General features: G+C 38.3%; 38 protein-coding genes. 12 read left to right on the top strand and 26 right to left on the bottom strand.

The features are described from left to right. From EGI31_RS06960 to EGI31_RS06935, 6 genes are all read right to left on the bottom strand, one after another. Positions 1-4699 (bottom strand): PKD domain-containing protein (locus EGI31_RS06960; RefSeq protein WP_255036472.1); only part of this gene is annotated, 4699 nt, incomplete at its 3' end. A 617-nt stretch (positions 4700-5316) separates the two neighbouring features. After that, positions 5317-5961, bottom strand: a complete 645-nt coding sequence (locus tag EGI31_RS06955; RefSeq protein ID WP_255036471.1) for a hypothetical protein — start codon at positions 5959-5961, stop codon at positions 5317-5319. 119 nt (positions 5962-6080) lie between these two features. Further along, a complete protein-coding gene (locus tag EGI31_RS06950) occupies positions 6081-11327 on the bottom strand; it encodes a beta strand repeat-containing protein (RefSeq protein WP_255036469.1) in 5247 nt (1748 codons plus the stop codon). A 119-nt stretch (positions 11328-11446) separates the two neighbouring features. Further along, a complete protein-coding gene (locus EGI31_RS06945) occupies positions 11447-11782 on the bottom strand; it encodes a LytR/AlgR family response regulator transcription factor (protein WP_255036468.1) in 336 nt (111 codons plus the stop codon). Positions 11783-11968: 186 nt separating this feature from the next. Next, entirely contained in the window at positions 11969-14722 is a 2754-nt protein-coding gene (locus EGI31_RS06940) for an ATP-binding protein (protein ID WP_255036467.1), read from the bottom strand. Between the two features lie 498 nt (positions 14723-15220). Next, the gene (locus EGI31_RS06935; protein ID WP_255036466.1) at positions 15221-18007 is read right to left on the bottom strand and encodes a response regulator; all 2787 of its coding nucleotides are present in this window, start codon (positions 18005-18007) and stop codon (positions 15221-15223) included. A gap of 377 nt (positions 18008-18384) precedes the next feature. Here EGI31_RS06935 and EGI31_RS06930 point away from each other — a divergent pair, with 377 nt between their 5' ends. Together EGI31_RS06930 and EGI31_RS06925 are read left to right on the top strand one after the other, a co-directional pair. Further along, positions 18385-19257, top strand: coding sequence for an ABC transporter ATP-binding protein (locus tag EGI31_RS06930; RefSeq protein WP_255036465.1), 873 nt, complete (start codon positions 18385-18387; stop codon positions 19255-19257). 18 nt (positions 19258-19275) lie between these two features. Further along, a complete protein-coding gene (locus EGI31_RS06925; protein WP_255036464.1) occupies positions 19276-22923 on the top strand; it encodes an ABC transporter permease/M1 family aminopeptidase in 3648 nt (1215 codons plus the stop codon). A 152-nt stretch (positions 22924-23075) separates the two neighbouring features. Here the strand turns inward: EGI31_RS06925 and EGI31_RS06920 are convergent, their stop codons facing one another. The 4 genes from EGI31_RS06920 to EGI31_RS06905 form a co-directional block, all read right to left on the bottom strand. Then, complete coding sequence (locus tag EGI31_RS06920) at positions 23076-26903, bottom strand: Ig-like domain-containing protein (protein ID WP_255036463.1); 3828 nt, start codon at positions 26901-26903, stop codon at positions 23076-23078. Positions 26904-26927: 24 nt separating this feature from the next. Continuing rightward, on the bottom strand, positions 26928-27230 hold the full coding sequence (locus EGI31_RS06915; protein ID WP_255036462.1) for a LytR/AlgR family response regulator transcription factor: 303 nt from the start codon (positions 27228-27230) through the stop codon (positions 26928-26930). Between the two features lie 517 nt (positions 27231-27747). Next, positions 27748-28809 carry an alkaline phosphatase family protein gene (locus tag EGI31_RS06910; RefSeq protein WP_255036461.1) on the bottom strand — a complete coding sequence of 354 codons (1062 nt, stop codon included), beginning with the start codon at positions 28807-28809 and terminating at the stop codon, positions 27748-27750. Between the two features lie 42 nt (positions 28810-28851). Then, positions 28852-29769, bottom strand: coding sequence for a metallophosphoesterase family protein (locus EGI31_RS06905; RefSeq protein WP_255036460.1), 918 nt, complete (start codon positions 29767-29769; stop codon positions 28852-28854). A gap of 426 nt (positions 29770-30195) precedes the next feature. On the opposite strand from EGI31_RS06905, the gene EGI31_RS06900 reads away from it, so the two are divergent. Continuing rightward, a complete protein-coding gene (locus tag EGI31_RS06900) occupies positions 30196-30912 on the top strand; it encodes an HAD hydrolase-like protein (protein WP_255036459.1) in 717 nt (238 codons plus the stop codon). Next, on the top strand, positions 30909-32057 hold the full coding sequence (locus EGI31_RS06895; RefSeq protein ID WP_310586177.1) for a TIGR03364 family FAD-dependent oxidoreductase: 1149 nt from the start codon (positions 30909-30911) through the stop codon (positions 32055-32057). Before EGI31_RS06900 ends, EGI31_RS06895 begins: the two co-directional genes overlap by 4 nt. Here the strand turns inward: EGI31_RS06895 and EGI31_RS06890 are convergent. After that, positions 32038-33351: a DUF5690 family protein gene (locus EGI31_RS06890; protein WP_255036458.1), complete on the bottom strand. Its 1314-nt coding sequence runs from the start codon at positions 33349-33351 to the stop codon at positions 32038-32040. The genes EGI31_RS06895 and EGI31_RS06890 overlap by 20 nt on opposite strands. Before the next feature lie 328 nt (positions 33352-33679). Between EGI31_RS06890 and EGI31_RS06885 the strand changes: the two genes are divergently transcribed. Next, complete coding sequence (locus EGI31_RS06885) at positions 33680-34603, top strand: hypothetical protein (RefSeq protein WP_255036457.1); 924 nt, start codon at positions 33680-33682, stop codon at positions 34601-34603. Between the two features lie 172 nt (positions 34604-34775). Here EGI31_RS06885 and EGI31_RS06880 read toward each other — a convergent pair whose 3' ends face one another. Next, positions 34776-36035, bottom strand: a complete 1260-nt coding sequence (locus EGI31_RS06880) for an FRG domain-containing protein (protein WP_255036456.1) — start codon at positions 36033-36035, stop codon at positions 34776-34778. A 219-nt stretch (positions 36036-36254) separates the two neighbouring features. Further along, a complete protein-coding gene (locus EGI31_RS06875) occupies positions 36255-37553 on the bottom strand; it encodes a DEAD/DEAH box helicase (RefSeq protein ID WP_255036455.1) in 1299 nt (432 codons plus the stop codon). Between the two features lie 227 nt (positions 37554-37780). On the opposite strand from EGI31_RS06875, the gene fucP reads away from it, so the two are divergent. The 4 genes from fucP (at position 37781) to EGI31_RS06855 (ending at position 43002) form a co-directional block, all read left to right on the top strand. Then, positions 37781-39031 carry an L-fucose:H+ symporter permease gene (gene fucP / locus EGI31_RS06870; protein WP_255036454.1) on the top strand — a complete coding sequence of 417 codons (1251 nt, stop codon included), beginning with the start codon at positions 37781-37783 and terminating at the stop codon, positions 39029-39031. Position 39032: 1 nt separating this feature from the next. Next, on the top strand, positions 39033-39365 hold the full coding sequence (locus EGI31_RS06865; protein ID WP_255036453.1) for an L-rhamnose mutarotase: 333 nt from the start codon (positions 39033-39035) through the stop codon (positions 39363-39365). Between the two features lie 94 nt (positions 39366-39459). Beyond that, entirely contained in the window at positions 39460-40866 is a 1407-nt protein-coding gene (locus EGI31_RS06860) for a CotH kinase family protein (protein WP_255036452.1), read from the top strand. 87 nt (positions 40867-40953) lie between these two features. Further along, on the top strand, positions 40954-43002 hold the full coding sequence (locus EGI31_RS06855) for an acylase (RefSeq protein WP_255036451.1): 2049 nt from the start codon (positions 40954-40956) through the stop codon (positions 43000-43002). Positions 43003-43109: 107 nt separating this feature from the next. Here EGI31_RS06855 and EGI31_RS06850 read toward each other — a convergent pair whose 3' ends face one another. The 9 genes from EGI31_RS06850 to EGI31_RS06810 all read right to left on the bottom strand — a co-directional run bounded on the left by EGI31_RS06850 (position 43110) and on the right by EGI31_RS06810 (position 51681). Further along, entirely contained in the window at positions 43110-44471 is a 1362-nt protein-coding gene (locus tag EGI31_RS06850) for an OprD family outer membrane porin (protein WP_255036450.1), read from the bottom strand. Positions 44472-44536: 65 nt separating this feature from the next. Continuing rightward, positions 44537-44956 carry a DsrE family protein gene (locus tag EGI31_RS06845; RefSeq protein WP_255036449.1) on the bottom strand — a complete coding sequence of 140 codons (420 nt, stop codon included), beginning with the start codon at positions 44954-44956 and terminating at the stop codon, positions 44537-44539. A 28-nt stretch (positions 44957-44984) separates the two neighbouring features. Further along, positions 44985-46010 carry a c-type cytochrome gene (locus EGI31_RS06840; RefSeq protein WP_255036448.1) on the bottom strand — a complete coding sequence of 342 codons (1026 nt, stop codon included), beginning with the start codon at positions 46008-46010 and terminating at the stop codon, positions 44985-44987. Between the two features lie 85 nt (positions 46011-46095). Continuing rightward, positions 46096-47775, bottom strand: coding sequence for a bifunctional metallophosphatase/5'-nucleotidase (locus EGI31_RS06835; RefSeq protein ID WP_255036447.1), 1680 nt, complete (start codon positions 47773-47775; stop codon positions 46096-46098). A gap of 21 nt (positions 47776-47796) precedes the next feature. Next, the gene (locus tag EGI31_RS06830; RefSeq protein WP_255036446.1) at positions 47797-48270 is read right to left on the bottom strand and encodes a DUF6691 family protein; all 474 of its coding nucleotides are present in this window, start codon (positions 48268-48270) and stop codon (positions 47797-47799) included. A 3-nt stretch (positions 48271-48273) separates the two neighbouring features. Continuing rightward, a complete protein-coding gene (locus EGI31_RS06825; RefSeq protein ID WP_255036445.1) occupies positions 48274-48846 on the bottom strand; it encodes a YeeE/YedE family protein in 573 nt (190 codons plus the stop codon). 197 nt (positions 48847-49043) lie between these two features. Continuing rightward, positions 49044-50462, bottom strand: a complete 1419-nt coding sequence (locus EGI31_RS06820) for an MBL fold metallo-hydrolase (RefSeq protein WP_255036444.1) — start codon at positions 50460-50462, stop codon at positions 49044-49046. Between the two features lie 30 nt (positions 50463-50492). Continuing rightward, a complete protein-coding gene (locus tag EGI31_RS06815) occupies positions 50493-51290 on the bottom strand; it encodes a sulfite exporter TauE/SafE family protein (protein ID WP_262925369.1) in 798 nt (265 codons plus the stop codon). Positions 51291-51381: 91 nt separating this feature from the next. Beyond that, a complete protein-coding gene (locus EGI31_RS06810; protein ID WP_255036443.1) occupies positions 51382-51681 on the bottom strand; it encodes an ArsR/SmtB family transcription factor in 300 nt (99 codons plus the stop codon). A 182-nt stretch (positions 51682-51863) separates the two neighbouring features. Between EGI31_RS06810 and EGI31_RS06805 the strand changes: the two genes are divergently transcribed. After that, positions 51864-52253 (top strand): VOC family protein, encoded by a 390-nt coding sequence (locus EGI31_RS06805; RefSeq protein ID WP_255036442.1) that lies wholly within the window; start codon positions 51864-51866, stop codon positions 52251-52253. A gap of 70 nt (positions 52254-52323) precedes the next feature. Further along, the gene (locus EGI31_RS06800; RefSeq protein WP_255036441.1) at positions 52324-53298 is read left to right on the top strand and encodes an NAD(P)-dependent alcohol dehydrogenase; all 975 of its coding nucleotides are present in this window, start codon (positions 52324-52326) and stop codon (positions 53296-53298) included. Here the strand turns inward: EGI31_RS06800 and EGI31_RS06795 are convergent. Continuing rightward, positions 53295-53747: a methyltransferase family protein gene (locus EGI31_RS06795; RefSeq protein ID WP_255036440.1), complete on the bottom strand. Its 453-nt coding sequence runs from the start codon at positions 53745-53747 to the stop codon at positions 53295-53297. The genes EGI31_RS06800 and EGI31_RS06795 overlap by 4 nt on opposite strands. Positions 53748-53895: 148 nt before the next feature. Between EGI31_RS06795 and EGI31_RS06790 the strand changes: the two genes are divergently transcribed. Further along, a complete protein-coding gene (locus EGI31_RS06790; RefSeq protein ID WP_255036439.1) occupies positions 53896-56112 on the top strand; it encodes an FUSC family protein in 2217 nt (738 codons plus the stop codon). 141 nt (positions 56113-56253) lie between these two features. On the opposite strand, the gene EGI31_RS06785 is transcribed toward EGI31_RS06790, so the two are convergent. The 3 genes from EGI31_RS06785 to EGI31_RS06775 all read right to left on the bottom strand — a co-directional run. Next, on the bottom strand, positions 56254-56529 hold the full coding sequence (locus EGI31_RS06785) for a hypothetical protein (protein WP_255036438.1): 276 nt from the start codon (positions 56527-56529) through the stop codon (positions 56254-56256). Positions 56530-56563: 34 nt separating this feature from the next. Then, the gene (locus EGI31_RS06780; protein ID WP_255036437.1) at positions 56564-56824 is read right to left on the bottom strand and encodes a hypothetical protein; all 261 of its coding nucleotides are present in this window, start codon (positions 56822-56824) and stop codon (positions 56564-56566) included. 263 nt (positions 56825-57087) lie between these two features. Next, positions 57088-57485: transposase (locus EGI31_RS06775; protein WP_255036436.1), on the bottom strand; the 398-nt coding region annotated here is incomplete at its 5' end.

Below are 57485 nucleotides of genomic sequence, written 5' to 3'. Positions count from 1 at the left end.
CTGTTACGGTGAAAGTGCCAGCTGTAGTGATAGTTGCCATTGCTGTATTGGCCGAGTACGAATTTGGTCCTGACCATTGGTAGCTTGTACCTCCTGAGGCGGTTCTGGTTACCGAAGTTACAGAACATGACAAATTCGTAGTGCCTATAATCTGGGCAGTTGGTGGATTATTAATTGTAACATTAACCGTCACAAATCCACTTCGACAAGCCCCATCTTCGCATCGAACATTATAAGTTGTTGGTGATGTGAGATTTGGTGTTACATAAGGTGAGCCAGTAAATGGAATGGCCACCAAACTTGCATTGTACCAAACCACCGAACTATTGGCACAAGCAGCTGTTAATGAAGCAGTTGCACCATTACATATACTTACATTGCTTGTGCCTGTCGGATTTGATGGTGTAGAACTTACCGTAAATGCAAAAGCATCACTTGCACACTCAAAGGTTCCTGCATTAAAATTTGACACCCTAATAGTATGATTCCCTACGGGAACGCTACCGATTGTAGTGGTAAAGTTTCCACCATCTAAACTATAATAAGGCGTATTTGGAACATTGGTAGCCGCTACAGTAATATTAGTTGCACCACAAGTATTACTTTTGGTTACACCAGTAATAACGGCCTTTGTAGGTATATTTATTACTACATCAGGCGAACTCGTTTGTAGCCCACATCTGTCTCGAACCGCGACTCGATAAGTTCCACTTGATGGTATCGTGAATGTACTTGCAGTTGAAAAAGTCCCAAATGAATTACAGGCAGTTCCTGTGCAAAGTCCATAGGTATAGGGTCCGCCACTTCCACCACCACCATAGCCACTCAATACAGACCCTCCATCACAATCAAGTGCTGTGGTTGTAGATAGGGTTGGAGTAGATGTGAGGTCTCCTACAACCAAATTCGCAGAATTGGAAATTGTTCCGCAGGCATCAGTTACTCTAACGATATAAGTATTAGCTGCGAGACCCGCAAACACACTATCTGTCTGAGGTCCTGCTATAATAGCACCCGATGACTGTAATACTATTGAAAAAGTTCGAGGTAATGAACCTCCTGAAGCAGATGCTGCAATAACTCCTGATGAGCCGCCGCTACATGTAGGGGAAATACTCCCAGTTGCCGTTAGAGCAGGTACGGAATTATCTATAATGGCCTCAACTGTGCCCAAAGCTCCACATTGGTCCGTTATTCTAACAGTATAAGTTCCAGCTGCTAAATTATTAAAAACAGGGCTGGCTTGGGTGACTCTTACCAGTACTGTATTTGCTGCATTATAAAGAGCATAGCTAAATGTACCTCCAGCAAATGTTGCACCCGCACTAGGAGTAACAACTATTCTTCCTGTTGATGAAGAAACACATGAGGGTGTAGTTACTACAGAACCTGTTGGTGCAGTAGCTGCAGGGAAAAGTAGAGGAGTAGAGCTCGTAACAGCGTTGCCACAATCATCGGTTGTCCTGACTAAATAACCAGTGGCGTTATCAGGTACATTGGTGAAAGTGGTACTAGTTTGTGGAGCCATTACTACTGCCGATGTTACGGCATCAATCAAACTATATCTGAACGGAGGTAAACCACCACCAGATTGAACTGTCACTTTTATAACACCTGTATTACTACTTGAGCAAGATGCGGTAGTTGCACTAATGGTAGCAGTTGTAATTGCAGAGGGGTTATTTATTGTCCCAGTTGTTGTACTTGTATTTCCACAAACATCAGTGACTCGAATAGTATGAGTAGGAGTGCCAGCCACTGGAGTAATATTAGAAAAAACGTTACTGGCCTGAGGCCCAGCTAAGAGAGTTGTATTGGTGGCGTCATACAAAGCATAGGTATACGGTCCGCCACCACTACCTACAGGAATAGGCCCACCAGATGTAAAATTTTGAGGATTTGTTACAATAAGCTGACCAATGTAGCCACTTCCTCCATCACATCTCGCAATACTTCCTCCTGCTGCTGGCGTAAATGCTCCGGCAGTAGCTATAGTTGTGGTATTGGTGCCTGTCTGCCCACACTGGTCTGTTATCTGAACAGTATAAGCTCCTGCTGGCAAACCTGTAAAAATTGGAGAAGTCTGATTGGGACGAGTAACAGGCGAAGGGGCAATCAAAGCAAACTGATACGTACCTCCACCCTGATTTGCGGTTGTAGCAACACAAGTAATTGTCCCCGAAGCTGTTGCACAACTTGCGGAGTTTGTTACTGTTAACGTCGGAGCAGTTGAAACAGGCACATTAATAGGGGTAGCACTATTATCTACCTGCGTACCACAAAAATCTGTTATAAGGACTGTATAATTGCCAGATGGTAAATTGTTAAAGATTCTACTATTTTGAGAACTTCGCGTTATAGGTGATGGAGATATTAATTCATATGTATATGGTGCTAAGCCAGTCGTAGGTTGAGCAACAGTTATTTGCCCTGACCCAAGTGTTGAACACGAAGCTACTGCTGCAGAACCAGTCGGAAATACCAAAGCCGTTGGTGAACTCACGGTGGCTGTACCAGTGACAGGAACTCCACAACCATCGGTCATTCGGACAGTATAAGAACCCTGGCTAAGATTTGTAAAAATACTATTGTTGGTATTGGCAACATTACTTCCTTGAGTGGCTCGGATAGCTCCACCTGGGCTAATCAGTTCAAATGTGTATGCCCCAATTGAGGAAGCCCCAGGTGTAACAGTGATTGTTCCAGCGGCAGGATTCGCACAACTGGCTCCTACAGCTGTCGTAAATGAAGGTGCAGACGAAGCAGCAACCGTAACGGTAGTTCTGGCACTGGTTCCGCAGACGTCTGTCAATCGGACTGTATAAGTGCCTGGCGGTAAATTAGTAAAAGCATTATCATTTTGGCTTGGTCTCGTAACTGGCGATGGTGCAATGAGAGCATAAGTGTAAGGGCTTCCTCCACCAGCGGTTGTTCCGTTCTGTACTTCAATCGTACCGGTACTTCCATTTGGGCATGATGCCGAAGTAAAAGAAGTTCCGAAATTGGGTGCTACTGCCGTACCAACAGTTACCGTTGTAGTACCAATGTTGCTACAATTATCTCTTACCGCAACAGTATAAGTACCTGGTAGTAGATTTTCAAATACAGATGAGTTCTGAAATGACCTAAGGATAGGCGAAGGAGATATTAAAGCATATTGAAAAGTGCCTGGTGAACCATTAGCCGATAACCCAGTGGCAGCAGTAGCGGTTACTGTTACAGTACCCGTTGCAGAGCCTACACAAGATGGGGAGGCAACAGCATTAGCAGTGGGTGCTGTACTAACACTTACAGTGAAGGTTGCTCTTCGTGATTTTCCACAACCATCTACGGCTTCTACTGTGTACAACCCGGGTAATAGATTCTCAAAAGTGGTATAAAACGTCGCTGTTATAGGGTCTCTCGCAACCGCTGGTAAGGCACCAATGGTTACTGGAGAACTCGCCACCAATGCCATTGTATAAGGCGGTGCTGTACCGTTGGCGAAAATTGTTGCAGTTCCTGTTGGACTCCCCAAACATGCAGATTGTATATTTTGAATACCCAAACCTATGGTGCTATTTGTTGCTACTTGACTTACTGTAACAACCGTACTAACAGCTGACCTTCCGCATGCATCAGTTACTTTTATAAAATATCCTCCAGGCTGTAATCCCGTAAATTTATTACTCGACTGTGCAGCTCTTATCATTGGCGATGGTGACACTAATTCATATGTATATGGGGCTGTTCCACCGGTTACTCCGAGAGTAGTGGTTCCTTCATCTACAACAGTAATTTCACCATTATTTGAATTAGAACAAGCTGATGTTACAAAAATCGAAGCTGCATTTACTGTTGGAGGAGTGATGTTGTAGATAATTTTTTTACGAATGGTGGCTTTGCAACCATTATTATCTGTAACAGTTAAATTAACAAAGTAAGTACCTGTTGTAACATAAGAGTGGCTCGGATTTGCAGTGGTTGCAGTAGAGCCATCACCGAAGTCCCAAAGATAAGAAGCTATCCCAGAGGTCGCTGCAGATGAACTGCTGCTGAAATTATATGTACCACTACAGCCACTTGCAAGGGTCGATGTAAAATTCGGTCGATTATCGAAAATACCTGGAGTTGAGTTTAAATTGGTACTCTCAGGGTTACCCGTAAACTGTACATTCAATAATATCGGTGTGGTATTTGAGAACTGGTCAATATGTATAGCATACCATGTACCTGCTACGACATCAATACCAGAGTTAAATTGTGCGGCAGTATAAGGGGGAGTCGCCATTCCGGTTGCACCCGGAATACCAAACACAGTAGAAGACCCTGCAAAATTACAAGAAAGTTGAGTTTTATTATTACAATTTGAAGTACCAGGTGCTCCTGCCAATTGATATAAACTCCAATCAACGTCAACAACAGTTGGTAGCCCTTGAAGCGTAGTAGGTCTAATCACAAAATTGAGCGTACCGTTTGCTTTAGCTTGAAAAGCAAACCAAAGGCTGTTGTGTTCGATACCCCCACAGGCAAGTTGCTCAAGTTTTTCGCCAACACCACTGGGATTATAAGCTTGGGTATTACCACAAATAATAATGGGGTTTGAGCAATCAGCCTGGGCATTTGCATTTTGGGATGCACCAATTGAAAAGATTATCACCAACAGAATCAAGCTGCATAGTCTCGATTTTTCATTAATGCTTTGTCCAAATTTTAACATAATAATTATAAAAATTTTAAGGTTAGGGTAATTATAATGAAGGAAGGTTTTAGGCAACAATTTATTTCTCTTGGAAACATTTGGTAAAATTTTAGTTTTCATGGCCTGAAATAAATTTCTTTAAATTATCACAAGAAATTAATTCATTAAACAAATATACATCATACACATTTATAACTATTTTCAGGTAATATTTTTTTTATCCAGCGGTACATCTGAGTCTAAAGTTTGCACCCCGCAATATTCTCAATTATTAAACCAAAAAAAGAATAGTGAACTGAGATTGAAATGCTAAAACCAATCCAAACGAAAGAATATTATATATCAAATATTTGAACTAAGACTTGGTTCGAGCAAAATTAAACATTCGCTAGGCTTTCGCTTTTGCTCATTTCTTACTTTCTTTAGCTCATTTCTTACAAAATGCAATTTTCTGATAACTGAATATAATGAATCATCTATCTGAAGAAGACATTAAAGGACTTGTTATCAGAATTTTAATAAAAATAACTTCAGGAATGTCTGAGATGGCTAATTATGGAGACTTGAGATGTTTGTGGATAAACATATAGGGTAAACCTAAAGTAATATTGACCATTGATACGCATCCCGCATTATTACTTTTTCGTCACTTGTTCCCGATATTCCGAAGGCGAAACCCCATAACTTTCATGAAAAACCTTGGGTAAGTTGTTGTTTCTGTGCGAATACAACCTATTGAGAAGGTTGCTATCAAGCTCTATGCAGCCTTCATTTGTGGCTGAAATATTGCTTATTTTCGGAACTCTTTCCGATCTTGTAAACCCATATGGTCCTGTCCATGAATAGTTCACACCCGAGGTATAATCAGTTTGAACTTCGAGCGACATGCTATTCCCTGCACAAAAATCATTAATGATGTTCAGATGATAGTCTTGTAAACAACATTTCAATGCAACAAAAGATACAGGAGTTTTAAGGACAGTTGTGGTGGCAGTGAAAGCAGCTGTTTGAGTACCAGATAGTGTAAGTGTTGCTCTATGAGTATCATCAAAAGCATAAGAACTGAATCTTTGTGGTTTTTGGGCTGTACTGGTAAAATTATTTAGTTCACTCCAGCTATATTGTACTGTAGTCCCAAGTGTGGGGGAATCATGAGTTAGTGAAAGGCTTAACGTATTCCCGTTACAAACTGGAGCATTTCTAGAAGCAACCAAATTAGGAAACTTGGTGAACACAAAATTCAATATTGTCGAAATGACAGTAAAAGGTATTTTTTTCATTGGTTGAAAGTTTTAAAAAAAATGAGCAGCGGAATGAAGAAAAGGGAAGAAATCAAAGTTTATCATTCTCCCCATATTCTATTCTTTCTACCACAAAAGGTTTTTGTTTATATTAATTTTCAATTAGTAATTCCCCCACAGCCATCAATAAACGCTCTGAAAACCGAACCAGTTTTTGCCTCAAAACCAGGTTGAAGCAAAATAGATTTGCCTGAATCAAGCGTTAGCTTTCCGCCGCTATTGACCGTTAAAATTGCACCAGTACCTGCTTGGGTCGTAATAATGCCCGATGCTTCTCTGTATTGAGTTACTCCGTTATTAAATGTACCCGAAAGATTAGGTAAACTCAGCGGACAAGGTGTTCCTATTGAAATGACCGCACTTCCTGTGTTTGTACCTGCTGGGCAGCTACTGGTCATACTCGAAATCGTGATGGTTTGAGCAGAAGGAACTGATAGATTGGCAGTGAAAATGTTTCCTGTATTGCTAATGGTGGAAGGAACACTAAAACTACTACCATTGCTCAAATTCAGCGTCATGGGGAAGGTGCCACCCAAAATTTCAATATTTAAAGTGAAATTGGTATTGGCAGCCACCGTTTGGTTCTGGTTAGGCAAAATATTGGCGGCTGTATTGCCGATGCTCAATGTTTTGGTCAAGGTGGTAGTTCCTGTATAGTTGGCACAACCATGCGTTGAGCTATGCACAATCGTAACGGTGTAAATACCACTATTGACAGCTTGGAGGTTGGTCAAAACTGGATTTTTGGCAGTACTACTAAAGCTATTGGGTCCTGACCAAGAGTAGGTTGTGCCATTGCTAAAATCGCCTGTATTAGTTTGTGGGAAGAAGGTTATCGCTCCACCAGGGCATTGCACAGAAAGAGTGCTTAAACCGATGCTTGGCGTAATCGTATTTGTTGAGCTTAAATTAACAGTAGCTGTATAAGTGCCTACACACTCACCTGTTACAACTGCGGTAAGAGAATATGTTCCATTATTAATTGATTGAAAATTAGGTATCTGTGGCACGTTAGCAGTGCTACTAAACCCATTCGGACCTGTCCAAGAATAGGAACTAATGGTTGGGGCAGTTGGAGTAAATGTAGTAACTAAATCTATATCAGAACCATTACAAAATGTAAAGGCAATAGTTGGTGAGCCAACTCTTTTTCCATAGATACTGAGAGCAGTATTGGCAACTGTTATGGTTCGGGTAGAAGAGGCTGTACCCGTACATGAGCCACCAAAAGTAACGGTTACGGTGTATGTTCCCGAATCGCTCGCTTGGGCATTGGCTAACAGAGGCGTTGCACTTGTACTACTGAATCCATTTGGTCCAGCCCAGTTGTACGAATACGTTACACCCGATGGGTTTGAATTAAATGATGTATACAATTCTACATTAGTTCCCGTACAAAAGGTAGTCGAGGTAGTTCCTGCCCCTTGAATACGACTTAGTGCTGTTGTAGATGTCGAGCAAGGCTGATTCACTGTAATCGCTGCACTACCTGTACCTGAACCAGTTCCGCACGAACTCGTAATGCTCGAAATCGAAATTGTTTGAGAACTTGCAAGAGAGGTACTAATAGATAAAACATTCCCAAGATTTCCGTTTGAGCTATTGAAAACATAAGAAGAACCATTACTCAAAGTCATAGAAATTGGAAATGTTCCACCTAATAATTCAATATTTAAAGGGAAAGTGGTATTGGCGTTGACCGTTTGGTCTTGTCCTGCCAAAATATTGGCTGCTGTATTGCCGATGGCTAATTTTGTCGTATTTGTTACAGTACCTGATGCCGCACAACCAGAAGTAAATGGATAATTTATTGTAATAGTATAAATACCTGAATTAACAGATTGAAGGTTGGTCAAGGCTGGATTTTGAATTGTACTCGAAAACCCGTTGGGTCCGGTCCAGCTGTAGGTTGTCCCAGTTCCATAGTTTTGACCGCTCACCTGTGAAAATAGCGAAATGTTTCCACCAGGACATTGGACGGTTTGTGCATTTGCTGTTAAAGTATGAATTGGATTGCCAAATGTTAAACTGGAAGTAGCTGTATAAGTTCCTGCACAAGCACCACTACTTACAGTTACGGTCAGGCTATATGTACCAGCATTAGTAGCTTGGAAATTTGCTATTTGAGGCAACGTGGCTGTACTACTAAATCCATTGGGTCCTGTCCAATTATATGAACTGATTGTACCACTATTTGGCGTATTTGAAGAATAGAGTTCAACGGCAGAACCACTACAAAACGTGAAGGCATTAGAGGATTGTCCTGCTCTTCGGGCTAATAAATTGGCTTGATAATTGGCAATCGTAATATTTATCGTAGCCGTAACTGTACCTGCACAAGGATTCCCAAAATTAACCGTAAGCGTATAAACTCCCCCATTTGCACTCGTAGCACTGCTTATCAATGGCGTTGCTGCTGTACTACTAAATCCATTAGGTCCTGCCCAGCCATACGAATTTGGCAGTGCATAAACTGGATTGGAAGATGCAATAAATAATTCGATATTACTTCCTGAGCAAAAGGTTGAAGCAGATGCACCGCCTTGATTTCTGGCTGCAAGTGTTACCGTTTTGGTATTGGTTAATGAGGCGGTAGCAGTTACTGTACTAACTACCCCACAAGCTAAATATGTAACCGTTGCCGAATATGTACCTGCTTGTGCATTGGTTACGACGGGACTTGCAAGGTTACTCGAAAATCCACCTGGCCCAGACCATGAATAAGATGTAATTTGTGAAGTTACTAAATTAGGAAGTGAGAGTATAATATTAGAACCTGCACATTGATTACTTCCTGCAAGATTTGTGATTTGCTCTGTAAATCTTATGGTTGTAGTGGCTGGGGCAGTTTCATAAGCAAGGTTAGTTGTAGCTGTAACCGTTGCTGGGCAACTTCCCCCAATATTGACAGTTAAGGTATAAACCCCAATATTTGACGCAGAAACACTCGGTATGATTGCCCTCGATTGATTGCTCGTAAAGCCATTTGGACCTGTCCATGAATAGGTATCAATATTTGTTAATGCAAGCGTCGGGGCGAATGAAACAGGAGAACCATTACAAAACGCACTGCCACCTACTGTTCCGATTGAAAAAGTTGGCGGGTTGGTATTTATTGTTGTTGTTACAGCGACTGAACCTGTACAGCCATCGGTATAATTTACATTTAAAGAATAAGTACCCAATTTTGAAGCATCAATATTACTGATGGTCGGAGCAATGTCATTACTCGTAAAACCATTGGGTCCCGACCATGAATATGTGGCTTGGTAATAACTTGATGTCAATGGACTCGCAAAGAGCTTAATATTATTGCCCAAACAAATCGAGCGATTATCGCTTGTAGGGTCGGTATTTACTCGGTTGAGCCCGAAAGGAAGAACACCAGTATTTGAAAAGGTAAGGTTTCCCGCTCTGGTTATGGTAGCAGGGCATTCTCCACCCATATCAATCGTGGCATAATAATATCCCGAATTTGCTGCCGTAGCATTAAAAATTTGCGGACTGAGAGCAGTTGATGAAAATCCATTTGGTCCCGTCCATGAAATATTATTGATAATACTTCCACCTGTTTGTGCAATTAGTTCAACCGTTGAGCCCAAGCAATTTGATGTTCCAGTAGCATTATTAAACTTAATTCGTCTTGATGTAACACTAAATGAAGATTGAGTAGATAGCGTCAATGTTGCCGATGAGGTTGCAGTGCCTACACAACCATTTGTAAATGTTGCCGTTACGCTATAAACTCCCTCGTTGGCTGCTGAAACATTGCTTATTCTCGGTACTCTTTGGGTACTTGTAAATCCATTAGGTCCTGTCCATGAATATGTACCGATAGAATTATTAGAGTTTGTATTTAAAGTTGGTGTCATCGAAACCGTACTTCCACTACAAAAGGCTGTTCCTGGTGCGTTTACGTTTGTAAAACTGATACCTGTCAAAGAAGGTGCAGTATTGTGTCCAACATAAAGAGTATTCGAGGCGGTAGCGGTAGCAGTTGGGCTACAAGCATTGCCTGTACCTATAATGGTTAAACTATAAACCCCAGCTTTGGCAGCACTAAAATTTGGAATCTTAGGCGTAGCAAGTGCACTGCTAAAACCATTGGGTCCAGTCCAATTATAAGAAATAGTATTAAATTGGTCGCCAGCATTTGTGCCAATTAAAATCACATCAATACCATCACAAAAGGAAGATTGAACGCCAGTAAATTCGGTGGTAGATAAAAGGGACACACTTAAAATAGGATTTGTAGTGGAAGGGATGCGTGGCACTGTAACAGTACGGGTAAAGACATCGTTGCATCCAGCACCCGAAATCGTACCTGTAAAGGTATAATCTCCTGCCTGAGTAACTTGTGGTGCAAGCTGATTGCTCGTAAATCCACCCGGACCTGTCCAACTATAATTGGTCAATTCGGCTGGAGCAAATGTACTTGGCATCGAAGCCGCTACATTGACATTACAATTAAAAACACGAGAAATAACGCTCGGTGTAGGCACCATAGGTTGTGGGGTTGCATAAGCTATCGCAGTACCGCTGCATCCGCCACCAAAAACCGCAGTCAATTTATATGTTTTCCTTTCTTGTAAATTATTGATAGTCAACGAACTGGCATTACTCGTAAAACCATTGTTACCTTCCCATAAGTAAGAACTTACTGTTGCCGAAGCTGGCGAAAGCACTGGTGTGAGTGTTACGTTTCCACCGCTACAAACTTGATTTTGACTAATACTAACTCTGGGTGAGCCAATCGTAATCTCATAATTTCTTTTGGAAACATATACACAGGACGAATTATTAAAGGTAATTGTAGCTTGATAATTACCAGCATTGGCAGCAGTTACATTCGAGATAGTAGGGGCTTGAAGCGTACTCGAAAAACCATTGGGTCCTGTCCACGAATAGCTAACTCCCGAAGTATAATCGGTTGTTGCTTCAAGCGTCATATTATTTCCTACACAAAAATTATTACTTACGTTCAAATTATCGCCTTGTAAATAACTTTTCATTGTAACTATCGGAGTAATAACCGTAAAAACGGCTGTAGTGGCAGTAAATGTACCCGTTTGCGTACCTGATAAGGTGAGCGTAACAGTATAAGTACCATCAACGGCGGCGGCATTGGGTCTTTGTGGGTTTTGAGTAGAACTTGTAAAACCATTTGGGCCAGTCCAACTATAAGCCACTGTTGTACCACCTGCTGGGGTATCGTGTGTAGCTGAAAGAATCAGCGTATTGCCATTACAAACAGGAGAATTGCTCGAAGCAGCCAAATTTGGGAATTGAGCAAAAGCAAAATTCGAGATTGTCGAAATGATAGATAAAAGGATAATTTTTTTCACAGGTAGAAAGGTTTTGGTAGAAAGTTTTTTTAATGGGTAGAAGAATGAAGAAAAGGGAAGAAATCAAGGGTTTTCATTCTCCCCATATTCTTTTCTTTCTACCACGAAAGTTCTTTTATTCAGATTCGATTGAAGTATTTGTTCGAAAAGTTTATGAAAGGCTTGACTCTCCTTCTCGAAATCTGAATGGTATCATTGTTTTCCATTTTTATCGAGCCAGTTTCTTCTTCGTAGTTGGTCATAAAATCAAGGTTGATTATGCAAGACCTGTTAGGACGAAAAAAATTGAAGGAGGAAAAGCGAGATTCTAATGTGCCAAGGTTGGTAGCTGTAAGAAGCATACTACCATCTGTAAAGTGTAAGCGAGTATAATTAATGTCGCTTTCAAGGAGAATAATTTCTGATGGACAAAATTTCTTTCGCCCTCCAACGTGCACTAAGGGTTGATTATTCATGGTAGAAAAATTTTATTGTTTAAAACTTTCTACAAAATTGTGTATAACCATCTGGCAGGTGTTATCACAAAAACGCCTTTCTATTCCTCATTTTGAACAAAAAAAAGAGGGCAATTGCCCTCTCAAAAAAAATATTAAAAACTCTTCCTCGTTTTGTGTTTTTTCTTCCTCAAAACATACAAAACGTTATTCTTTCCACTCGCTCGCTGTTTTTCCATATCGTTCTTGGAATACTTTTGAAAAATACGGCATACTATCAAAACCCACTTTATAGGCAATTTCGGATACTGAAAAATCGCTCGTTTTCAATAATTTTGCTGCAATTTCTAAACGATAATTCCTTACAAATTCGGTTATGTTTTGGTCGGTAATTGCCTTTAATTTTCGGCGTAATTGCACGGGAGAAAGTCTCATTTCATCGGCAAATTTTTCTACGTCAAACTCGCTTTTGTCAAGGTATTTATCTATAACTGACTGACATTTCTTTACAAATATTTCTTCAATTGTAGGCTCTTTTGTTACTTCTATCTTTTCAATTAACGTTTTAGCAGAGAATTTATCAAACAATAGTTGTCTTTGACTGACTAAGTTTTTTACCCTAATCTGTAATTCTTCTTTATTGAAAGGCTTTGAAAGATAATCATCTGCCCCATGTTCGAGTCCAGCTAATCTATCCGATAGGCTGGCTTTTGCAGTGAGCATCACCACAGGAATATGGCTGGTTCGCTCATCGGTTTTGAGTTTTTCGCATAGACCCAAGCCATCTAATTTAGGCATCATCAAGTCCGAAATCACGATGTCAGGTATAAATTCGAGGGCTTTTGACAAACCATCTTCACCATCAACCGCCATTATGATTTGATACTGGTTTTCAAAAACACTGGCTATGTAGTTTCGTAGGTCGGGATTATCTTCCACGATGAGCATGATGCTTTGTCCATCGGCTTCAATTGGAGAGTCAATTTTCGGATTGGCGGAAATCAAAGATTCATCTACATTTACCTTTCTTTCAAATTGTACAACAGGATTCGAGAGTTTTTCTAATGGTGTAAAAGGTAAAACTAATTCAAACCTCGTTCCAACACCTTTTTGGCTGCTCACTTCAATTGTTCCTTGAAGCAAATCAACTAATTCTTTTACCAAGGCGAGCCCGATTCCTGTTCCTTCATAATTATTATGTTCTTCAACTTGATAAAAACGGTCGAAAATATGAGGCAATCTTGCTTCTTCGATGCCAATACCAGAATCTTGAATTTGTACAATTAATTGATTATCCGAATAATCTATTTTGATAACAATTCTGCCATTTTCAGGTGTAAACTTGAAAGCATTTGAAAGTAAATTCGTAACAATTTTTTCTAATTTATCAGTATCGAAAAGAGCAAAGTGGGGTGTATGGGGTTGAGAATGCTTAAAAATAATGTGTTTGCTATGAGCCAAAGATTCAAAAGAAGCCACTAATTGATTCAAAAAATTATTTAAATCAACTTCTTGAAGATTTGGTTTCATTTCGCCCGCTTCTAATTTGGAAAGGTCAAGTAGTTGATTAATTAGGGTTTGCAGCCGTTGGAGGTTTCTCTGCATTACATCAATAATGCCTTCTTGCGGAAATTTCTTCTTCAAGTCTTCGATTGGACCCACCAAAAGCGTAAGTGGTGTACGAAATTCGTGCGAAATATTAGTAAAAAAACGAGTTTTGAGTTTATCCAATTCTTCTAATTTAGCGGCTTTCTCAGCCTCAAAACCTAAATTTCGTAGTTTTTCCGCCTGTATTTTTACTGATGCTCTGAAATTTTGACTTAAGTAATACACATAAACAGCTATTTCAGTCAGTGCAACAAAAATTGCGATTCCATAGATATTTTCAAATTGTAGAATCCCTGACACCCTCAAATTTAACAAGACATTTGAAACATTTCCCAATAGAAAAGGAATCGCATAAAAAGGAGACTGGTTTATTTTCTTGATTAAAGTGTAAATAAAAAGCGTGTAAAAAAATGAATGGCTAATTAGATTTAGTATTACCAAGAGCTTCAGAAAAACAGGGCCATAAGCTATAAACAATAAAAGCAATAAAAACAGATTGATGACGATAAAACCATAAATAGTATGCTTTACCCATCTCGGCAAATTTCCAAAAGGCAGAATATTCAACGCTAAAAAAGAACCCATGATTGGATAAATATTCATTAATCCAAAGGTGACCTTTTCAGAAACTGTAGGGTCTGTTCCGATAAAATTACCTAAGATATTCAGAGATGCCCAAAAACTGAATGCACGAGCTAAAGTATAAATCGCATAAGACCTTGACTTTCTGTCTTTTATCACCATAAAACCTATGATGCAGACAATAAAAAGAATCATCCAAGTCAAGCCAACAATCACACCTAAACGTATCTTGTATGAGCCATTTAGGTCTTCAATATCTTTGTAGCCATAAAGTTGAAGTTTAAAATAGGCACCTCTTTCAGATTCAAATTTTAAATAATAACTTTTGCTTTCCTTGGGTTTGAGTATAATCGGAAAGTGAGGATATTTTAAATTACTAAATCCCTTGTCTTTAAAAGGCTCAAAAACTAAACTGTCGGCTTGATTATTGATATACAAAGTAGTCCTTCTGACAAGTTGATTATCAAGGAATAAATAAAAAGTTGTGTCCTGATAACTTTCATTTTTTAGGTCTATTTTCAGCCAGGTGGCTTGATTAGAAAATGGCAATAAAACCGACTTTTTTTCGTGTTTTATAAACGTTTGTTTTTTTACTTCTTGAAAAGAAAGTTTGGCAGTGGCATCTTCAAACCAACTAACTTTTAACGATAAATCATAAGGTAGTTTGGTGCTTTTGGAAATGACAAAGTCCTGAGCAAGGCAAAATTTCGAGATCGTGAAATACAATAAAAAATATCCAATTGTTATTTTTCGTTTTTTACAAAAAAACATAGGGTTTATATATTCTTTGGGTTTTAGGGCAAATTTTACCAGTTTCCATATCTGCGAAATAAGAAACCAGTCATCTCAATATTGATTCCATTCAAATGCTTAAATTTTAAAAATCATGCTTTTCTCACACGATATTTAAATTTCAATATACATTTCAGTTCTGCATCACTACGTATTTTTCCGATAGAAACCGAAACAAATACTCAGGGATTTTGATTTGACGAATAGGATAAAATTAATAATTTTTTTTATAATTCGATATTCAATGTACTCTTTTTACAGAAACGAGATTTGATTCATTTCTTTCATTTCAGCTAAACTAAAGTTTGTACAACTATACTTCTGGCTTGTTTCATTCTTGTTCAAAGGCTGCTATTTGAATACAAAAATCAATTCGCATTGTTTTAAATGGACATCGACTAATTTCAGAAATTAATAGGTTTAAACAAGATAAAAAACCTAAAGAAAGATCGCGAAATATCTTAATCTCTTTGGAATCTACTTCAAATTACTCACCCGATAATCCGAAGGCGAAACCCCATAAGATTCCTGAAAAACCTTGGAGAAATAACTCAGACTGTCGAAACCAACTTGGTAGGCAATCTCTGATATGGTGCCGGTATTTTGACTCAGCAATTGTGCTGCTTTATGTAGGCGATGATTCCGGATAAACTCCACAATGGTTTGGTTGGTCAGGACTTTTATTTTGCGGCGTAGTTGGGTGGTGCTTAGGAGCATTTCATCAGCCAGTTGATCTATACCAAACTGAGAGTCTGAGAGATGTTCATCAATAATTTCAATTACCTTTTGAATAAACCGCCCATCTACTTCATTCACTTTTGCATCTGGCTCAGCTGATTCTTGCTGTTCCTTACTTTCATACTTTTGTCTTAGTTTGGCACGAACATCCAGTAGATTTTTAACCCTGGCCTGAAGTTCATTCTTGTTGAAGGGTTTTATAACATAATCGTCTGCACCCAGCTCATAACCCTCAATTCGGCTCTCCACATTGGCTTTGGCAGTTAGCATAACTATCGGAATATGGCTCGTTCGAGCATCAGCTTTGAGGACCTTACAAAACTCCAATCCATCCATTTCGGGCATCATCAAATCACTGATTATAATGTCAGGAACTTGCTCAATGGCTTTTTCTACGCCATCTTTTCCGTTTCGAGCCTCCACTATTTTATAATCTATCTCAAAAATACTCCGCACGTAATTCCTGATATCCTCGTTGTCGTCAACGATGAGCAGAATCTGATCATTTTCTGAATCAAAATTTTCAGTTGGCGTCTGTACTTGTTGCTTTGAAACAGTATTCTGATATGAATTTTCGTTTATCGGCCCAATAAAATCTTTCCATGTCAGCCTGTCAATGGGCAATTCTACACTAAAAGTAGTTCCTTCATCTTTCTGACTTTCCACGGTTATTTTACCTTTTAGAACCTCAACCAACTCCTTTACCAATGCCAATCCAATGCCTGTGCCCTCAAAACTGCGATTTTGGGCATCATCCGCCTGATAGAATCGGTCATATATTTTGGATAACTTTTCAGATTCAATTCCTATACCAGTATCACTTATCACGATGGTCATCCTTTTTTTGGACGCATCAAAATACTTTTCAAAACTCACTTTGCCGCCTTGCGGTGTAAATTTAAAGGCATTGCTAAGCAAATTCGTGACTATTTTATCTACCTTGTCTCGATCTATAAAGCCATAGGTTTCGGTAGAACTGAAGGACCTTTCAAAATCGATTTTCCGACTTTCTGCCAGAGAGATGAAAGAACTTGTAAGTGTACGGAGGTATTCGGTAATGTTATGATTGGCAATTTCGGGCTTCATTTGCCCAGCCTCCAATTTGCTGATGTCCAATATTTGATTGACGAGCGTAAGTAGTCTATCTGTATTGCGTTGAATAAGCGGAATCAGCTTGTCGCTAGGGTATTTTTCGGCCAATTGCTGAAATGGACCAGTAATGAGGGTCAGTGGAGTACGAATTTCGTGTGAAATATTCGTAAAGAATGTAGTCTTGAGGTTATCGAGTTCTTTGAGCTTGTTGTTTTGCTCAATATTGAACTTCAGTTGTCGCTCCGTCAAAGTCTTATTCCGCTCCGTGTTTCTGAAAATCCTTCCCAAGAAAATCACAAAAAAGACAAACTCCGCTAGAAAGAAATAATAGGAAAGTGTATAAATAGGTTTGAGTTCTATCCAACCCAATAGTCGCACATTGAGCAAAAACGAGCTAAGTAAACCGAAAGTAAACAAAATGCTGTAATATCTAGCAAAGGCGACATTTTTAACTGTCAGAAAAATGTAAAGCAAAATATAATATCCAGCCGAGAAAACCAGCGTATACACGCCACCTTTCAACCAATACCACTGGTAATCGAAAAATATAACCGAACTGAAAAATACCGTGAACAACAGGAAAAGGCCGACCAAATACAAATGAACTTTGGGTAGTTTTTGAACAGTAAAAGTGGCGATTAAAAATATACCTGCACCCAAAGTGGCAGAATTATAACATAGAAAATCAATTTTCTTGGCCATGTCAGGTTGGTCCGTAAAAAGTGGGCCGGCAATGTTGAGATAACCCCAATAATTAAATGTCCTGAGAAGCGTATAAAGGGAGTAAAGCCTGAAGGATAGATCTTTAATGATAAAAAAACTCAAAACCAGCACCAAAAAAAGTCTGAAAAACATCAAACCATTAAGAAAACCCTGGCTTGCGAAATCATCCATCCTGAATTTCTGAAATGACTCTCGTGTATGTAGTCGCAACTCTCCGTAATGTCCACGTTTGCTGGTAAGTTTGAAGTAGATATAACGGGTTTGATTCGGCTCTATTTTGAAAATGAATCGTGGATCTTGGTCGATAAACTTCTTGTCTCTTTCCTTGGTAATTATCTTTTGTTCTACATGTTTAAAATCCTTCATATCGGCCCTATCCGATATGTAAAAATCCAACTGTTCTACCAGCGGGTTGGACCATAACAAGTAGAATTCCTTAACATGGAAGGTATTATTTTTTAACGATACCCTTACCCAGTAAATATTGTCAGAATAAGGAAATACAAAGTGGTCTTTGTTAGGCTTGGAAAAAGATTTTTTTAGGACTTCTTCCAATGAAACCGAACCAGAGGCGTCTTGAAACGTTTCAATACTGGTAGAAATATTCAAGGGGAATTTAACAGTACTATCTAAAGTAACTTCCTGAGCATAAACCTCAAATAAAATGGAGCAAAGTACTAGTACTTTTAAGAATTCTTTTAATTTTTTCATGGCTGGGATCATAAGAGCAAGCTTGCAAATATAAATCAGTGAAAAACAAATCTCAAAGAAAAATTATTTTGAAGTAAACGGTAGCATAATCTCTTTAGGAATTTATAATTCAAATTATACACTAACCAATTGAAGTTATAGCTGAAATTTTGCCTAAAAATATGACTCCTATAAGCTTTGAAACTGCCATTTTCTTCAACATAGTTTTCTCCACAACCATTGAAAATAAATTAAAAATGGAATCTCCGTGGATTATCAACAAAAACTTCCTTTTATCAATAATTTCTTATATTTGAATAAGTTAAGGCTATTTTTGAAGCCTTGGAATCAGAGAATTCCTAATACCTTTTGATTTCTATTACCCTAATATTAAAAATATGCATTTAACAATCACTAATCTCAACAAAACTTATGGCAATGGCGTACATGCCCTCAAAGATGTGAATCTTACGATTAATCAGGGGATGTTTGGTCTTTTAGGACCCAACGGTGCCGGTAAATCTTCTTTGATGCGTACCATCGCCACTTTGCAGGAGCCTGACTCAGGGGAGATATTCTTAGGAGACATCAACGTACTGACCCAAAAAGACGAAATCAGAAAAACGCTCGGTTATTTGCCACAGGAGTTTGGGGTGTATCCAAAAGTAAGTGCTTTAAATCTGCTCAATCACATAGCGGTCTTGAAAGGCATCACCAATTCCTCTGAAAGGAAAAATGTGGTGGAAGCTCTTTTGCAAAAAACCAACCTTTGGGATGCAAGAAAGAAAAATCTGGGTGGCTATTCCGGCGGTATGAAGCAACGTTTCGGCATTGCTCAGGCACTTTTGGCCAATCCTAAACTCATAATAGTAGATGAGCCAACAGCAGGGTTAGACCCTGCCGAAAGAAACAGATTTTTGAATTTACTGTCAGAACTAGGCGAAAATACGGTCGTTATATTATCAACGCACATCGTGGAAGACGTAAAAGAGCTATGCTCCGACATGGCGGTGTTTAACAAAGGCGAAGTCTTGTTCAAGGGTAGCCCAGACGAAGCCCTGAATGGTATTGCAGGCAAAGTATGGACCAAACGCATAAAAAAAGACGAGCTAAGTGAATACAAAGCCAACTTTAAGGTGATTTCTGAAAAACTGATTGCCGGAAATCCTGTAATCAATGTCTTAGCTGACCAAAATCCCGATGGTACTTTTAGTGCCATAGATGCCGATTTAGAAGATGTTTATTTCTCAAAAATATTTTTGCAATCGTAAAAATCAAATCTTAAAATTATGTTGAAAGAAATCATAAGGTTTGAGTTTTTTTACCGTAAAAACCGACCTGCTACCTATATCTATTTCGGAATATTATTCTTGCTTTGTTTCGCGGCAGTCACCTCTAAATTCGTCACGATTGGCGGAATAGCTGGCGGACAAATCAAAGAAAACTCGCCCTACAACCTGGCATTCATGACCATCATCATGACGTTCTTCTTCACGTTTATTGCCTCCGCCATCATGGGCGTGGCCGTTTTGCGGGATTTTGAACACAAGACCGAATCGCTCATGTTTAGCACTACCATGTCCAAGTTCGACTACCTTTTCGGAAGATTCTTCGGCTCATTTATCGTCATGGTGCTCATTTACTGCTCCATCTGGATGGCCTTTATGACGGGCTATTCAATAGGTAAATTTCTTCCTTGGGATCCTTCTTGGAAAGAAAAAGAAATGCTGGTCTTCGATGCCTGGTCTTATTTGCAGCCGTTTTTTGTTTGGGGCATCAGCAATTTGTTTATTCAGGGAGCTATTTTCTTTGCGGCTGGAGCATTAAGTCGTTCGACTATTGTGATTTATACCCAAGGAATTATACTTTTTGTATTGTACCAAGTGTCGGACACTTTGCTCAGTGATATTGACAATAAAACCTTATCGGCCATGCTCGATCCGTTTGGAGTTCGGGCCTTTAGTATTTTTACTGAGTATTGGACTCCTGCACAAAAAAACTCTCAGATAGTACCGCTTGGAGGAGTATTACTTTGGAACAGATTGCTATGGTGCGGCCTCGCCCTATTGATTTTGATTGGCACCTATTATTCCTTTAGCTTCAATGTGGTCAGAAATACTCTTTTCAAAAGAAAAAATAAGTCAGAAGCTATTGTTGAAAAAATTAAGCCAGAATTGGTAAAAATACCTTCGGTAATGCAATTCTCAGGCTTGAACACAAGTCTTTCACAAATGTGGACACAGGCTAAGTTTTACTTCAGAATGGTTATCAGAGAAGTGCCGTTTATTGCCATTGCATTCGTGGGTGTGGTCCAAATCATCGTGGACTCGTTTTATTTCGACAAAATGTACGGCACCAGCTCCTACCCCATTACGGCCAATGTGATAGGTATGTTAGATGGCTTCGATATGTTTTTCCTGATCATCATCGTGTTTTATTCGGGTGAACTCATCTGGAAAGAACGTATCTCCAACATCCATTTAATTATTGACGCCACACCTGTAAAAGACTGGGTAAACCTCAGTGCCAAATTCATCGGTATGATGCTCATCAATCTGAGCATCATGCTTTTACTGATCTTTATGGGTGTTATGGTTCAAGCCGCACATGGATATTTTAACTTTGAGTTGCCTTTGTACTTTAAGTCAATGTTTACCAGTACCTTATCTTTTGTTTTGTTATATACATTGCTTTCGTTTTTTGTACAAGTGATGTCCAACAACAAATTTATTGGATTCGCCATGATGTTTGTATTCTTTTTAGTTACCTTCTTCCTGGGAGCCGCGGGCATTCAGCATCCTTTGTTTATGTTTGGCAGCGGCCGATTGGGTGGGTATTCTGACATGAACAAGTTTGGGCATTTTGTTACTTCATTCTCGTGGTTAAAACTCTACTGGCTTTCCATGGTAGTGGTTTTCTTTGTACTTTCGGTGGTATTGTCGGTTCGTGGTTCAGAGTCTTTAATGAAAACCCGACTAAAAGTGGGAAAACTCAGACTAACCAAACCGGTGTTGACTTTTGGTATCTTTGCCTTGCTTTCTACCTTACTGACAGGTTGTTATGTTTTTTACAATACCAACAAAATCAATACCTACCAAACCCGGGAAGAGTCAGAAAAAGAACAGGTGACGTATGAGCAATTGTTGAAGAAATTTGAGAAACTTCCTCAGCCGAAGATTGTAGATGTCAATCTGAAAGTAGAGATTTATCCTTCAACCCGAGATTTTACGGCTGAAGGTTATTATTGGCTGAAAAACAAAACCGACAAGCCCATCAGTGAAATCCATATCCAAAACGATGTGGAACACAAGATGAAACTGGCCTATCTGAAGTTTGAGGGTGGTGCCAAAGAAAATCGGAAATATGAAAAACAGGGCTATATCATTCATACGCTCAACAAACCATTGGCTCCGTCTGATTCCATCAAAATGTCATTTAAAACCATATTTGAGACCAAAGGCTTTGTGGCTGGGGGATCCAACACCAATGTGGTGTATAATGGTACTTTTTTCAATAATACTTATTTCCCTTCCATCGGCTATAACAATGGCTACGAAATCGGCGATGACGATACCCGAAGGAAATATAAGCTCAAAGAAAAAGAAAGAATGATGGAGCAAAACGACCCGATTGGCCTATCACAAAGTCTTTTTGGGGATGATGCCGACTACATCAGCTTTGAGATGGTAATTGGTACCGAAAAAGACCAGACGGCCATCGCTCCGGGTTATTTGCAAAAGTCTTGGGAAGAGAAAAACCGGAAATACTTCCATTACAAAATGGACGTACCGATGTGTAATTTCTACTCTATAGTTTCTGCCAAATACGAAGTAAAAAAAGACAAATGGATAGCTCCTGATGGTAAACCGGTGAGTCTAGAGATATATTATAACAAAGGGCATGAGTATAATCTGGACAAAATGATGTCCAGTATGAAATCCAGTTTTGATTATTTCTCGAAGAATTTCAGCCCTTATCAGTACCGCCAGATGCGTATTATGGAATTTCCGAAATATGCCGACTTTGCCCAATCATTTGCCAATACCGTTCCTTTCTCCGAGGGCATAGGATTTATTCAAAAAATATCGGATCCCGACGAAGACCTCGACATGCCATATTATGTAACTGCACACGAGCTGGGTCATCAATGGTGGGGACATCAGGTGGCAGAAGCCAACGTAAAAGGCAACGCCATGCTTTCTGAAACTCAGGCTCAATATTCGGCCTTAATGGTCATGAAACACGCCATAAAACCTGCCATGATGCAGAAGTTCCTGAAATATGAACTCGACCGATATCTTAGGGGTAGGTCTGTAGAAAGGAAAAAAGAACAGCCACTCAATATGGTGGAAGGCCAGGGATATATTCATTATCAAAAAGGCTCACTGGCCATGTTTGCTTTGCAAGATTATATCGGCGAAGATAAGGTCAATCTGGCACTGAAAAACTTCCTGAAAGACTGGCAGTACCCGGGTCCGGATTCTAAAAATAAGCGTTATCCGACTAGCAATGATCTATTGGGCTACTTCAAGGCTCAAACACCTGACTCTTTGAAAAACATCATCACCGACATGTTTGAGACCATCACGCTTTTTGAGAACAAAACGGAGAAAGTGGAATACAAGGCATTGAAAAATAAGACTTTTGAAGTTAAGATTACTACCTCCAGCGAGAAATTCAGGGCGGACAGTTCTGGTGCCGAAAAACCCATCGCCATCAATGACTGGATAGACGTGGGCGTATATGGTGAAGATATCAAAGGCGAGCCCAACTTGCTGTATCTTCAAAAACACAGGGTGAACAAAAAGGCCAACACTTTTACCATCATAGTAAAAGAGAAGCCTAAAAAAGCCGGAATTGACCCCATCAACAAGCTGATAGACAGGCACTCTGATGACAATACCAAAACGGCCAATTTGTCTGAGAGTGGGGTGTAAATAATTGGGATGAATTTATTTAAGATGGTTTATCTTTTTTGGAATCATGCTTGTTTCTTGAAATGCAAAAAGTCCCTGTCGGGGGACTTTTTGTGTTTTTTACTTACTTTGCTTTAAAAAAATTTCATGGCTACAAAGTTAAAAAAGGAAAATTACGGACAGGCCTGAATACTCTCAATTTTACTTTCGAATACTGAGCCAGAACCAACAGAGAATCCTGGATTAAGCTGAACAAAGTTACTGGCCAAGTATTTGATGTTTGCCGGGGCGTTTATCACGTTACTGGCATTGATACTCTGACCAGCTAGGAAATTTTGCGTTCCAGTAATTGTTGATGTGATCGTCAGCGAGTTTTGAATATTCCCAACTACCACTTGTACGGTGGCCACCCTTGCACTTGGCGTACAAGAGCCAGACTCGCAGGCGGCATAGTAAGTGATGCTGGCAGTTGGATTCTGTACCAAAGGGCTACCAGAACCTAACAAAGTCCCACCGGTGGAAGCGTTATACCATTTCACGGTCCCCGAGGCACAAGTGGCTGACAAAGAAACACTTCCATTTGGACAGACCAAGTTTTTATTTGCCAAAACACCTGTTGGGCTAGTGGGTGCAGTCTCGAAAGTAGCCGTTACCGCTACTCTATCCGTAAAACATACACTCAAAAAATTATGGGTACATTCGGCATAGTAAGTGGTCGTACTACTAACCGATTGTATAAAGGAACTTGCGGTACTAATAGAGGACCCACCTGTTGGATTAGTATACCAGTTGATACTTCCATTGCTACAAGTTGCAGAAAAAGTAACATTACTAGGCGTACAAATGGTATTTGGACTGGCAACTGCATTGCTCGGAACTGGCGTGTAAACAAAAGACTCACCCGAACTACGATTACTTTCACAAGTACCGTTTGAACAACTTGGATAATAACGATTAAATCCGGGAACGGGATTGACAGGTGTGTTTACAAACGGACTTCCAGTACCTACCAGAGCACCTCCACTTGGGGCGTTGTACCATCTGACAGTTCCTACAGCACAAGTAGCTGTAAATGTAATAGCGGGTATGGTATTGCCACAAATATTTCTTATGCTTGTAGTTATACCGGTAGGTGTACTCAAAACAATTATCTGTGGTAAATTTACAGGATTGCTCAAACAAGTTCCATTTTTACATCTCACCGAATACGTTGTATTTGTGGTAACGGTAGGTGTAAACGGGGTAGTTGTCGAAAGGGCTGAGGCTCCATTGTACCATTCAGGAATACCCGTTGCACATGAGGCACTCAAGGAGACCATCGTATTTGGACAAATAGCTGTGCTACTTACCGTTACATTGGTTGGATCGGCAGGTAAGGTAACTGTAATACTACCCGTAGCCACTCGTCTTGCACTCACACACGTAGCACTTGATTCGCAAGCTACATAATAAACCGATGGGTTATTTAAGACTGTCACCGCTAATCCTGTACCAACGCCGATGCTTATTCCGCCTAATGAAGTATTGTACCAAGTTACAGTTCCTGTTGCACAACTGGCAGATAAAGTAACAGACTGTCCACATGTAACTGAATTACTACTCACTGATACGCCCGTAGCGTCGGCGGGTAAGGTTGAGGTTGATTGAAATTCATAAGCCCCCATATCTACTGTCGTTTCAAAAGGGCGGGTATTGCCCATGATATCGGTGGTTAATCCATTGCTGCCGTTGTTTAACATCGGAGAGCAAGATGTCAACGTCAATCCATCGTCAGCAGTAAAATATTTATTATCTGCACCTATGATACTGGCAGTATTACTGAATAATGGTGGCATATCTATATTGTTTCCACCATTTGATCCGAAAGCGGCATTCCAAGAACCATTCACATTCGAACCCAAGATATTTGAATTTGAAATCGTAAGTGTTGAAGTATTGTTAATAATATTGGTACTTGTCAATGCCGCATTTCTAATTATCGAATTGCTTACATTTATTATACCTGATTCGAAGTGAACAGGGCTAAGGGATGAATTTGTTGAAGTATTATTATAAAATGTCAAATGATTAATATTGATGACATTTCCGACTGGATTATTACTCGAAACATACAGCACTCCACCGTTCGACGTATTATTTGCCATCACATTATTAATCATATTTATAAAAGTTCTGTGAAAGAATATCAAACCTGTGCCCGAATTGGTATTTCCCAGCCACTGACAATTTTCGAGGGTAGTTACCAAATTTGCCCAAGCGTTTTGATTGTTTATATAAAATGCACCTGCATCAGATGAATTTCCTGTTATTACGCAGTTTTTAATGGTAGCCCCAGCAACAGAAACCAAAATAGCGGCTCCCCTAAATGAGCTTATTGGCACCGTATTTACCGTTTGATTGGTAGAAGTGCTGGAAGGGGAGGTTTTGCCCCCTGTCAGAATAAATCCATCCAAAATATTATTGGAATTGGTACTATTCAATCCTGCAAAAACTACAATATGATAGACATTATTTCCAACAATATCTGTATGGTTTTCACTGATATTGTTACCGTCTGTATTTATATCGTTGTTGTCTATGTCACCTGATAGAATTGTTTTATTATTTACCCAATCTCTCTGATTTAAAAGCGTTTCAGTACCAGAAAAACCACCGTAAACTTTCACCTCAGCTTTCATAACGAAGAGTTTATCCCTTGCATCAGATGGCGAAGCATTGCCCGCAGCATTTTTTTGTGGTTTATAAACACCAGCCGCTACCCAAACTTCATCATTAGCACCAGAGGCGTTTATCATGGCTTGCAAATCAGCAGAGGCATTTGTCCATGAAGAGCCATCACCAGTTCCCGAAGCAGTTGGTTTTACATATTTTCTACCAATCACTTTTGTAAAATTAAATGGCACAATGTAGTTGCAGGTTATCTGCGTCATTTTGGCGTATAGTGGATAAGTTCCTTCCGCATAGCTAGCTAAAATATCAAATCTATTGGTTGCAGCCGTATAAGTACCAGCCGAAACCGTGGCAGCAGCATCGCTAAAAACACCAATATTGGTGGTATTTCCTGCCAAGGTTGAGATGGTAAACACCCCAGTTGGACTATTCGTATCAAAAACCAACGCCCGTCTGTTATTAATTGGGTTACCTGAGGTAGTTCCATATTTGACCACGCCGTTGTTTGTAAATCCATTGCCTGTATTCAGATTTCCAGTAACTACAAATGAACCCGGATTGGTAATCACTGATTGATTATTCATGCTTAAATTGCCGTTAATGGTAATACTGCCACAATTTGAGGTTTGAAAAAGACCATCTAGTCCTGTATGTTCTACGTTACCGTTTACGGTTAATTTCCCCGCTACTTGTACTTTACCAGGGTTCAGAAAAGCTCCCCTTGTAGTGCCAGTGATATTCATGACCGAACCATCACGCATATCTATAAAAGCAGTGGTAGTGGTAAATCTCAAACCGTCTGTGCCACTTATTGTGGTATTACTGCCTGAGTAGCAGGTAATTTCACAAGGGGCAGCACCAGAAATACTAATTCCGTAAGTATTTCCTCCAATTAATTCTAATGTTCCGTACTGATAAAAGTTACCGTTTGTCATTCTTAAAGCCCCCTCATTACCAGGCTGGCTTGCTCTAGTATTTGTAGCAGTTATTGTTCCGTTATTTGTGATAGACCCTTGACTGATATTTATAGGGTTTCCAACATTAGATAGAGTCAGACTACCTGTGGATTGAACCGTAAGCGGACAACCTCCATTAGAAATATCGATAGATTTTGCGACTGCCGCAGAGCTGATAATTGGGTCGTTGGTTGTATTGCTATTGAGCAAAACAGCATCAGTAGCGGTAGGTACGCCCGAAGGACTCCAATTATTTGGCTCATGCCAACTTGTAAGATTTCCAACAGTACCCCCAACCCAAGTCTTGGTTTGGGCCAATAATCCGTGGCCAAGGCCAATAAAAATAATAAGCAGTAAGTAGAAGTTTTTTTTCATAGTTTCAATAAAATAATTGGGCAATTAAATAGCTTTCAATATCCTTTTTTGTCTTCTCCTTGATATTTTCACAATTTCATTATTCTGTAAGACGAGAGCATCTTCAGTAGTTCGTTTTATAAATCGTGCATTGACCAGATGCGAACGATTTGGGCGACAAAAAGCAAAGGGCTTAAGACGTGATTCGAGGATTCCTAGCGATGTAGAAGACAGTATCCTTGAGCCGTCGTTGAGATAAATGTGCGTGTAGTTAATTTCGGCTTTCAGGAAGTCAACCTGTTCGGGATCCAATTCTTTTCTACTTCCAAAAGAGATTAGTTTTTTCATGAGTTTCAGGCAATTAAGTTTTACCAAAATTAATAAATCTCCAACCTAGACCTTTAACTCATTTCTTACATTCTTTAACTCATTTCTTACAAAAGGACCTATTTTTAGGCTTTTTTTATAAAAAATTATGTCCAAAGCATTAGAAATCGTAAGAATAACAGATGGCTTACTTTGTAAAGTAGAGCATGTTACTCGAAGAATTATGAAGATGATTTTTTGAAAATTTTGATGATATCTGTACAAGCCATATGTAAGGAAATTGAAATTTTACTACAGAAATAAAGTCTCCATATTTATAAATTAGCAAGTATTTAAACCAACCTCTGTCAGCAGAAAACGAATTTGGAAAACATAATGAAAAACCGAAATCGTATTATTTATGAAACAGGCACTGCATGAAGAACTAAAGGCTAACACACGAAGCAAAGTCAAGTTAAGCGTTGGAAAAATCTGTTTTTAATAAGTATATCTTTGGTTAGTATTATTGAAAAGAAACATAAAACAATTCAATCGAAGTCTATCTTAATCCATCAATTACTTTGCCTATCTCTTTACCGTTTTCAAAATTATAACCTAAAAAAGCAGCCAGCGTTTTGGCAATTTGGTTTTGGAAAAGGTTTTGCTTAGTAGATACTTCGCCTTTGGCAGGTGTATCAGGACCAATTACCGCCATCCAAATCTGTGCGGCATCTCTGATTCTCTGGCCATGGCTGGTCCATTCCGACTTCACGATGTCTCCCCTACCATGGTCGGTGGTGATGATAAACGTAGTTTTGTCTTTGTATTGTGGTTGCGACTGGCAGTAATTCCAGAGGTCACTCAGGTATTTATCAAAAGCATGAGCAGACTGTAGATATTCTTTGTATTTACCGGCATGGGCGAAGCCGTCTGTGTCGTCAAAAGAAATAAACATCACTTTGGGTTTGTTCAAGGCCACATATTCTTTAGCCTGAAAATAGGTGATAAAATCGTGTCGCTCGGCCTTGGCATGTGGAGCCATTTGTTGGATTTCGTTGAGTAATTCTTGTTTTGGAGAAAGTTTGCCTTCCACCAATTCATGCCCAGAATTCACCGGAATACCACTTCTTTTGTCGTTGATGATATACGGAAAAACATCCCAAGTACTGAAGGCCGCCACTTTTCCTTTAAACTTTGGTTGATTATAGAGATACTCCAAAACCGTTACATTCTTGTTATAATTTTTATCGTTAGAATTGATCTCAACATCGGCAAATCCGGTGAGCAATTCGTTGTAACCGGGATAAGAAAAACGATAAATATTGTCGACATCCATAAAATTACCTATCCATCTGTTGCCATAAATTTGGCCTTGGCTGGCAACTGTTTTCCAAATAAAAGGCAAAAACTTCTCTCTTCTTTCTTGTCGTGTTTTAGCCCAAAATTCATTCACAGATTCGGCCGAATCAGGAGTAAATGTTTTATTAAAAATAATTGCTGAATCAGCTCCAGAAAAAACATCCTGCCAACGCAGTCCATCAGAGGTTATCAGAAAAACATTCTCCGTTTTTTGGCTAAAACACTGTATAGAAATAAAAGCAAAAAGTAATATTTTTTTCATGAGAAGCGATTGAATAGTTTGGAACTAAAATAATAGAAAATTTTAAGAATAACTCAAATATTTATTCTCAAAAGTGCCATCTTCATACAAATCAACAAGAGCATAACCGGGCTTGGTTTGTTTGTAATTGCCCATCCACCAGTTGCCACTGACGGCACCGTTGCAACAGTAAGTTATCTGATTGTATTCAATTCTATCTGTCAAGTGAATGTGCCCGCTGATGGCCAGTTTGATATTGGGATAATTGGCAAACAGTTCTACTAAATCTTCGGCGTCACCGTGCATCCAAGTTTCAGGAACACGCCACTCACCGTTTTTAAAGTTTTTACCATCTAAAAACACACAAGCAGACAAAATGGGAATATGAGAAACAAATAGAATATGGGTTTCCTTTGGCGTTTCTTTGAGTTGATTTTTAAGCCAATCCAATTGTCCTTCATCTATTTTCCCTTGGTACCCCTTTAAATTTAGTTTGCCTTGAACGCTATCCAAAACTATAATTTTCCAGTTTGCAGCATTAAATGTATAATAGGTTTTGTTCATCCCAAAATGATCCATGGCCTCCTTTTTACCGTCTTCAAAACCCTGCAAATCGTCTTTTTTTCTATAAATGTCGTGGTTACCCACACAATTGTAAAAGGGCAGCTTATTCTCAGAATTTATAACACTTTTATACAATTCCCATTGTTTTGAGATACTGTTAGTTGAAGCATGATGAGAGCCCATTATGGCATCCCCTCCGTTAATTACAAAGTCAACTTTCTGCTCTGAATTCTGAATATGATGAAGGCATTTCTCGAAACCTTTGGCAGCACCAATGTGAGGCTGAATGTGCGTGTCTGTTATATGGGCAATCCGAATGGATTTCTTTTTAGGAGATTCTTTGGCTAAAATTTCTTTCGGTAAAACCAGTCCACCTGTTATCAGTCCGAGACTTTTTAAAAGGCCACGTCTTTGCATTCGTTTTTTTTGCAAATTTCCGAACCCAAAATAACCAAATCATTAAGTAGGTGTTAAATGATTCATTAGAAACAAAAATAATGAGAAATGTTTCCTTATAATCACAAAAAAGTCCGTTTGGAAAATTTGAAATCTACAATTCCGATAAAAACTCAAAGGCCAATTTCAAATTTTCCATGAGGACTCATTTTTTGTGAGTGTTTTTTTGTTACTTTTTTTTGAAAAAAAGTAAGCCCGCCTGGCAAGGCACACAAAGTATATTTGAGTCCTATTTTACTAACTTTAACCCTATTTATAATTTAACACTGGCTTAACCTCCCTAAAAATCCAGTTCCATATTTTTGTAAAATATAAAACAACGAGTCTTAAGACAAAGAGGAAGATAATTATCCTTTTGCGTCTTAGCGAAGTATTGGTAAAAACAAAATGAAAAATATAGAACTCGTCATATTTGACATGGCAGGCACTACTGTCAGAGACCAAAAAGAAGTAGAAACATGCTTTGCTCAAGCATGTAAATTCACCAACTTAGATGTCACCGAAGAAAGAATATTAGCCCTTCAGGGTTATTCAAAAATAGAAGTATTCAGAATGCTCTGGAATGAAAAAATAGGCGATACACATCCAGATTTTGCCAAAAACGTACAATATAGCTATGAAAACTTTACAAGAATTTTAGAAGAACATTACCTCAAGCACAGCATTTTACCCACCGACCATTGCCTTGAAATATTTGAGTATCTAAGAGCAAACCATATAAATATAGCCCTAACAACAGGTTTTTACAGAAAAGTAACAAACATCATTCTTAACAAACTGGGTTGGCTTGAAGGCCTCAATTCAGAATATTTTAATGCTTCAGGAAAAGGCATCATCGACCTTTCGATAGCTTCTGACGAAGTAGAAAAAGGCCGACCGCAGCCCAATATGATCCTAAAAGCAGTAAAAACACTGGGCATCAGTGACATAAAAAATGTCATAAACATAGGCGACACACCATCTGATTTACAATCAGGCAAAAGTGCTGGGGTGGCCCTAAGTCTCGGTATTTGTAACGGCACCCACAGCCGAGCTCAACTCGAAGGCTATCCAAACGATGGTCTGTTAGCCGATTTGTCGGAACTGAAAAGTTACTTATCATGATGAAAAAATACGACCTAATAATAGTTGGTGCAGGCATAATGGGCACTTTCCATGCATTACATGCAGCCAAAATGGGCAAAAAAGTACTATTGCTCGAAAAAGACAATCGACCAGTTGGTAGCACCATACAAAACTTCGGTCAGGTGGTTCCTTCTGGCTTAGATGCTTACTGGCAAAAGTTCGGTATCAGAAGTTTGGAGATTTTTGACGAACTGCAAGCCGAGGCTGACTTCACATTGGTTAAAAACGGCAGTGTGTACATAGCCTCTGACGAAGAGGAGTTGAATTTAATAAATGAGGTTGCCGAGCTACACAATAAAGCTGGCTATACCCAAGAAGTTCTTTCCAAAACTGCCACCAAAGTACTTTTCCCCGACATAAATTCGGACTACATCAAAGGCTCTATTTTTTATCCGAAAGAATACAGCGTAAACTCCTCGGAGTTTATTTACAAACTGATAGCTTATTGTGTGGAGAAGTTGGGTGTTGACTACAGAAACCACACCGCCGTCATCAACGTGGAAGAACAAAACGGAGAAGTAAAAGTTGAAACAGCGGCCAGAGAGGTATTTTTGAGTGAGAAAGTCATCATTTGTAGCGGTTATGTTTTCAATCTATTGTTTCCCGAAATCTACCGAAACAGTGGCCTGATAGTGAGCAAATTGCAGATAATGAAAACGCTGCCTTTAAAGCAATTCAACCTCAAAGCCAACATTCTTACTGGCCTCACTATCAGAAGATACGAATCATTTGAGGAATGTCCATCTTTTGCGAAACTCAAAACCCCCAATCATTTATTGGAACTCAAAAAATGGGGTATTCACATACTATTCAAGCAATTGCCTGACGGCAGTATTATCGTGGGCGACTCGCACGAATATGCTGGAGTGAGTGAGGTAGAAAATCTCGGATTAGGCGTAAGCGATTATATCAACGACCTCATGAAAAACGCGGCAGAATTGATTTTGAACATTCCCCGAAGAAGTTATACCCAAACGTGGGCAGGCTATTATGCCCAACATCCCGAAGGGATTTTTGAGCATAAAATATCAGAAAATATCGAAATCAGAACCGGTATTGGCGGCAAAGGAATGACCACCAGTGCGGGTTATGCCGAAGCCAAAATCAACCAATTGTTTCGCTAAACTCATATTCTTTTTGTTTGCTATATTTCTTTTCAAAAAAGAAAAACTGCGTCGCTATCAACAAAATTCCTAAATAGCCAGTCACTTCGCTCAGTTCCAAAAGTGTCTGGCTATAATTTATACTTTTCTTGCTAAATTCCTTGTAAAACAATAGGACTACACTACCCAAATATCCCACGCTATCACACATATACACAAAGAAACCAGCATTGCCCTTAATCCTTTGGTAAGCTATAAGTCGTTCAAAATAAGCAATCTGAATCAGCAGATAAGGCAAATAAAAGCCAATACCCAGCGTAGTCATCCAAATTTGCGGAGAAATAATGCCAGCCCGAAAGAGATAATTACTCAACAATATAGAAAGTAATGAAAAAACAATCATGATGGTGATGGCATAATAGGCCGTGCGGTTGTTTTTGAAAAAAGCAATAAACGCCAAAAACACCATGACTACAGATGCTATAATAGTTTCTGTTTTCGCAAAAATCAATTTAGAATGATTGCTGTCAATTTGATGCCAAATTTCGACCGCAAAATTATCTCGAAAATCTCGGAGCGTAGTGAAAAACGCATACCCCAATATGATGGTTAAGATTCCAAAACCATATTTGGAAAGTATTTTAACTTTTTCGGCATTGTTCATCGGTTTGCGAGAGACTTTTACTTGTTGTTCTTCCTTGTTTGGAGGCGGTATTTTACTCAACATCCACACAAAAACGGCAAATGCAGGCAAAAAGATAACCCCCACCACAAAGGGCATCCAAAACTCAGAGAAACCACTATAAGCTTGAATATAGAGATAGACCGACTTCAGAATACCCGAGGTCATAATCATATTGATGCTCAAGCCAATACCCAATATTTCGGTAAACCTCCGTCCCTCCAAAAAACTAAAAAGCACACCCCAAACCATGCCCAAAGGCAGGCCGTTGATAAACAAAAATGGCAGATTATAGGGTGCTGGTACCCAGCCAAAAAACAAAAGGGCCAAACCCGCGATGGATATCAACGAAATAATGAGTTTGATTCTTTGCTGAGGCCGAAGCTCCGAGATGATTTTTACGCCGATAAACTTGGAGCTCATATAACCCAGCACTTGCATGATGATATAGACGCTTTTGAGGCTCATACCCCAAAGCACATAACCCTCAAATTGGGCCGTAAAAAAGGGCTTTCTGAAGGCGTAGGTGCAAAAATAAGCCCCAAAAGCCGCAACAAAGCACCAAATATTGAGTAAAAGTGGTTTACTGATTAATCGAGCCGAAAGGTATTCCACAATCTGTTTTTTACGCAAATTGGGATTCTAATATTACTACAAAGTGAAGCCTTTTTTATGAAATTGATATGAATAAGTGGGGGGGTGAATTAAAAGTTTTTTTTGAGCCTAGCAGACTTCAAGAAAGGACTCTAAAAATATTGAATTTTAGGTAGTAAGATTAATTTTTTCTTTTGTAATGGATTTGTATATTTGTTTATCAGAAAATAAGTAGGCACTTCACAACGTATCAGTTTATCAAGGGAATCAAAACAAGTTAAAAACTACTGCGATTTTTGTGGGAATTTATGAATTGATGGCAACTTATAAGAAATATTAATTACTAACATAATCGACTAAAAAATTAATGCAAAAACTAGATTTTGTAAAAAAATTGAGTTTTTTAATTACTAAATTAAACTCTATTGAATTCATAGAAATATTTGACCAATCTTTTGATTCGCCCGACAACAACTTATTCAATTTTTCGCAATTAGTTCCAATTCTCTTTCAATCAAAAAGCAATTATGATATACTGAATAACCAAAAAGAATTCAAGAAAATTTTGGTTGACTTAGAATTGGACGAAATTTATGATTCGGAAAATTTGTCTTTTCTTGCAAGGTGTTTTACCAAAGCTATACCGTACAATCTTTTTATAGAAGTTCCGGTAAAAAGGTTTTGGAGTACACATCAAGGACTTGTACAATTACTAAATCTCACAAAAAAGTTATTTTTAAATGAAATTTTGCTTCAAAAAAATGAAACACAATTGAATAAAGGTATTTTAATCTTTCAAATTACAATCGAAGAAGACAGTTTGGATGCAAGTGTTTACTCTGACATTTTCACTAATTTAAAAGAATTAGTAACAACCATTTCAAAAATTTATTCAGAAGGGGATGATAAATTAGATATAATTTTATTGGATTCTGGTAGCAATACAAATTTAGCAGTACAAACCACTGCCGAAACTGCAAAATCTTTATTTTTAATATTTAAAGAAATGTGGGACTTCTTCACTAACCATAAGTTTTATAAACAAAAACAACATAATCAAGCTCTACTTGAAAGTTTAACAATAATGCAAGAGATTAAAGATAAAACAACTAGTGGTGTTTTAACTGAAGAGCAAGGGAAAGAATACATTCATTACATTAAAAGCAGGACAGACAAACTAATCAATCATAAAGTGATCCCAAAATGCATTATGGAAGAGAATATACAAATCGATAGCGTTAAACAATTGAACGAAATGAAAGAAGTCAAACTTCTAAACTCTGGAAATTAGTAAGATAACGAGTTTCAGCTAGCATTATGCTTAGGAAGGACTGACAGAATAGATTGTAGATTTAAATATCTATGTAACATTTGGTATTAAATTAATTTATTGGACTATATTTAGAACTATGCCCTACGATGGTTCCACCATCGTTGCGGTTGGAAGAACTAACTGTTCCTCTTTACTCCATTTTCTTACATTTTTCGAAAACCTCCCAAGTGTTAATATCTGGGCTTGGATATATAAAATCTTTAGTAATGCCATCAGCATCGAGTTGTTTTCGAATGTGGGATTCCAAACTCTTATGGATGTTGAAGCAACTGCAAAAACTATAACCTTTAGCATCCTCTTCAGTTTTCCCCTCTTTGAATTGTTCATCGCCTACTAATTCAATTGGCTTACTTGGATCCGCACTCCAAGTAAATACGCCCTTTTGGTTTAAGATGTTTTTGCTGTTATTAAGAGAGAATAATATGCCTGTGTCTTTATCTCTGTCGCTGAAATAACCAATTGGGAAGTTGATCAAATAATCAATATTTGTCATATGTGAAATGAAACCAGATCCATTTAACTTATTTCTGTCAAATACTCTTCTCCCTGCAAAATGCTCAGTCATTTCCTTTTTCTTATTTTCGTCTCCGTTTGAAATAATTTCTATCATTTCAGCCATTTCCAGAGCATCTTGTTTGTCTAGATCATCAAAAATAATTTTCCTAAAACTTCCAGCCTCAAAGTATTTCTCCTCAACATAATACACACTAAAATAATCATCAATTTCAATGGTTCCTTTATTAGTTTCAAGCCCATCAATTGCGAAATATAAAGCATTCTGAAAACTATAAGTCCAGTCTAATAAAGGGGTTGGGCATTCATGGTGTTGTAAATAAGCTAATACAGAGATAGAATTTGTTGAGTCAATATGATTTTCATTTAGCAACTCTTGAATATTAATGCTATACTTTTCTTTTCCTAACTCAATTAATTTTTTTAAAAAATTTTTAAAGTCGTACTTTTCATAAAGCTTCTCTAAAATCCATAATCTTTGAAGTTTACTATATAGTCTCCATTTAGCTTCTCTTTGACCACGAAAAAGTGTATCTTTTTCAGCTACATATTTTTTGTATATCATATTGAATTGCTTCTCAGAATCGATATTTTCCTGAACAAAACTATTATTTTTCTGAAGTGTGGATTTATATTCCGAAATATGTTCTCTATGAAAAAACGGAGGCGATAAATGAGATTCTAGAATGTTTAACATTGCGGAATTAACTACTGAGCTTACAGTATTTGGGTCAACTTTGCCGTCAGATCCTTTTTTTACTTTGATTAAATCATCCAACAAATCTCTAAATAGGATTTTTTCGACCCCTCCGTTATCCAGATACTCTTTAAATAGTTTAACTTTTAAGTCTAGATTAGAAATTTTTCTTTTTGGCATTGATATTTAAATATTTTTAAATTCTATGTTGGTTTATTCTGCTCTTAGTTATTATACCGTTGTGCCGTGTCTTGCAAGTTATACTTGCCTAAAACCAAGTTCATAATAAAGACTTCCAATCATTTTATATATAATCTACATTCGGACTACCTATCTTTAATCGGGTAAAACTCGATTACAGCCCCAACGATGGTAGAACCATCGTAGAGCATTTAAAACTCACCTAGCCACCTCAATCTTCAATTTCTTTCCCTTAATTTTTTGGTCTTTTATGTTTTTGAGGAATAAGGGAACTTGGGGTGTTGCAATAGCCACGTAGGAGGCGAAATCTTGTACTTCTATTTTGCCCAAAGCTTCTTTTTCTATGCCGCCTTTTTGCAAACAAAAACCTACAATGTCTATTTTGTTTATCTTGTCTTTTTTGCCTCCACTAAAATAAAGTGTGGTCCACGATTCTTTGGTAACAGCCTTGGGGCTTTGATCTAAAGCCAACTCTTCGGGCAACTGAGCAATGTATTGCGGAGTTCTTTGTCCTTCTTCTAAAAAGAAATAAGCTACGCCAGAGGCGTTCATTCGGGCGGTGCGGCCGTTACGGTGTACAAACTCCTGCTCATGAAAAGGCATAGAATAATGTATCACGTTTTCCACCTCAGGAATATCCAAACCTCTGGCAGCCAAGTCGGTACTCACCAAATACCTTACACTTCCATTTCTGAATCTTATCAAAGCTTTTTCACGGTCAATCTGTTCTATCTTACCATGAAACACACCGCAATTTATACCGTTTTTGGTCAACAGATTGGCCACTTCTTCTACCTCATCTCGCTGATTACAGAAAATCAAGGTCGGAGTCTGGCTAATTTGTCCGAGAAGAATATTTAAGGATTTTATCTTGTTGTTGGTCTTAACATATCGCAAAGCCAAGCCTTGGTTTCGTTGGCCATCATTTATAAAATCTATAGTATTTATGCTGTCGATATTCAGAAAACTAGGCAAGCTAATTCCTTGAGTAGCAGATACAAATATGTATTTTTTCAATTTAGGCAATCGCTCCAATATAAACTGCATTTGTTCATGAAATCCCATTTCCAGCGACTTGTCAAACTCGTCAAAAATGATGGTTTTTACTTGTTTAGAATCTATGGTATGTCTTGTATAATGATCGGCTATTCGGCCTGGTGTACCCACCAACAATGCCGGTGGATTTTTAAGGCTGTTTACCTCCACTTCCATGCTGTGGCCACCATAAAAAGCACTTATTTTATGTCCCGAACCTATGCTTTTCCAAACGGACTCTATTTGTAAAGCCAGCTCACGGGTCGGAACCAGAATGATGGCCTGAATTTGATTTTCAACTGGTTTAAGAATTTGGAGTAAAGGCAACAAAAACGCCAAAGTTTTGCCCGAACCCGTTGGCGATAATAAAAGGGTATTCGGATGCTCTAAAATACTCTTTTGAGTAGCTATCTGCATTTTATTCAATGCTTCAATGCCTATTTTTGCTAAGATTTTTTCCATATACAAAGGTACGGAAAGTTTTGAGTGGTTGTCTTTTTTGAAACACATAGGCATATAGGGATCATAGGTTTGGATATTTTTAAACACATAGGCACATAGTTATCATAGGTCTCTATGTGTTCTATGCTCCTATGTGTTTATTAATAAATTATGTGTTTATCAAAAAAAGGCGACCTTTCTTCCAGTTTTGTCCCGAAAAAATTACCTTGCAAAAAATTTAACCCTAAATGAAAGAAAATAAACCCAATTACTTGGTCCCGTTTGTGTTGGTCACTTGCTTGTTTTTTATGTGGGGCTTTGCCAACAACCTCAACGGTATTCTTATCCCTCACCTTCGTAAAGCATTACAGCTGAGCAATATGCAATCTACTTTTGTAGATACAGCAGTTTATTTGGCTTACTTTTTAGGGGCAATTCCTGCAGGTTTAGTTTTGAAAAAATTTGGTTACAAAAAGGGCATAATTCTGGGTTTATTGGTCTTCAGTTTGGGAGCTTTTTTGTTTGTTCCTGCTGCCAATTCACGCACTTATGGCATATTCCTTTTGGGATTATTTATTATAGGCATTGGCTTGACCATACTTGAAACCGCCGCCAATCCTTACGCAACAAAACTAGGTGATGCCAAAGATGCCACCACAAGGCTGAATCTTGCTCAATCTTTCAATGGATTAGCGGCGTTTTTAGCCCCTATGGTGGGTACCATCTTCATTCTGTCAGGCAAAGAGTATTCTTCCGAGGAACTTAATCTTTTACCAGAAGTTGAAAAAATAGCCTATTTGACTTCAGAAGCTGCATCTGTAAAAATGCCATACATGATTTTGGGTGGATTTTTATTGGTGATAGCGGTACTTTTTATGGTTTTGAAATTCCCTGAATTTAAAATTGAAGAATCAGGTAAAGAAGAAGGATCAATAAGCGGTGCCTTAAAAAGAAAACATTTAGTTTGGGCAATAATCGCTCAATTCTTTTATGTGGGGGCACAAGTTTGTGTAACGAGTTTTTTTGTCAGAATGGCCATTTCAGGTGGAGGGGTTGACGAAAAAACAGCTGGCTTTTATCTAAGTATAGTTTACGGTTTGCTATTTATGAGTGGAAGGTTTGTAGGAACATTTCTAATGAGATATATCACACCATCAAAATTGCTTTCAATTTATGCAACTATATGTATCATTCTGAGTTTAGTGGCTATCTATGCGGATGGAAAAAACGTTGTAATCGCCCTTGGTGGCTTGGGCTTTTTCATGTCAATAATGTTTCCAACAATATTCTCATTAGGAATAGAGGATATGCTAGAAAACACCAAACCTGCTTCTTCTCTGATAGTTATGGCCATTATAGGTGGTGCCATTTTCCCGGTTATTATGGGATACATCATCGACAATTCAAACGACAACATTCAGGTGGGTTACTGGGTACCTTTGGTGTGTTTTATAGTGGTTTTGTATTATGGATTGGTAGGTCACAAAAAAGCGGCTTGATATGAAAAGATATTGTTTTGCCCTAGATTTAAAAGACGACGAGGCTTCTATATCCGAGTATGAAAAAATTCATGAGAACATTTGGCCCGAGATTCGAGAAACGATACTAGTAGCCGGCATAACCGACATGCAAATCTACCGAATTGGCACCCGAATGTTTATGATTATGGACACCGTGGATGATTTTTCGTTTGAGGCTAAATCGAAAGCCGATGCCGAAAATCCTATTGTTCAGAAATGGGAAAACTTCATGTGGACATTTCAACAAGCATTACCCATGGCCAAACCCGGCGAAAAATGGGTAATGATGAAGCAGATTTTTGGACTGGTGTAAAGTTTCTCTGAACGGCTTAATATTTTTTTTACAAAAAAATAACAAAAGGGAAATTAGTTGCGTATTGAAAATTAGAACACCTAATCGCCTCAATATGAAATATCTTCTTAATGCCCTTTTGATTCTTTCGCTGTTGTCATGCGTTGACAAAAACACAACTGATGACGTGGACCCTGAAACTGTTGCCACCAATCCCGATTGGACAAAAGCTAGCCATAGCAATGATGTTGAGCCCGACTACAACACTGTTTTTCCTCAAGACAAAGTAAATACCCTAGAAATCACAATTGGAAAAACCAATTGGGAAGCCATCAAAGCTGATATGGTAGCCAAAAGTAAGGGTACTTTTGGAGTAGGTGGAGGAACACAGCCTGGCGGCGGCGGACAAGGTGGTGGCGGATTACCTCCTGGTGGAAACGGAGGAGCGGTACCAAGCTTTGGGGAAGAACCTGAATATGTGGAAACGAGTATAAAATTTAATGGCAAAAAGTGGGAAAATGTTGGCTTTCGCTTGAAAGGAAACTCTACCTTGAGTTCTACTTGGAGATCAGGCATTTACAAGCTTCCATTCAGACTAAACTTTGATAAATATGAAGATACCCATCCCGAAATCAACGACCAGAGATTTTACGGATTCAAAGAATTATCGTTTTCGGCTGGTGTAAAAGACAATTCACTGATTAGAGAAAAAGTGACCGCGGATATCTTCAGAATGGCAGGAATTCCTGCTGCTCAAACGTCATTTTATAAAGTTTATATCGACTTCGGCGATGGTCACAAATACTGCGGCGTCTACACCATGGTTGAAGTAGTGGATGATACCATGCTGAAAAAACAACTGGGCGAAGATGCTGGAAATATATACAAGCCAGAGTCTAACTTCACGAGTTTTTCGGAAGCTACTTTTGAGAAGAAAAACAACAAAACCGAGGCGGATTTTTCAGACGTAAAAGGAGCTATTACTGCCCTAAACGCCTCAAATCGCACCTCAGACGCAGCTGCTTGGCGAGCAAATCTAGAAAAATACATGAACATGGATCAGTTTGTGAAATGGCTGGCCGTGAACACGACACTTGTAAACTGGGATACCTATGGCGGTATGGCCCACAACCATTATTTATACAATCATTCCACGCAAAAATTGCTTTGGATACCTTGGGACAACAACGAAGCCCTGACGAGCCAAGAACGCGTAAAACTCAACCTTTCGGGAGTAGCTACCACCTGGCCTCTGATAAAATATGTTTCGGAAGACCAGGTATATTATGCAAAATACAAAGCTTACGTAAAGGAGTTTAACGATAACACCTTTACTACTAGCAAAATGAATGCACTTTTTGACAATGCCACGAATTTGATAACGCCCTTTGTCAATGGTTCTGAGAAAGAGGCTGCTCCTTATTCTAATTTGACCAACGTTTCGCAATTTACGGCTGCTTTACCTATTCTGAAAACACATGTTGTGACTCGAAACAATGCCGTAAATGCCTTTGTGAAATAACAATTTTCATTTTAAAGGGTTAAAACAGCAACTGAAAGGATAGAAATGCGTATATTTCTAATTCTAATCGCTTATCAACCTTATTATATGAAATTCTTATTTTTCTTTTTGTTTTCTATTGCTTCTTTTGCACAAATAAACCCAGAAAACATTTCTATTGTCAGAGATAAATGGGGTGTACCACATATTTTTGCAAAAACCGATGCCGAAGTAGCCTATGGCTTGGCCTACGCCAATGCAGAAGACGATTTCAAAACTATGCAACTAACGATGTTAATTGGGAAAGGCATGCTGGGAAAGCTCAAAGGAAAAGACGGAGCAGCCGCGGACTATGCTGTTCAGTTGCTGAGATGTAGAGAAATTGTGGATGAAAAATATGATACCGATTTATCCGAAGACTTTAAAAAGTTGATTTCGGGATATGTGGAAGGTATCAATTCCTACGCCAAGAGTCACCCGAAAGAAGTTTTGGTCAAAAAATCGTTTCCTATCACCACCAAAGATTATATGACTTCCATAACGTTTTCTTTGTGTGTGATTTCTGGTGCCGACCGTGAACTGGGAAGTCTTTTTAAAGGAAATAACAAAACACTTGACAATTTTAAAGCAGCAGGTTCCAATGCCTTTGCTATTTCGTCATCAAAAACTACGGATGGAAAAACATATCTAAACATTAACCCACATCAGCCCTTGGAAGGCCCAGTGGCTTGGTATGAGGCACATTTGGTAAGTGAAGAAGGCCTCAATATTTTAGGTGGAATGTTCCCAGGTTCTCCAGTGATTTCCTTGGGCGTAAACGAAAACCTTGGTTGGGCTCACACAGTAAATTACCCCGACAAAATAGACATTTACCAGCTAGAAATAAACCCAGCCAACAAAAACCAATACAAATATGATGGACAATGGCTAGATCTGGAACAAAAAACCATCAAACTAAAAGTGAATATAAAAGGAATAAATATTCCTGTAAAAAAGAAGGCCTATTGGAGCAAATACGGAGCCACAGTAACCAATGCCAAAGGCACTTTTTCGATGAGAATGGGGGCAAATCAAGACATCAGAGGCATGGAACAATGGTACAGAATGAACAAAGCCCGTAACTATTCTGAGTTTCGAAAAGCCATGGAAATGGTGGCCATACCAATGTTCAACACCATGTATGCCGACAAAAACGACACTATTTTTTACGTGAGTAATGCGAAAATTCCTCTCAGAAAAAAAGGTTATGATTGGCAAAATACAGTGCCTGGAAATACCTCAAAAACGCTAACAACCGCTTTCCATTCGCTTAAAGACTTACCACAATATTTGAATCCAAAAAGTGGCTACTTGTTCAACACCAACCACTCACCTTTTAACGCCACAGATAAAAAAGAAAACCTTAATAACAAAGATTTTGACCCAACAATGGGCTATGAAACCCTACAAAACAATCGTAGTGAGCGTTTTGAAGAGCTTATAGGTGTCTATGAAAAACTGAGTTATGAGGATTTCAAAAGAATAAAATATGACAATCAACTTCCAAAGAATTTAAAGTTCTCGGTTGAAATAGACGAATTATACCAACTCAACCCAAAAGAATACCCTGATTTAGAAACACTTATAGATAGAATTCAGAAATGGGACCGAAAGACGGATGTAGATAGTAAAGGGGCTGCTGCCTTTTTGATTCTTTTTTATGAACTTAGAAAAAACATAAAAACCATAGACTACAACAATAGGCCAAAAATCGGCAAGGAGAGTATTTTAGAAGCTCTAAAATCGACCAAAGAATATATGATGACGCACTTTGGAAATACCGAAATCTTATTGGGCGATTACCAAAAATTGGTGAGAGGTAACATCGAAAAACCGATGTGGGGAATGCCCGATGTGTTGACAGCCTCTCATGCAAGACCTTACAAAGACGGGAAAGTAAAAGTAGAGCAAGGAGAATCTTATATTGCCTTAGCAAGATTTTCAAAAACGGGTTTGCCAGAAATAGAAACGATGCTCAACTATGGCAACTCCACGAACGAAGCCAGCCCACACTTTAGTGATCAGATAGAGAGTTATATCGCCAAAAAACCAAAAAGAATGACTTTAGATAAAGAGGAAATCTTGAAAAATGCAGTTCGGAATTATCAACCGAGATGAAAAACTCCTAAAATAACTTTCAGTCGAAAATTTCAACATAACTCATCCTATATTTGAATTTCAAAACCCACGAAAAAAAAACCGTAATATTCACCTAAAAAAACTTTTTAAAAGCTATAATTCAAAATCACATTCGTATTGCTCATATCTACTTTGTTGATAAGGTACTTTTCATCGTTATAAAGTTCGCCGTTGTTCCATTTTTTTACAAACAAAACTTGAAAATCTAAACCGTCCCACATACCTATTGGCGAATATTTCATACCAACATTTAGCTGAGAATAAGAAGGCATGCCGTATTTGTTAAGTCTACTATTCTTTACGTCAGGTAATACATATTTACCTGCACCTATGTCCAACTGAAGCTTTTTATTTGCTAAGCTTTTCGAAAAATTGCTCGTAAAAGCATGCACATCTCCCAAGCCCTCATTGCGTTCACGCTGCAAAAAAGTAAAAAGAGGATCTCTCCCCCACTCTCTTGGAAACTGAAACCTGCCCTTTTCAGTAATTCTTGAATAATTGAGATTGAAATTGTTTTTACCCCAAATTAAACCCAAACTAGAGCCCAAAACAAGTGATTTACTGCCAGCAGCCATATAGGTTTTGATTTGATCCGTATTTCCGCCAAAATTTAAAGCCTTTTGACTAATCAATTGCAAACCATAATAAATTTTACGCCTTGGTAAGGTATGATTCCACTGAAAAAAAGAGGTATTGCTCACATTTTCAATCAGATAATTCCAGGCTGTGAGTTTGGTATTTTTCAAAAATGCATAGTTACCCCCAACTATCAACAAACCCTTGGAATCAACTTTTGACAAATAATTCGACTTTTTGCCATCCACAGACACGCCCATTGGATAAGTACCGATGGAATTACCAATTTTAAACCACTCGAACGTTGACCGAGGACTAGAACGATACAACCAACCACCTTCTAGGTGCAGTTTTTTTGTGGGGTTAAAGTCACCATAAATCCCCTCCATCATCGAGCTGGTCATTCGGCCATCTTGCGGATTTACCAAGGGCGATTTTATAATTTGTTTGCCAAAAGTCAAACTTGATTTTTTGAAGAAATACTCGATATTTAACTTTTCAACCCGACTAATGAGGCTATTGTTAAGTTCAAGAACATCAAAAAGTCCGGCATCGTATCTACTGATGGTATTGGTTACGGGGTCTATTTTGGAAAAGTCACTGGAGGCCAAATCATGTACAAAAAAACCACCAAAGGTGATTTGGAAGTTCTTCCATCTCCTTGACTCGTAGTTCAGACCGCCTCCTATGGCAAGTGCATAATAATCAGTCAGGCCTTCGGAGTTATTTGTAAACATCGAAAATTGTCGAATAGAACCTTTTAAATTGCCTTTGGTAAAAATTCGTTTTAAGGAAAAAGTATCAGGTTTTGTTTCTTGACTTTGGGCAAAGAAAAAACCAAACACCAGTAAACAAGTGAGGATAAATTTCATAGAAAGTAATAAACACTATAGAGTAAAAAACAGAATAAGAGTATGGTAAAAGCCCTCTTCCAGACTTACAAACCAGCTTTAATATAGCTCCAGCCTTGTTCTTGTTTTATCACGATTTCGCCAATGCCCATAGGCACGGTTTGCATGAAAGGCAAGAGTTGCTCTTTCTTGATTTTTTTCTGTTTCATGGTGTTTTCGCAAACCACCATTTTGACACCTTCTTTTTCGACAAAATTCTGAAGTTCTTTTGCAAAAGTAGTTTTCTCGGTCATGACCATAAAAATACCATTTCCATGAAAAACCACCTCCACTTGTGACTTTGGCCAGCCTTCTTTGAAGTTTTTTAGATTGTTGATGAGTGATTTTTGCGACAAAGTATCTCCGGAAACGAATTGAAAAACGGTTTTATGTTTGCTACCGTCATCTATTTTTTGGGCGAAAACCGAAGATGTTGCAATAAGGAAGAAGAAGAGTATTTTTTTCATGATGAGTATTTTAAAACGTATTTAGAATCTATTTTTTGTTTTTGGCTTTCTTGAAATCCTCTATAGGTTTAAATGGTCCAAATTTATGCTGTTCTTCCGAAAAACCATCGTCATAAGGCCCAAAAGGGTGATCCACAGGCTTGGCTGATATTTTTGGCCAGTCCTTGCTCAAATCTTTGCTTGGTCTTGGTCGCGAATTGACATATGCCGCTATGTCCCAACTTTCCTCATCGCTGAGTTGCGGTTTATCATAAGTGGCCCCAAATGGCATGTTAGACTTTATATAACCCGCAAATCTGGAAAGGCGGTAAAGCCCAGCCCCACTGTTATAGCTGTGTGGCCCCCACAAAGGCGGATAAGTATAGGCATTTCCTTCGGCATTCATAACACCCTCGCCATTTTGCCCATGGCAGCTTACGCACTTTTGTTCATACGCCAGCTGACCTCTCACGGGATCTGCTGCACGTTTAAGATTTTTCACCTTCGTAATTCCCGTTCCTGCAGGTATAGAATCCTTCGGCACAAACTGCCCAATGAATTCTATGTAGCTCTTGATAGCCAACATTTCTCGACTATTGGTATCTAGAGCTTGACCGTTTAGACTTCTTTCAAAACAATCATTTATTCGTTTTTGAATATTTTCAACCGAACCACTCCTACCTCTGAACTTCGGATAAGTTGATAATACTGCTCCGTAGTTGTTGCCCCAAGGTCGAGTGCCGGCGTCAAGGTGACAATTCTGACAATTCATGCCGTTAGACATCGCCCTAACCTTGCCCTTTGGGCCGAGATACACGGAGGTGTTGGCTATGAGTTCTTTACCATATTTTATCAATTCGGGGTCTTTTTCGTGCACCAAGGCATCCATACTCATGGCTTGCCAAAGTGGTTTTTGATAAATTACGGTGTCTTTTGCTATCTCTACATTATCTTTTTTACTGAAAAAAAACTCAGATGTACCAGTGATAAAGACCATAACAAATGTAAAAGCCAATAAGGCCAGAGCTAAAAGCACTGACTTGAGTATTTTGAAAATTACAAATTCGTTTTTCATCTTTAAATGTTTTACCGCTAGGTCGCAAAGACGCTAGGTCCTTACTAATCAATACTATACTTATCTTTTATTAGAATTTTTTATTTCACATAAACTCATAATCATAACCACGAAGTTGCGTCAACAAAGTATCGGGTTCGTCCGTAGCAGTTGCCCGTTTTTCAAGTTTTGGTGAAATCGGTGAGTGTACATTCAAGTATTCCTCCATCAAATCATGCAACATAATTTTGCGATTTGTTGGATTTTTAACATTTTCAAACCTACAAAGCGTATCCTTCGGATCGCCATCACGTTCACACGCCACTATGGTATATTCTTTTTCCATATCCAGTAGCTGGCCGCCAACTTTTATCCAATTTACACGTTTGCCAAATGCATTCTTGGTCGTAAAGTTCATTTCCATGCCAGAATACCGTACAAACCAACCACCGAAACGCTTTGATGGATCGGTAGCAAAGGCATTTTGAAGCTCTTTTTCAGCCCATTCCATTATTTGTTTGCCTGTTACAATTCCACTTTTGGTTTCTCCATTAACGGGCAACATATTTGACAAAAACTCTCTGGTAATGGGTATCAAACCGTCAGCGTTTGGCGTCGATAAAGGCTGGCAGAATCTAAATCCATTCGATAATGCAATATCAGGCTTTAATTTCCATTTTAGAGCATCGGTAATGAAATTATCCATAGGAGTTTCCATTACATAGTACCGCATTAATGGGGTTTTCGAATAACCAATCACTTTGGACAAATCAGCCTTTAGTGGCTTCATGGCATCGTCTATAACTTTTTGTAAGTCCTTATTGGGCTTGTATTTGGTTGGATCAACATCGAGCAATTCATACTTAAATTCTTTGAGTTTTTGATTCTCAATGATCAAGTCGAGCTTACCCACAAAAGAGCCAAATGAGCCACACTCTATCACCGGGCAATACTTTCCTTGAATAGGCTTTCGCAAACGCTCGTGCGTATCGGCACCGATGATTAAATCTACACCTTCTGCAGCAGGATTATTAGCCAATCCAACTTGCTGAGCCAATCCTATATGTGCGGCTACCAAGGTAATATCACAGTTTTCAACTTCCTTTAGATATTTCACATATCTAGCCAAATTGGCCTCGGGATGTTCAAACCTTAAGCCTTCGCTATAAGCCGGCGACTGACGTTTCGGCACCAAGTGATCGGTATAGCCAATCACGCCAATTTTCACTCCATTGATGTATTTTATCCAAAAAGGTGGATAAACTAACTCTCCTTTGGCCTCATCATCAGCCGAATGCCACATGTTTGCACATATTTTGGCCGCATGACAATGCCCCATATCGTAGAGCATTTTTTTCTTTTTATAAACCACCTCCCAGTTGCCAGGTAGCATCAAATCGTACCCAAGACTGTTAAAAATGGGTATCAATGCTTCACCCTCTGTGGCAGTGGCCAATGCGTGGCCATGAAAAAAATCTCCTCCATCATAGACAATGGTATGCTCAGGATTTTGTTTTTTCAGGGTATCCAACATGGTTTTTAAAACAGCCAATCCTCCTCTTTTCTTAAAAACATTTTTGCCGTTTTCAAAGAAAAACTCGTCGTGGGTGTTTACCTGGGCATGAATGTCTGAAGTAATCAAAAAAGTAATGGTATTACCTAGTTTTGCAGTTTCTAACGTCAAACCTTCTTCAGCCTTGGCCAATGGTGTAACTACCAAACCTAGAACAGACAATAGCGAATTTTTCAAAAAACTTCTTCTTGCAGCTGCATTATTATTTTTCATAAGGTTGAATCGTTTAAACGATTAATGCGGCAAGCTTTTTTGGAGCAAGCCGTAGGTCCAAGTACCGGCCATGGCACTTAGGAAAGTCACTATAACTACCAAATAGCCAGAGCCAATTTGGGCAAATAATGGCCCCGGACAAGCTCCAGTAATGGCCCAACCGAGTCCAAACATAAACCCACCATAAATAACACCCTTAGAAAATGGCTTCTTGGCTATCACTATTTCTTCTCCATTAAGTGTTGTGATGTTGAATTTCTTGATGATAAACAAAGAAATCATACCCACAACTACGGCGGTTCCAATGACCCCATACATATGAAAACTCTGCATTCTAAACATTTCTTGGATTCTGAACCAAGAAATAATCTCGGCTTTTACAAACACAATACCGAAAAGTGTACCCACTATCAGGTATTTGATATTAGACAAAAAACTCTCTTTTTGAATAAGTTCGTTTGGTGCATCACACACCGGATTTTTATCTTCTTTCATGTCTTATTTGTTAATGAGGTTAAAAATTAATGGAAGGCCGAAATGCGTCATGGCAAAACCACCCAACATAAAAAATATGGTAGCTACCAATGAAGGCCATTGTAAACTAGCCAAACCCATAATGGAATGTCCTGAGGTACAACCACCAGCGTACCTTGTCCCAAAACCCACCAAAAAACCTCCAATCACGAAGAAAAATAAGCCTTTGAGTGTGAAAAGATTGTCAAAACTAAAAATATCAGCAGGCATTAGATTTGAAAAATCACTTACACCCAAAACTCGTAAATCGTCAATGGTACTCTGTGCTATTTGTATTTCGGCATCATTTCCGAGCCAAAAAGTACCAATGAAACCACCCAATAACACGCCAACTACGAAGAATAAATTCCACATTTCGTTTTTCCAATTGTACTTAAACAAAGGAATATTGGCAGGAATACATGCAGCACACAAATGCCTGAGTGAAGACGAAATTCCAAAGTTTTTATTCCCAATAATCAAGAGAACTGGCACCGTGAGGCCGATGAATATGCCGGCAATAGACCAATGCCAGGGCTGTTTTATAAATTCCAACATAATGTTATATTTTTTTTTGGTTTAAATAATCTTATAAAAAACAGTTGGATGAAAGGTTAAATTCAAAAAAACGGATTTGGGTGAATTAATAATGTTTTTTCTTGAAATGATACTATTGCGAAAATTAGAAAAATAATTTGGGGGTACAGAGACTGAACCCCAATTATTGGATTACTATTTAACCCTTAAAAATTTTCTTACTTCATCTTGGTTTGACAAACAAAATCAGTTCTCGGAACGTCAGTTTCAGCAATAGCCTTAAAACCACCAGCCACATCAACTACGTTGTCAAAACCACGGGATTTGAGGATAGACGCCGCCACCATTGATCTATAACCGCTGGCACAATGCAAGTAATTGGATTCTGTTTTTGAGAATTCGGTCATGTTCTTGCTCAAATTCGCCAAAGGAATATTCATGGCGTCATCCACATGTTCTGCTGAATATTCGGTAGGTTTTCTTACGTCTTTTACCAATATTTTGCCTTCCGCTGCCTTAAATTTCTCAGCAAATTCTAAAGCACTGATGGATTCTATGCTGTCAGTTTCTTTTCCAGCGGCTGTCCAAGCCTCTACACCACCATCCAAGTAGCCAATGATGTTGTCATAACCCACTCTTGAAAGTCTTGTTATTACATCCTCTCGATTTTCTTCGTCGGCAATAATCAAGATAGGCTGCTCAATATCAGTCAAAAGTGTACCTACCCAAGGAGCAAAATCACCCTTGATACCTATAAAAATAGAGTTTGGCACAAATGCGTTTTTGAAAGTTTGTTGCGGACGAGTGTCAATCATAATAGCACCAGTTTCGTTGGCAGCAGCCTCAAAAGCGGCTGGCGAAAGAGCTTGCACTTGGGATTTTACCATGTCTACGTCCTTTGCACCTGTCTTGTTCATCATTACATTTTTAGGGAAATAATACGGCGGTGGCACCAATTCTAAGCCATCCGTTACTTCCTTGATAAACTCTTCACGACTCATATTTGCACGTAGAGCATAGTTAAACATCTTTTGGTTGCCCAAAGTGTCATAGGTTTCTTTGCTCATGTTTTTACCACAAGCCGAACCCGCTCCATGGGCAGGATATACCAAAAGCGTATCTGGCAAGGTCATTATTTTGTTTCTCAATGAATCAAAAAGAAAACCAGCTAAATCATGAATCGTTAGGTCAGATTTTTGTGCCAAGTCTGGACGACCCACATCACCAATAAACAAAGTATCACCAGAGAAAATACAATACTCTTTGCCGTTTTCATCAAACAACAAATAAGTGGTGGACTCCATGGTGTGTCCTGGTGTATGCAAAACCTTGATTTTTAGCTTTCCCACTTCCAGGATTTGACCATCTGTGGCTATTAATGCCTCAAAATCTGGCTTGGCTGTTGGGCCATAAACTATGGTAGCCCCAGTTTTTTTTGAAAGCTCCAAATGACCACTCACAAAGTCTGCATGAAAATGTGTTTCGAGAATATACTTAATTTTCGCTCCGTTTTCTGTAGCCTTTTCAATGTATTGATTAACCTCACGGAGTGGATCGATGATTACACATTCGCCCTCGGACTCTACATAGTACGCTCCTTGAGCCAAACATCCCGTATAAATTTGTTCTATTAGCATAGCTTTATTTTGGTTTCTATTAATTTCAAATTAAAAAATCAGTTCCTTTACTAAAATATAAATACCCATAATCAAGACAAAATATCCAAAAATAGGCTTGAGTTTCTCGTCTTTGACTTTCTTAGAAAAATGACTTCCCAAGAAAATACCCAAAGCGGCAATAGACGTAAAAATGGCTAGGAATCTCCAGTCTATCAGTGAATTGCCATTCACATCACCCATAAAACCAATAAGTGATTTTAGCCCAATGATAACCAATGAAGTACCTACGGCTTTTTTCATAGGTAGTTTGGCCAAAAGTACCAAAGCAGGTATAATCAAAAAACCTCCACCAGCACCTACAAAACCTGTAATCATACCTACTCCCAAGCCTTCGAGTAGAATCAGTAAATACCTATAATCTACTTCCTCTACCGCTCCTTCTACCTGATTCTTACCCGGCTTAATCATGGAGTAAGAGGCTATGACCATCAAAACCGCAAACACCAAAAGCATCAGAACCGGTTTTGTGATCAGAAAATCACCAACACTAAAAATCTCTTGCGGTATAAGTGGCACCAGAAACTGCCGAGTGATATACACACTTATGATAGATGGAATACCGAAAACCAAGGCTGTTCGCCAATGGATGTTTCCTTGCCTAATATGACTGCTAGAGCCCAACAAACTGGTAAATCCAACAATAAAGAGCGAATAAGCCGTAGCCAAAACAGGGTCCACATGAAAAAGGTAGACTAAAATAGGTACAGTGAGTATAGATCCCCCACCTCCTATTAAACCCAGCGATACGCCCATTATTAGAGCACCGAAAAATCCAATTATTTCCATTATTCCAATCAAAATTCAAACAAAGTAATCTACTTAAACCATAGACTTATGAATATATGTTGTTTTTATCATATAGTCTTTAAAAAAAATATTAAAAGTGACAGGTACAGTTTTCTACACAATCGAGCAAGTTATTGATTTCTTTCAATTTCAAAGAATAATTAATAAACTGCCCTTCTCTACTTGACTGTAAAATACCTTTTAGTTTCATGTTAATTAAGTGGTGGGATACGAGCGACTGTTCGCTATTCAGTTTCTCACAAATCTCATTTACCGAAAGTGACTCATTGGCATTCAACAACTCAACAATGGCCAATCTCATCGGATGGGCTACCGTTTTGAGGATAAACGCCGCTTTCTCGAATTTCTCTAAGTTAATTTCTTGTACCATAAAAGACCAACAAATCGGAAATAAAATTAATTCAAATATATGACGATATTTTCATATAAAAAATAAACTTTAAAACTTCAATTGTAGAATCATTAAATATTAAATTGAATCCAGAATTATTTATATCACAAAACTAGGTCAGCAACCCTAAAGGAAATGTGACATTTCATACATAAGAACAAATGCAAGCAAAAGGAAAAATACTTTGGACCGATTTGACGGTAGAAAATGCCGAGCAGATTAAGGAATTCTATGGCTCGGTGGTAGGTTGGACATTTAGCGAGCAACCAGTAGCCGATTACGTAGACTACAATGTGCACAACGCACTTGAACCAGGTGATGAATGCATAGCAGGTATTTGCCATAAAAAAGGCTCCAATGCCAACATTCCCTCTCAATGGCTAAACTATGTGATTGTCAAAAATCTCAGGGAGAGTTTAGAGAACTGTCAAAAACTGGGAGGAAAAACAATGGACGGCCCAAGAAAAATGGGCAAAGATATGTTTGCCGTAATTCAAGATCCGGCAGGAGCATATTTAGCCTTGATAGAAGCCACTGAAACAGCTAACTGAACATCTATCAAAAACTCTTTCAGTTAAAAAAAATAAAATTATAGTTTTGGGTTATATAATTTTTGAAAATATGCGAGCCCTTTTATACCAAAATTATGGAAATCCTGAAAAGGTTCTTGAGGTAGCCGAGATACCAACACCCGAACCCCAACCCAACGAAGTTTTGGTAAAAGTGTTCGCAACCACTATCAATGATTTTGACTGGAGTTTGGTAACCGGCAGACCTTATTTGTATAGGTTGATGTTTGGTTTTTGGAAACCAAAAAATCCTACACCTGGCATAGAACTAGCTGGTATTATAGTTAAAATTGGCTCCGAAGTACAATTATTTAAAGAAGGTGATGCCGTTTTTGGCGATATTTCGGATTTTGGTTTCGGTAGTTATGCCGAATTTTGTTGTATCAACGAGAACGCTCTTCTTAAAAAACCTGATTTCTTAAGCATGGAAGAAGCAGCGGCAATCCCCCACGCTGCTGGTTTGGCTTTGCAAGCTTTCGAACAAATAGGTGGTTTAAAAAACGGTCAAAAAATCCTCATTAACGGTGCAGGTGGAGGAGTAGGTTATTTCGCTTTTCAGTTGGCAAAAAAGTTTGATTGCAAAATTTCTGGAGTAGATTCAGCCGAGAAAATTGAGTTTTTAAAGCATCTCGGCTATGATAGATTGATAGACTACAAAAAGGAAAATTTTACCCAAAACGACGAAAAGTATGATATCATTTTGGATTGTAAAACAAACAAACCAGTCTCTTCCTATCTGAGGTCTTTAAGTTCTGGTGGGAAATACATCACCATTGGCGGCAGAATACAAGGACTTTTGGGAGTTTATTTGTTGGGAAAAATTATCTCGCTTTTTTCAACTAAAAAATTGGAAGTGTTGGCACTAAAACCCAACAAGGGCCTGAATGAGGTTTTGGAATTAATTAAAGAAAAGAAAATACAAATACAAATTGATGGGCCTTATAGATTTGAGGAAATTCCAAGGTTAATTAATTATTTCAGCGAAGGCAAGCACTTGGGTAAAGTAGTAGTAAAAATGAATTCCTAAAATCTCGGAACAAATCTACCTGTTCGGGCTTTGTAGGCATTGTATACAGGGTATTTTTGTAAGAGTTTCTGCTCTTCGTAGTTAGTTTTGAAATAAAACAAAATCATGAGAAGTACTGAAATAGTCAGTCTAGAAAAAGACTCAGAGTAAAAAGCAAAACTGAAAACAGTTAACAATATACCGGTATACATAGGATGTCGCACACATTTGTAGACGCCAGAAGTTATCAATTCAGAATTATTTTTAGGCGTTGGAAATGCCGTCAAGGCTTTATCGAGATTGAATAAAGCTACCAGAACAATTATCAAGCCCACAATGGCCAGAATCAAACTCGGAATTTGCAAAAAAGCGGGTATCTCTAAATGGTAGTTCGTTGGAAAAAGAAATAGGAAAAACAAAAAGAATTGTATTCCAACCAGCCAGTAATCTTTTGCTAAGCGATTTGTCATGTTTTAAATATTTATGCACAAAATAGAAACATTTTTTTCAGTATTTATGTAATATTTCTTACCAAAACGTAAGATTACCAAGCCTTTTTCTAAAAAAGCGATAATATGTTTTTTTATGTTTTATTTTTGAGAAAAACATTTCAGCATCTTGCCCCAAAAGCTTAACAAACATATCAACTCATTCGATTTTTTCAGAGCTAGCATTGTCAGTGTCTTGTTGGTTTTGCCTATTTATTGGGGATTCTCAACAGATAATTACCCGGCTGGTATGTCTATTGTGGTTGGAGTAATGTTTGCCTACTTTTCAAACATAGAAGGCACCAACAGAAACAGAATCATAGGTATGTTTTACAGCCTTTCATTGGGCTTGATAGTACTCTCAGGGTTCTTATTGTCGGTAAATTTTCCTGATTACATCCGCATTCCAATACTTGCATTACTCGTTTTTGCTTCCTCCATGCTCTCTGTTTTTGGTTTTCGTGGGTCTATGATTGGTTTTGCAGGTCTATTTGCGGTAGTAATGGGCTTTATGTTGCATAAATACTCGCTACCTGAGTTAGAAATCCTAAAACTAGTAGGCCTTGGCGGAATTGTCTGTATAATTGTTTCTGCTTTAAGCCAGTTTATTTTTCAGAAAAGGCACATCCAGTTGTTATTGGCAGAATGCATAGAGCTGACGTCCAACTACCTGAAAATGAGTGATGATATCAAATGGAATGCCACGACAAACACTCCCGATTTACAGTATAGGTTGCTGAAAACCCAAAGTGCAATCAACGAAAACCACGAGTTACTTCGGAGTATGTTGATGTCAGAAAAGTCTAAATTACTATCAACCTCTGAAAACAGAAAACTCTACTTGCTTTTCATAGAAATGATAGATCTGTACGAAATGGCCATTGCTTGGAACCCTGATTTTGACGAATTTGAAGAGGAATTGGGGGAATATACACACCTTCTGCTACCATTTCAAAAAACCTCTGGTCTCGTGGCCGATGAACTACAAAAACTTAGCGAAGCACTTAGAAACAGTAAACCGTTTCGGTTAGAGTCGAAGCTTGATGAGGCTCAAATCAATGCAGAAGAAAGTATAAAAGCATACGTAGATGCTGTAAAACTCCCTAAAGCTCGTGAAGGTGCTCTGATGATGAGAAACTTGTTAGACCACGAACAAAGAGAGCTAGAAAAGCTAAAACTGATAGACAACATCTATAACAACCTGTTGCAAGAGTCACAATTGGTACCAAAAAGAAACAGCCAATTTATCACCACTCAAAACTATTCTTGGAATACTATCAAAATAAACCTTAACACCGAGTCGGTTATTTTTAGGCATTCCATTCGACTGACCATGGCCTTTTTGTTGAGTTTTATAATAGGCCAGGCACTTGACCCCACCTACACCAACTGGATTATTGTAACCACCATGGTGATTCTCAGACCCAACTATGGCCTTACAAAAAATAGGGCCAAAAGCCGCATGGCGGGCACTATCCTAGGGATGATTTTTACCTTGGCATTGGTTTATTTTGTCGAAAACAATGTAGTTTATGGCACCACGGCGGCCATTTCCTTATTGGTTGGCTTTTCGTTTATCAACAAAAACTATAAAATTGCTTCGGCTGGAATTACAATCAGTATTTTGCTTTTATACGTTTTAAACGAAAACGACTCCATCGAAATCATTCTTAACCGTGGACTTTACACTTTCGTTGGCGTTTTGATTTCACTTTTTGCCATGTATTTTATTTGGCCGGTTTGGGAAAAAGAAAATATCAAAGATGCCATTCGAAAAGCCCTAATTGCGAATCTCAACTACCTGAAAGCAGTTAATAACCTTTACAGAACGAAACAAGAAGCTGACACGGCTTACCGATTGATTCGCAAAGATGCTTTCATTAAAAATGGCAATTTGAACGGAGCATTTCAAAGATTGCAAGAGGAGCCAAAATCAAAGAAAAACCAGGTGAGCAATATCTATGCTGCCGTTTTATTAAATCATAGTTTTCTTTCCGGAATAGCGGCATATTCGGCTTATATTCAAAGCCATAAAACTACCAATACCTCAGAAAGCTTTGAAACTATCATGGATTACATTTGTGTAAACCTGCAAAATGCCATAGCTATTTTGAAAGGAAAAAGTGTGGCTAAAAACCCAGACAAGTGTTTTGAAGCCTTCGAGATTTTAGAAAAAAAATATGCGGAACTTAATCTGAAAAGAAACCTAGAAATAGAATCAGGCATTATGACCATGTCCACCGAAATGCGAAGCAAACTTCAAGAGGCCAAAGTAATTATAGAACAACTCAAATGGCTCAAAAATCTGTCTGAAAATGTGCTGGGTGCGGTGGAGGTTTTGGGGTGATTTATTTTAAACACATAGTCAGATAGAGAGCATAGGATTAATTCAACACCGAAATTTCTTTATAGTCGGAGATAAGAATTTCATGCGTTCTTTTTCAAAACTACGTTAGTTTCTCAACAATATTATTTGTTTCGCACTAGATCAAAGCTGTCCAAGATTTTGCAATTCCAAACATACTTTATTGTATCTAACAAGAATTTCTTCCCAAGGACTTCCGCCAAAAATGTAGTCTAAATAAATTCCAGCCCTGAACCATTCTTTTTCTTCACTACTAATTTCCCTTCCATTAATCAAGAATAAATCCGAGAGAGAGAGTGCTATTTCAGAGGCAATAATGTGCTCACTAATATGTTTGCCCTTTTTATCCTCACGAAACTTGGTTAGAATTTCCCTTAAATTATCGTTTGCTTCTTTCAAATAAATCATCTTTAAAGCTATTTAACAATCTAGTTTATTCAAAACTTAAATAATTAACACTGCCTACTTTTTCATGTTTTATTAAAACACCTTCTTTATAAGAGGTTTCGAAAATATCAAACCCTCCTGCACAAAATTTTTCAAATCTTATCCAAGTACTTTCTTTCATTAATACTTCACCACTTTCTGTTGCGAAATAAACAGGTATATAATTTCCATCAACGAAATTTAAAATCTCTTTTAAATTACCATTTTCACACCATTCATACCATAAACCAACTTCTTTTCTATCCACATATGAACCAAACAAATATGGAAGACCGTTTTCATAATAAAAATACCATTGTCCTACACTTTTTCCATCTATTGTTTTACCGCTTTTCGAATCTTACTCATAGCTTAAATAGTATACCTTTTTGTATGTAACAAATAATTCAGAAATTGGCCAACCACAAAAATTAACCAATACGATAGAAATTCATTTTGAAAATTTTTGATCAAGGAATTTATTTTGAAACTCAAGCCACCAAATAAAAGTATATCAACCCCTTGTGCGGTTTAAATAAACATGGCATGCTTCAACTGATTTATTGGTCTATTGTTTGACATATTTATGAATTGTAAAACAGCTACAGCGTTTACCTTTGCAACGACTCTTGTAAGCAGGCCATCTAATGATTTTGAGTAGTTTCTTTTAAACATCATTTGATCACAGAGTTGTGAAAAAAGTGTTTCAATTCTTTTTCTAATATATCGATAAGACTTATTCCACACATCTACTCTTTCTTTCATATTACCTCTAATTGGTGTTATTAGTCTGATTTTGTCTTGTTCAAAAAGAGATGTTTGATAGCCCAATGAGAGATAACCTTTGTCTGCAATTAACTCATAACCTGCAAGTTGTTCTTTTTTGTCTATCATTCCAAGATAGTTTACGTCATGAACATTGGCTGAGG

Origin of the sequence: Lacihabitans soyangensis, assembly GCF_024343775.1 — a bacterium.
In the GTDB taxonomy this organism is placed as follows: Bacteria; Bacteroidota; Bacteroidia; order Cytophagales; family Spirosomataceae; genus Leadbetterella; species Leadbetterella soyangensis.
This window is presented reverse-complemented; position numbering and strand designations above follow the sequence as displayed.

What these genes read in the sequence shown, in the direction of transcription:
- EGI31_RS06875 (WP_255036455.1), bottom strand. Translation starts at nt 37,553, where the DNA reads ATGGAAAAAATCTTAGCAAAAATAGGCATTGAAGCATTGAATAAAATG.
- EGI31_RS06795 (WP_255036440.1), bottom strand. Translation starts at nt 53,747, where the DNA reads ATGACAAATCGCTTAGCAAAAGATTACTGGCTGGTTGGAATACAATTC.
- EGI31_RS06810 (WP_255036443.1), bottom strand. Translation starts at nt 51,681, where the DNA reads ATGGTACAAGAAATTAACTTAGAGAAATTCGAGAAAGCGGCGTTTATC.
- EGI31_RS06830 (WP_255036446.1), bottom strand. Translation starts at nt 48,270, where the DNA reads ATGAAAGAAGATAAAAATCCGGTGTGTGATGCACCAAACGAACTTATT.
- EGI31_RS06945 (WP_255036468.1), bottom strand. Translation starts at nt 11,782, where the DNA reads ATGAATAATCAACCCTTAGTGCACGTTGGAGGGCGAAAGAAATTTTGT.
- EGI31_RS06845 (WP_255036449.1), bottom strand. Translation starts at nt 44,956, where the DNA reads ATGAAAAAAATACTCTTCTTCTTCCTTATTGCAACATCTTCGGTTTTC.
- EGI31_RS06800 (WP_255036441.1), top strand. Translation starts at nt 52,324, where the DNA reads ATGCGAGCCCTTTTATACCAAAATTATGGAAATCCTGAAAAGGTTCTT.
- EGI31_RS06895 (WP_310586177.1), top strand. Translation starts at nt 30,909, where the DNA reads ATGATGAAAAAATACGACCTAATAATAGTTGGTGCAGGCATAATGGGC.
- EGI31_RS06850 (WP_255036450.1), bottom strand. Translation starts at nt 44,471, where the DNA reads ATGAAATTTATCCTCACTTGTTTACTGGTGTTTGGTTTTTTCTTTGCC.
- EGI31_RS06900 (WP_255036459.1), top strand. Translation starts at nt 30,196, where the DNA reads ATGAAAAATATAGAACTCGTCATATTTGACATGGCAGGCACTACTGTC.
- fucP (WP_255036454.1), top strand. Translation starts at nt 37,781, where the DNA reads ATGAAAGAAAATAAACCCAATTACTTGGTCCCGTTTGTGTTGGTCACT.
- EGI31_RS06915 (WP_255036462.1), bottom strand. Translation starts at nt 27,230, where the DNA reads ATGAAAAAACTAATCTCTTTTGGAAGTAGAAAAGAATTGGATCCCGAA.
- EGI31_RS06935 (WP_255036466.1), bottom strand. Translation starts at nt 18,007, where the DNA reads ATGAAAAAATTAAAAGAATTCTTAAAAGTACTAGTACTTTGCTCCATT.
- EGI31_RS06835 (WP_255036447.1), bottom strand. Translation starts at nt 47,775, where the DNA reads ATGAAAAATAATAATGCAGCTGCAAGAAGAAGTTTTTTGAAAAATTCG.
- EGI31_RS06860 (WP_255036452.1), top strand. Translation starts at nt 39,460, where the DNA reads ATGAAATATCTTCTTAATGCCCTTTTGATTCTTTCGCTGTTGTCATGC.
- EGI31_RS06880 (WP_255036456.1), bottom strand. Translation starts at nt 36,035, where the DNA reads ATGCCAAAAAGAAAAATTTCTAATCTAGACTTAAAAGTTAAACTATTT.
- EGI31_RS06940 (WP_255036467.1), bottom strand. Translation starts at nt 14,722, where the DNA reads ATGTTTTTTTGTAAAAAACGAAAAATAACAATTGGATATTTTTTATTG.
- EGI31_RS06805 (WP_255036442.1), top strand. Translation starts at nt 51,864, where the DNA reads ATGCAAGCAAAAGGAAAAATACTTTGGACCGATTTGACGGTAGAAAAT.
- EGI31_RS06815 (WP_262925369.1), bottom strand. Translation starts at nt 51,290, where the DNA reads ATGGAAATAATTGGATTTTTCGGTGCTCTAATAATGGGCGTATCGCTG.
- EGI31_RS06925 (WP_255036464.1), top strand. Translation starts at nt 19,276, where the DNA reads ATGTTGAAAGAAATCATAAGGTTTGAGTTTTTTTACCGTAAAAACCGA.
- EGI31_RS06825 (WP_255036445.1), bottom strand. Translation starts at nt 48,846, where the DNA reads ATGTTGGAATTTATAAAACAGCCCTGGCATTGGTCTATTGCCGGCATA.
- EGI31_RS06820 (WP_255036444.1), bottom strand. Translation starts at nt 50,462, where the DNA reads ATGCTAATAGAACAAATTTATACGGGATGTTTGGCTCAAGGAGCGTAC.
- EGI31_RS06855 (WP_255036451.1), top strand. Translation starts at nt 40,954, where the DNA reads ATGAAATTCTTATTTTTCTTTTTGTTTTCTATTGCTTCTTTTGCACAA.
- EGI31_RS06910 (WP_255036461.1), bottom strand. Translation starts at nt 28,809, where the DNA reads ATGAAAAAAATATTACTTTTTGCTTTTATTTCTATACAGTGTTTTAGC.
- EGI31_RS06920 (WP_255036463.1), bottom strand. Translation starts at nt 26,903, where the DNA reads ATGAAAAAAAACTTCTACTTACTGCTTATTATTTTTATTGGCCTTGGC.
- EGI31_RS06955 (WP_255036471.1), bottom strand. Translation starts at nt 5,961, where the DNA reads ATGAAAAAAATACCTTTTACTGTCATTTCGACAATATTGAATTTTGTG.
- EGI31_RS06865 (WP_255036453.1), top strand. Translation starts at nt 39,033, where the DNA reads ATGAAAAGATATTGTTTTGCCCTAGATTTAAAAGACGACGAGGCTTCT.
- EGI31_RS06930 (WP_255036465.1), top strand. Translation starts at nt 18,385, where the DNA reads ATGCATTTAACAATCACTAATCTCAACAAAACTTATGGCAATGGCGTA.
- EGI31_RS06885 (WP_255036457.1), top strand. Translation starts at nt 33,680, where the DNA reads ATGCAAAAACTAGATTTTGTAAAAAAATTGAGTTTTTTAATTACTAAA.
- EGI31_RS06905 (WP_255036460.1), bottom strand. Translation starts at nt 29,769, where the DNA reads ATGCAAAGACGTGGCCTTTTAAAAAGTCTCGGACTGATAACAGGTGGA.
- EGI31_RS06840 (WP_255036448.1), bottom strand. Translation starts at nt 46,010, where the DNA reads ATGAAAAACGAATTTGTAATTTTCAAAATACTCAAGTCAGTGCTTTTA.